We start from the raw sequence: 57362 nt of genomic DNA on the forward strand, positions 1-57362 counted from the left end.
TTATTCTTCGCATCACTGTTTGCGCTTCCGTTTGTCAAAATAATTCCTGACAGTGCCATTGCACCAATCTTAATTATTATTGGCGGGCTGATGATTACAAGCATTCAACAAATTCCTCTGAACGACTTTTCAGAAGGATTTCCAGCGTTTTTAATTATCGTTATGATCCCGCTCACATATAGTATCGCTGATGGCATTGCGTTCGGATTTATCGCTTATCCTATCTTGAAAGTTGCACTTGGAAAGCGTAAAGAAGTCGCACCGTCCATGTATATTATTACATGCTTATTCTTAGCCATGTTCGTATTACACGCTATTGGCTAAGAAAAAAACACCGAGGAAATCCTCGGTGTTTTTTTACTTAAACCAACCTTTTTTATAAAACCAAGCCATCATTCCGCCGCCAATTAATGCCATTAAAATTAAGCAAATAAAATAACTATACTTCCCGCCAAGCTCTGGCATATGTGCGAAGTTCATGCCGTATACCCCTGCAATAAATGTTAACGGCATGAAAATAGTTGAGAAAACAGTTAATGTTTTCATAATATTGTTCATATGGTGGGAATTCAACGAAAAGTAACTATCTCGAATATCTGCTGTCAATTCACGGCTCGCTTCAATCATCTCTGTCAGTTTAAGCAAATGATCATGTATGTCTTTAAAATAAATTTCATGATCGCTTATACCGTAAAAACGAGTTGAATTTAAAATGCGATACAATAAATCACGCATCGGAATAATCGTACGCCTTAGCTTAGATAAATCTGTCCGAATATCAAATACCTCTTCTAGCACACTTCCTGCTGTCTCACCCGTTAAATTATCATCAATTGCATTTAAATGGTCTTCAATGTAATATACAGGTGCGAAATAATCATCTACAATTTGGTCAATAATTGTATGTGCTACATTTAAAGGACTCTTCTTAATACGTTTCTTCTCACCGAGCGTTTTCCATACTCTTTCAATCGCATTGTTATGAGAGAAGTGAAAAGAGACTATATATCGATCACTAACAAATAAATCGATTTCATGCGGTTCTAATCCGTCTTCTCCGAATGCATGGAGAACTAAAAAGTTATATCCATCATAAAAATCTACCTTTGGCCTCTGTACATACTCTACACAATCTTCAATTGCAAGGGGATGGAATTTGAAGTGATCTTGTAAAATATATGTATACTCTTCTTTCGTCGGCTTATATAAATCAAGCCAATACCATACGATGTTTTCTTGTCTCGTTTCTTCTAGCGACACATCATATAAAACTTCATTTTTTTTCGTTATTGCACAAATTCTAATCATAATTTCACCCTTTACTATTATAAACAAAAAATAGTAAAAAAAGCCAAGGAGAAATCTCCTCAGCTTTTTTTTATCCCGCTATTTGCGGGCAGTAAGACCCCTACCTCAAAATTCAGCGAAAGCAAAGAAGTTAGGTCTGGGTCGGGCTGCCCGTAAACGCCCGATTGGTGAAGGCTAATAATCAGTGGGGATAAAGCCCCCCTGATTAAAGTTTCACTTTATTAATTCGTTACAATTCCGTGTACTAAAGTTGGTGCACCTACGTGTTCTTTAGAGATTTTCATGTTCTCATAAATTTTCGCTTTTACATCTTCAACATTTTCGCGGTTTGCGTAAATTGTAACAAGAGAGTCACCTTTTTTCACGCTATCGCCTACTTTTTTACGAAGCATTAGACCAACTGCTAAATCAATTTCAGACTCTTTCGTTGCACGCCCTGCTCCTAAAAGCATTGCTGCTGTTCCGATTTCATCTGCAACGATTTCCGATACGTAACCGTCTTCTTTCGCTTCCACTTCAATTTTAAATTGTGCTTGTGGCAATTTAGAAGGATCATCAACAACAGAAGCATCGCCGCCTTGCGCTGATAAGAACGTTTTAAATGATTCTAGCGCTTTACCGTTGTTCATTACTTCAATTAGCTTTTCACGAGCATCTTCTAAAGATGAAGCTTGTCCAGCAAGGTATACCATTTGACTTCCAAGCGTTAAACATAGCTCTTCTAAATCTTTCGGTCCCTTACCTTGTAATGTATCAATTGCTTCTTGTACTTCTAATGCATTACCAATTGCTTCACCAAGCGGCTGACTCATATCAGAAATAACTGCCATCGTATTACGACCAACGTTATTACCGATGCGTACCATTGCTTCTGCTAAACGCTTTGCATCTTCATCCGTTTTCATAAATGCACCTGCTCCAGTTTTCACATCAAGAACAATTGCATCTGCACCAGCAGCAATTTTTTTACTCATAATCGAGCTTGCAATAAGCGGAATAGAATTTACTGTTGCCGTTACATCACGAAGTGCATATAACTTTTTATCAGCAGGTGTTAAGTTTCCACTTTGTCCGATAACAGCGATTTTATTTTCATTTACAAGACGCATGAATTCATCATTTTCAATTTCCACATGGAATCCTGGTACTGCTTCTAATTTATCAATTGTACCACCCGTATGTCCTAGACCTCGTCCAGACATTTTCGCAACTGGTACACCTAAAGCAGCTACTAATGGACCTAATACAAGTGTCGTTGTATCACCAACTCCACCCGTTGAATGCTTATCTACTTTTACCCCTTCAATGGCTGATAAGTCAATTGTATCACCGCTATTTACCATTGCCATCGTTAAATCTGCACGTTCTTGATCATTCATATCTTGGAAGAAAATTGCCATTGCAAGTGAACTCATTTGATAATCTGGAATACTACCATTTGTGTATCCTTCAACGATAAAGTTAATTTCTTCTGTCGTTAATGCATGTCCATCACGTTTTTTTGCAATTAGGTCCACCATTCTCATTGTGAAGTCACCCCTTCATTTGTTTTACAATTGCTTTTACTAATGCTAAGAAATTAGCTTTAACACGTTCTGTCGTTTCAATTACTTCATCGTGGTGAAGTGGTTGATCTAAAATACCAGCTGCCATATTTGAAATACAAGAAATACCTAGTACTTTCATACCTGCATGACGAGCTACAATTACTTCCGGTACTGTTGACATACCAACTGCATCTCCGCCAAGTGTACGAAGCATACGAATTTCAGCAGGTGTTTCATATACAGGACCTGTCATTCCAACATATACACCTTCTTGTACTTTAATATTTAAATCTGCTGCAACTTGTTTCGCCATTTCGCGAAGTTCTGGCGTATATGATGTAGACATATCAGGGAAACGTACACCCATTTCAGAATCATTTGGTCCGATTAATGGGTTCGTACCCATGAAGTTAATATGGTCTGAAATTAACATAAGATCGCCTGGTTCAAATGATGTATTTACACCACCAGCTGCGTTCGTTACAACAACTGTTTCTACACCTAGTTCTTTCATAACACGAACTGGGAATGTTACTTTTTGCATATCGTATCCTTCGTAGAAATGGAAACGTCCTTGCATTGCTACTACTGTTACACCTTGAAGTGTACCGAATACAAGTTGACCTGCATGTCCTTCTACAGTTGAAACTGGGAATTCAGGGATTTCACTGTATGGTACTGTTACTGCGTTCTCGATTTCATCTGCTAATACACCTAGTCCAGATCCAAGGATTAGTCCTACTTGTGGTGTCTCTTGAAATTTCTCTTTTAAGTATGAAGCTGATTTTGTAATTAGTTCACGATTCATCTGTTTATCCCCCTATTTCTTTAGCTCGTTTAAGAAGCTTGTTCCATGTTCTGGCATTTTAACATTAAAGTTTTCTGCTACAGTTGCACCAATATCAGCAAATGTTTGACGAAGTGATAACTCTTGTCCGCCTTCTTTCATGCTTGGGCTATATGCTAATAACGGTACATATTCACGTGTATGATCAGTACCAGGATGTACTGGATCATTACCATGGTCTGCTGTAATTAATAATAGATCATCTTCTTTTAGTTTTTCGAATACTTCTGGAAGACGTGCGTCATATTCTTGCAATGCTTCTCCGTACCCTTGTGGGTCACGACGATGACCAAATAAGGCATCAAAGTCAACTAAGTTTAAGAAGCTAATACCTGTAAAGTCCATATTTAATGTATCTACAAGCTTGTCCATTCCATCCATATTTGATTTCGTACGAAGTGATTCAGTTACACCTTCTCCATCATAAATGTCAGCAATTTTACCAATAGCAATTACATCATAATCGCTATCTTTAAGTTCATTCATTACTGTGCGACCAAATGGTTTTAACGCATAGTCATGACGATTTGGTGTACGTGTGAAGTTTCCTGGCTCTCCAACGAACGGACGAGCAATAACACGCCCTACCATGTACTTCTCATCTAATGTTAATTCACGTGCGATTTTACAAATTTTATATAGCTCTTCAAGTGGTACTACTTCTTCATGAGCTGCGATCTGTAATACACTATCAGCAGAAGTGTAAACAATTAAAGAACCTGTTTCCATTTGTTCTTGACCAAGCTCAACAAGTACCTCTGTTCCAGAAGCTGGTTTATTACCGATAATTTTACGACCTGTCTTTTCTTCTAATTCATCAAGTAATTCTTTCGGGAATCCTTCAGGAAACACTTGGAATGGTGTATCAATGTAAAGGCCCATGATTTCCCAGTGACCTGTCATTGTATCTTTACCTGTAGATTTCTCTTGCATTTTTGTATAATATCCAAGCGGTTTCTCTACTTTAGAGATTCCTTTCATTTCACGAATATTACCAAGGCCTAATTTCACCATGTTTGGCATGTGTAATCCATTCATATGTTCAGCGATATGACCAATTGTATCAGAACCTAAATCACCAAACTGCTCAGCATCTGGTGCTTCACCGATTCCCACAGAGTCCATTACGACTAGGAAAATACGTTTATATTTATTCATAACTGCAACCTCCTATATGTTCAGTTCTACTTCTTGTAGTATGTTCAAAACGCTATAAAGTGAAACTGTTATCAATGGGAATTATCTTTCGTCCTCATTATTAAACAGTACTGCTTTAAATCATTCTCTAACTTTTTCGTTTTACTTTCAAACGAATAAAAAACATTTCTAGGTTTTTCCAAGTCAGATGTCAGACATCTGATATTGATATCATAACATGTTTACGCTTTCTTTTTAATACATTTTCGTAGAATTTCTCATTTTCTTTACCCTTCTATTGTAATCCATTCTGCAAAGAAGTGCTAATCATTTTATAACATATTTCCTAATATAAAAATAAAAAGCAGCTCTAAAGAGCTACTTTTTATTTTACTTCTACTGTTTCTTCTTTATGTTCATGTAGTTCACCTTTTTTAACATGAACTTTCACTTTGTAAGCACCGTTTTCTTTGAAAGTATGTTTCGTTTCATACTCTCCTTTATTTCCTTCTTTCGCTGGAATAAATTCGTGCTTTTCAACACCATCTTTCCAAATCTCAAGTTGTACTTCAGCACCAGTTAACGCTTCTTCTTTTTGCTTCAAATGAACTTTCATTGTTGATTCAGCATTTGCTTTAATATCACCAGCCATAAGATGTATCATCGTATCACTTTTATGATCCCCATGACCTTCTTCTTTTTTCGCATCTTCTACTTTTGCATTTCCTACAGCGACTTTTGTTTCTGGCATAACATGCATTTCACGTGCATTTGTATGAGGAATAATATGATATACTCCATCAGTTTCAAATGTTTTCTCTACTGCATAAACACCTTTTCCTTTATGCTTACCATCTAACATCTCGTGTTTCTCGTCGCCATCTTTCCAAATCTCAAACTTTACATCATCAGCATCCGTTACTCTTTCTTTTCCTTGTGTAACAAGTGCTTGTACTTCTGTTTTTTCACCAGGTTTAATTTCTTTCGGATTCGTTTGAACCGCTACTTTTATAGCTTCCAGTTTCTGTTCTTTTTTCGGTTCTTCTTTGTTTGTATTACAGCCAGCCAATGCTAGCATCGCGATAAATAAAGTCATAATAAGTTTTTTCATCATCATTTCCTCCTTCATACTTTATTTAGTATAGAGGAAATACATTGTAATATTCTAGTCTTCTGCTGAAAACAATGTACGAAATGTTTGTGAAGTTTTTGTGAAGTACTATAGCCTTTTGAATCTATGAAAAAAAGAGCATAGTAACTATGCTCTCGGATGAAACTGTTTATATACATCTTTTAATCTAGCTTTTGAAACATGCGTATAAATTTGCGTCGTTGAAATATCTGCATGTCCAAGCATTTCTTGCACAGCACGTAAGTCTGCCCCATTTTCTAATAGATGCGTAGCAAAAGAGTGACGCAACGTATGCGGTGTAAGCTCTTTTGCAATATTCGCTTCTTTCGCTAGCCGTTTTAAAATTTTCCAAAATCCCTGTCTCGATAATCGATTACCATGATGGTTTAAAAAGAGCGCATCTACTGCTTTTTTACCCATCAATTCTCTTCTTCCTTTTTCAATATACTTTTGAATCGCTTCTGTCGCTAAGCTTCCTAGTGGAATAATTCTTTCTTTGTTCCCTTTCCCGATACAGCGAACAAATCCCATCGTTAAGTGCACATCTTCTAAATTTAATGCAATTAATTCTGAAACACGAAGTCCTGTTGCATACAACAACTCTAACATTGCCTTATCACGAATCCCAAAAGCACTTGCCGTTTTCGGTGTTTGAAGCAATGCTTCCACTTCGTCGATTGATAATACTTTTGGTAATTTCCGTTCCCCTTGTGGCGTTTCAATATGTACCGATGGGTCATGCTCCACTGCTCGTTCACGAAGTAAAAATTGATGAAACGAACGAATCGATGCAATATGACGCGCCAATGTTTTTGAAGATTTCCCGTTTTCTTTTAAATGCTGCAAAAAGTTAACAATATGCAAGCGTGTCACTTCATGAAACGTCTTCGTTTGTTCTACATTTTGCAAATACTTCACATAGCTTTTTAAATCGCGTTCATAAGATACAACTGTATTTTTCGCTAAACCTTTTTCAACAATCATATAATGAATAAAATCTTTTAATTGATCTTCCAATCTACACTACTCCCCATTTTCATAGAAAAACATCATTCTATTTACGAAAGCATCCTTTTCCGGCTCCTCATTCCCTGATACTTTTTCTACAGTCTCTTCTTTTGGCTTTTCATAACGATGGTAACTTTCATATTCTTCATTTATCCATAGTATAGCGAAATAAAACAAAATCGTACAACTTGTAAATAATAAAAATACTTTCATCCCATCAAAAGTTAATTTTAAAGCTCGGCGCATTGTAAATTCCTCCAAAATATAAGTTATTACAACATATGCCAAGCTTTCACCAATTTATACCTTATTCAAATAAAAAACCTCTTCCTAGTTAAATAGGAAAAGGTTATTTTTCATCCGTTTCATTTTCTTGACAATTTTTACAAATCCCATGGAATGTTAAACGATGATCTTTCACCTTAAAGCTCCAGTCTCGTTCCACTTTATTCTCCACTTCACCAAGTAAATCTTCTTGTATTTCTTGTACAGCACCGCATTGTGTACAGATTAAATGATGATGGAAACGCTGTGCACCTTCTTGGCGTAAGTCATAACGCGAAACACCGTCTCCAAAGTTAATTTTATCGACAACTTTCAACTCAGACAATAACTCTAAAGTTCGATAAACGGTTGCTAATCCGATCTCTGGCGACTTTTCTTTTACAAGGAGGTATACATCTTCTGCGCTTAAATGATCTTCTTCATTTTCTAGCAGCACACGAACTGTTGCTTCACGTTGTGGTGTCAATTTATAGCTCGCTGCATGTAATTGCTTCTTAATTCGTTCAATTCTTTCTTCCATTCGGTACTACTCCCTCCTCGCCACTCTTACACCATTATATCAGAAGAAGGGCTCCTGTCAAAAGAAAAACAATAAAAACAAATTGATAATTATTCTCAAAAAACATTTATTGTTTGTTAATAGCCTCCACAACTTCTTTCATTAAAACTGGTGATGCATACACTTCGACACTGGAAGCAATAGCTAATACCGCTCCAATCACGAGAAAAAAGCATGTATAGCGAATTAATAACGGTAATAGTGGCTCAGTTATTTTCCGAATAAATTGATGCCTAATCATGCGTAAGGAAAAGCTTGCAGCAATTGTTGTCATTACGAGAAATACAGGAATTATAATTAAATTTTGTGGCAATACAGATACAAATGCTAATAATAGTCCATTCCATCCGTGCTGACTTACTAAAAAACCTACTGTAAATCCAACAACTACCCCTTTTAAAAATAGTAAGATAAAAATGAGCGGCAACCCAATAATTGAAATCCCCAAAATCCAAATAAAGCCGATATATTTTAATTGCGAAAAGTAACTTTCTCGAAACATTTCGCCTGCGACAGCAAATTCTCCTTTAGAAACTTGTCCAAAAAAACGCTGTAAATAAAATGATAAATCTTGCTTTTGGTTTATTTGTAAACTATTCACAAGAATCGCTCCAAATATTACTCCCATCAGTAATAAAACCGCATTAAATATATATAGTGAAGAATTTTCCTGTATGTGAGACATTACACGGTCTTGCCACGTTTTTCGCCACATTTTCCTTCCCTCCGTTCACACTCTTACTAAAAATGTATGAAAGAAAGAAAAAAAGTATGACGAATTAGCATTGAAATTCCGCTCTACTTTGCTAAACTAAAAAGTAGAGAATAGGAGGGATTTCTCTTGAAACCATTATTATTAGATTTTCCAACATTATTTCAAACTGAGCGCTTGCAAGTACGTAAGCCGTTTCCAGGTGATGGAACAGAAGTATATGAAGCAATCCAAGCTTCGCTAGAAGACTTATTACCATGGATGCCAATTACAGCTGAAACAGAAGAACGTGCTGAAGAAATTGTTCGCGAAGCTCACGGACAGTTTTTACTTCGTGAAATACTTGATTTCCACTTATACGATAAAGTATCTGGTACATTCATCGGAGCTATTACGCTCAAGCCTGAAAACTGGGATATTCCAAAGTTTTCACTTCACTTTTGGCTACATAGCGCTTATACAAAGCATGGCTATATGACAGAAGCCATTAAAGGTGCGATTCAATTTGCATTTGATAAACTAGGTGCTAGAAGAATTGAAATTCGTACTGATGCAACAAATATAAACGCATGTAACTTAGCAGAACGTCTAGAATTTATTTTAGAAGGTACAATGGAAAATGATTTCCTAGCACCCGATGGCAGCTTACGCGATGCACGTGTATATGCAAAAATCAACTAAAAACACTCGCCTTAGGCGAGTGTTTATTTTTGTAATTGTAAATATTGTACTGCAAACATCGTCTTAGCATCATGTATGCGAAGGTCTTTCATAAGATCAATCGCTTCTTCTAATGACACTTCCATTAATTCCACAAATTCATCTTCATCTAAAGCTGCTTTATTTTCTTTTTGTTTTAATCCTGTCGCTTTATATACATATAAAATCTCATCTGCAAAACCAGGTGATGTATAGAAAGATGTAATAAGCTCCATATTTTCACATACATATCCTGTTTCTTCTTCTAATTCACGAACTGCTGTTACCTCTGGCTTTTCCCCAGGTTCTAACTTCCCAGCAGGAATTTCCACAATTGCCTTTTCGAGAGCTTTACGATACTGCTCAACGAGTACAATTTTCCCCTCATCAGTAATAGCAATAATAGCAACTGCCCCAGGGTGATTTACGATTTCACGTTTACTCATTTCTCCATTTGGTAATACTACATCATCAACACGAACTTTTATAACTCTACCATCAAAAATCGGTTCAGTTTTTACTGTTCTTTCTGCAAGATTACTCATACTACTTCATCTCCCTGTTCTATTTCCTAATCGTTCTTCATACATTTTACCACATTGAAAGGAGCGTGATAGAAATGAAAGTTTACATTTTACCAAATTGCGTCACTTTAGTCGGCAAAGCATGGCAAATTCGTCATAAGCTAAAACAATATGGAAAAGAGTATACAACTGTACAAGAGTGGATTACAGCAAATAAAAAGTAAACGTTTGTCAACCTCCTTCCCCTTTCGTACAATAAAGGTAAGGAGGTTGACCTATGAAAAAACGTCAATTAGGAAACTCAGATTTATATGTTACGGAAATTGGATTTGGCTGTATGTCTCTCGGTGCATCTGAGGCTGAAGCTATGCGTATTATCGATGAGGCAATCGATTTAGGAATTAATTTTTTTGATACAGCGGACTTATACGATTATGGATTAAATGAAGAATTTGTTGGAAAAGCTCTGAAAGGAAAACGCGACCAAATTGTTCTTACAACAAAGGTTGGAAATCGATGGACAGAAGAAAAAAACGGTTGGTCTTGGGATCCTTCTAAAGCTTATATAAAGACCGAAATAAAAGAGAGTTTACGTAGACTTCAAACAGATTATATTGATTTATATCAACTGCATGGCGGGACGATTGAAGATCCTATAGATGAAACAGTTGAAGCCTTTGAAGAATTAAAAAAAGAAGGGATTATTCGTCATTATGGTATCTCTTCTATACGTCCAAATGTCATTCGTGAGTATGCAAAACGATCAAATATCGTTAGCATATTAATGGAATACAGCCTTTTAAATCGTCGCCCTGAAGAATGGTTCCCGTTTCTTAATGAACAGCAAATTAGCGTTATTGCTCGCGGACCACTTGCAAAAGGGATTTTAACTAACAATAATGCAAGAAAGATAGAAAGAGTAAAAGAAAAAGATTACCTCTCTTATTCTTACGATGAGTTATATTCGACACTCGCGAGTGTAAAAGAAATAACCCAAGAAAGCTCTTTAACAGGAACAGCTATTCAATATTGCTTACATAACGAAACTGTTGCAGCTGTTATACCTGGTGCAAGCTCTATTCAACAATTGCAAGAAAATATACAAGCTAGCCAACAGTTATCTTTAACAAAAGAAGAATATGTACAACTTCAAAAGATTGTTAAGTATGATTCATATGCTTTGCATCGCTAAAATATTGATACCGATAAAAGCAAAAGACTGCCCCCCAACACTAGGCGGCAGTCTTTTTTTATAACGTATCATATTTATCAGGATTCGTTCCTACATGTAAATTACGATTTAACGTATTAATTTGATCCATCTCTTCTTCAGTTAATGAGAAATCAAAAATAGTAAGGTTCTCTTTAATACGAGATGGCGTAACAGATTTAGGAATAGTCACAATCCCACTTTGAATATCCCACCTTAATATAACTTGTGCAGGTGACTTTTCATATTTTTTAGAAATAGCCTGAATAATTGGATGCTGGAATACTTCGCCGCCTCTCATTAAAGGACTCCATGCTTCCATTTGAATTTGCTCACCTTGACAGAAATCACGCAATTCAAATTGCGCTAACATCGGATGAAGTTCCACTTGGTTGACCATCGGCTTCACTTTACAATTTGGTAATAACAGTTCTAAATGATGTTTATGAAAATTAGAAACACCAATCGCGCGCACTTTACCTTCTTCATATAGCTTTTCTAAAGCACGGTACGTATCAACATACTTCCCTCTTATCGGCCAATGGATTAAATATAAATCTACATACTCCATTTGTAATTTCTTTAAACTTTTTTCAAACGCCTCGAGCGTCTCCTCGTACCCTTGATCGTCGTTCCAAACTTTTGTTGTAATAAACAAGTCTTCTCGCGGGATTCCAGATTCACGAACCGCTTCTCCGACACCGCTTTCATTTTCATATACAGTTGCTGTATCAATCGAACGGTATCCAACTTCTAACGCTGTTTTTACTGCTTGTTTAACTTCGTCGCCTTCTTTCGCTTTATAAACGCCTAGACCAATCATCGGCATTTTCACACCATTATGAAGTGTAGTTGTTGGAATATGCACAGTCTTTCTCCCTTTCATTGTTACATTTTTATAAACCACAACTTTATTTCAACAAGATTCATCCAAAAAGTCAAAACATACGTACAGTTTACATAATACTTTTATACACATTTAAAAAAATAAAGTGAACTCAGTCATTCACTTTATTTCCTTTCCATTCTTTCGCTTTTTCATCAACATTACGTATAAATTCATTTTTTCCTTCTGTATACAACGTGCCATCATATGTATATTTTTCAGCTAGTTCTTTCTTTAAAGTCGCATACGCTTCTGCTTCTTCACAATGAGCCATCATATAATCACGAAATGCTAAATGCCTTACTATCTCAGGATTTCCTTTTTCAAATACGTGTAAGTGATACGAGCGTTTTTCCTCAGTCCCATGAATAAAATAACGACGTCTTGAAATACCATTTTCCCCTTTTACGATGTAACCAAGCTCTTTAAAACGTTCATTCCAATGATCTACTCTGTCGATACTCTCTACTTCCATAATCATATCTATAATTGGTTTAGCTGCCAGTCCTGGCACTGACGTACTTCCAATATGATGGACTTTCACCATTTCTGGCATCGCCGATTTTAATCTTTCGGCTTCCATTTGGAATTTCTCACTCCAATGATTTTCATACGGAACGACTACAATTTCCCTCATTCTAACTCCCCTTTTCTTACAAACTCGTCAAAAAAATGATCAGCGGCATTTCACTGACCATCTTTTTATTATTTAAAGTCTTTCCAAGTAAGGCTACTTTCACTTAACAGTTCTTCAAATGATTTATTCTTTTCACGTTCTTTTTGTTCCTTACGCTTTCTTTCTTGTTCTGCTGCCTCTTTTTTCTCTTCTCTCACTTGCAACTCTTTTTTCTTATTCTTTAATTGTTGCATTAACGAATCGTTCAATTGATCACCTAGTGTAAGTGATTCTTTCTCTGGTTGATTCATTTGAGAGTGTCTTTGTGTTTGTCTTTGCTTCTTTTTCTTCATACTATTCACCTTTTACTTTTTTCTCCATTATAGAGGATACACGGCGAAATCGACAATAAAAAAGGTTCCCTACTCTATTATTTATCTTTTGTAAATATGTTAATTTTTCGAAAAAACTAAATTTTTATATGGATATAATCCTAGTAATCTATTAAAATTATGTCGTATGATGTCAGATTATAAAAAAAGGAGAAATTAATTATGTGGAAAAAAATTATTCCTGCTGTTGCTGTTTTAAGTACTATTACTTTTTCAAGCGTATTCGCCGCTCCTCCATCTCAGACTCCTGCCGAACAAAACCGATACATAGACGTACAAATGCTTGGTATTAATGATTTACATGGTCAACTAGATACTGTAAAAAAAATTAACAATAAAGAAGCTGGTGGCGCTGATTATTTAGCTACTTATTTAAAAGAACGCAAAAAACAAAACCCTAATACACTTCTCGTACATGCCGGTGATATTGTCGGAGCTAGCCCACCAGTTTCCGCATTATTACAAGACGAACCAACAATTGAATTTTTAAATGACTTAAAGTTTGATGTTGGTACAATCGGAAACCATGAATTTGATGAAGGTATCGATGAAATGAAACGCCTCATTTACGGTGGATATCACGAAAAAACAGGGAATTTCAAAGGAGCAAACTTCCCTTATGTCGCTGCAAACTTCTATAATAAATCAACTGGCCGCTTATTTTTACCACCATTTACTGTAAAAATGGTAGACGGAGTTCCTGTAGGATTCATCGGAGTTGTTACAACGGATACACCAAATGTCGTTATGCCTACTATGCTTAAAAATGTAGAAATCACTGATGAAGTAGAGGCTATTAATAAATCCACACAACAATTAAAGCGTCTCGGCGTTAAATCTATCGTAGTCCTTGCACATGTCGGCGGAACAACTGATGAGTCTGGTGTAACAAATGGAGACCTCACTCGAATTGCAAATGAAACAGATCCAGAAGTCGATGTTATTTTTGGTGGACATAGTCATACGTATGTAAATGGTACTGTAAATAATAAACTTATCGTGCAGGCGAACTCTTACGGGATGGCTTTCTCTGATGTAGATGTAACGATTGATAGAAAAACAAAAGATATTGTGAAGAAAAAAGCTGAAGTTATTACAACGTACCATGAAGGTGTAGAGCCTGATAAACAAGTAAAACAAAAGTTAGATCAATATAAAGAAAAAATCGCACCTCTTGTAAATGAAGTAGTCGGAAAATCTACAGCACCTATCGACCGTAAACAAAACGATGCTGGTGAATCTACACTTGGAAATTTAGTTGCGGATGCCCAGCGCCAAACTATGCAAACACAAATCGCTCTTATGAATCCTGGTGGAATTCGTAATGATCTAGACGCTGGAGATATTACATGGGGCGAATTATACGGCATTCAGCCTTTCGGAAACCAATTAATTAAAGTAGATCTAACAGGTCAAGATATTCGTGATATATTAAATCAACAATGGCAAAAAGGAGCAACGAGAATGCTTCAAATTTCAGGTATTCAATACACTTGGGATGCAAATAAACCAAATAACGAAAAGGTTACGAATATCCGTTTAACAAATGGTGAAGAATTAGTTCCCTCTAAAACGTATAGCGTAGTTGCAAATGCTTTCCTAGCTTCTGGCGGTGATGGATTCGTATCCTTTAAAAATGGAAAAAATGCTGAAACTGGTCCAAACGATTTTGAAGCATTAGTCGATTATGTAAAACAAGTGAAAGAACCAATTCAGCCGATTATTGATGGACGTATTCAAAAAAACAATTAAATACTATTCAAACTAGTGCGTGACACTCGAAAGAAGAAGCTCCTTTTATATGCAAGGAGCTTCTTCTTTTAGAGTCATACGTATTGTCATTCTTCTAGTGCAGTAAAGGATACGCACATAGCCCCTTGTTTCTTCGTAGTATATAGAAAACTATAATGGGAAGATTTGTATGTATTTCTATCAAACAATGACGATACATTGTATCGACAAACACATTCGTAGTATTGAGAAAGCAATTAATGGAGAATATAGCGCCATTCATTTTTATGCTAGATTAGCTACTTTAGCTCCAGACATAAATGAACGAACTCAAATCCTTGAAATTCGGCAAGATGAGCAACGAACAGTTGATTTTTACTTAGAAATTGCTGACGAAACGACAAATCAACAAGTGAAAGAAACATTTCGGCGCGCAGCAGCTGATGAACAAAATCATGCCGTTTGGTTCCTATATTACTTTTCGAAACAAAACAAAAAATGAAATAAAAGAAAGGATACACGCTCTTATATGGAACATAGTATCCTTTCTTTTATTTCTCTGGATACGTTTCATGATTAACATCATACCGTTGCAAAAATTCCTGTAGTGCTTCTTCTACAATTTTAGACTTTTGAATCCCTTTTGATTCCGATATAACATCTAGTCTTGCTAATACTTCTATATTAATCGAAAAGGTTCGTTTCTTTTTCTCTGTGCTCTTACTTATAATTTGAACACTTACTTCTTCTCTTTTTCTTAGCAATTCATAAATGCTTTGTAACTGTTCATAAATTAGTAATTGATAGTCTGTTTTTGCATATTGAAGGGCAGTAGCTTCTTGGATTTGCAAATGACGTGGCTCTTCACCATCACCTATAAAGATACGTTTTTTCTGCTCTCCATCATATTCATATCCAATCACCCTTAATTTCTTTGATAATGTATATGGGCTCATTTCAAGCCGTTTCGCTATAATAGCGATTGATTCGCGTCTATTTAAAGAATCAATAATTTCTCCAATCGTCATATTCTCCCTCCTCTCTTAATCGCCTAAACTTGAAATCAAACCAGTATGTTATGATACAATGATTTTCTAGTAGTATATGCAAAAGAAAGAGCCTGTGCGATTCATACCATTTAAGAAAAGGAGGTTTACATATGCTTTTTCGTAGCCATACCCCTCAGTTTTACAACGAAAAGAAGCAACTAATCCCTAACAGTATCGCTACGATAGAAAGCGTTATGATTAATGACCGGAAACAATCTCTCCTTATACGCGGCCAAAACGTGGACCAGCCTATTTTATTATGCTGTCACGGCGGCCCTGGTATGGCACAAATCGGCTTTATTCGCCATTTTCAAAAAGAGTTAGAAAAGCACTTTATCGTTATTAATTGGGATCAGCGAGGGGCAGGTAAATCCTTTTTATGGCGGGACATCCAAACAAATCTTACGATTGATCAATTTTTTTCAGATGCAAAAAAGGTTATTCAATATCTTCTCAAACGCTTTAATAAGCAAAAACTATTTCTCGCTGGTCATTCTTGGGGAAGTATTATCGGACTACAAATCGCTAATCAATGTCCCGAATATATAGAAGCATACATCGGCATCGGTCAAATCGTACATATGAAGCAAAATGAAGAATTACTATATCAACATTTAATTAGCTCTGCCAAAAAACATGACCATAAAAAGGCATTAGCTTCTCTTTTAAAATTAGGGAAACCACCCTTTTTAGATACGAGACGCCTCATTATTCAAAGAAAGTGGCTTGGTACATTTGGAGGAGCAATCCAAAATGGATCTTCCTTTTCTTTCATACGAAAAGGCTTCTTTTCTCCTGAATATACGCTATTAGATTGGTTCAAATTTCTCGCAGGAAATTTAAAATCCGGAGTTTTATGGGAAGAGATGCTGACAATCGATTTCTTTTCATCTATTTCAAGTTTATCTATTCCTGTTTATTTTTGTTCTGGTCGCTATGATTATCAAACTCCTTATGCACTCGTTCAACAATATTGCGATATCATTCAAGCTCCTATTAAAAAGATGATTTGGTTTCCAAACTCGGCACATTCTCCAGATTTAGAAGAGCCTGAGTTATTCGCTAAATCTTTACAATCAATTAAACAAGAACTATCTTTTCAACATTAATAACAAAAGGCGCTTTTACATTTCATAGAAAACATTTTATAATGATATGTCACTACAAACACTTGCTTGCCTTAACAGAATAAAAATTAGGGAGATTACATTTATTATGAACGCTGTACTCATCGCAGTAGCAGTCATGCTACTGCTTAGTTTGTTACGTGTCCAAGTCATTGTCGCCATTATCGTTGGAGCTTTAACAGGCGGACTTATCGGCGGACTCGGTATTTCAGAAACAATCAGTACTTTTACAGCCGGTCTTGGGAACAGTGCTCCTATCGCATTAAGCTACGCAATGCTCGGTGGATTTGCTATTTCCCTTTCAAAAACAGGACTTCCTGATGCAATGATCCAATCAGCTTTAAAATGGATCGGCAACGAACAAGACACGAAAAAACAAGTCTATTCTAAAATACTTATATTATTTATCATTTTAACAATGGCTTGTTTCTCACAAAATATTATCCCTGTTCATATCGCCTTCATCCCAATCTTAATTCCAGCACTTTTAAAAGTATTAAATGAGCTGAGGGTGGATCGTAGGCTTGTAACATGTCTTATTACATTTGGGTTAATTACCCCTTACATGTGGGTTCCAGCAGGGTTCGGAAAAATTTATCATGACGTATTGCAAACAAATGCTGCGCAAAGCGGTCTTACATTTGATGTCGCACTTATTCCAAAAGCGATGACTATTCCAGCAATCGGTATGATTATCGGATTATGTGTAGCGGTTTTCATTACATACCGAAAACCACGTACATATGAAACAGAACAAATTCATTCTGCACAGAATGAAATCGTTCCCTATACGAAAAGAAGCATTACTTTGGGTTTATTATCAATACTCGCTACATTAACTGTGCAATTAGCAACAGAATCAATGATTTTTGGTGCTTTAGCAGGTATTATCGTCTTATCAGTTAGCGGTAGCCTCCCTCTTAAAGAAGCCGATGCTATTTTAACGAGTGGAATGCGTATGATGTCCTTTATCGGATTTGTTATGATTTCTGCCGCTGGATTTGGCGCTGTTCTTCGAAAAACTGGACATGTTGAATCTCTTGTGCAAACGAGTGCACATATAATCGGAAATAATAAACCGCTTGCTGCATTTCTTATGCTCATTATTGGACTTCTCGTTACGATGGGAATTGGCTCTTCCTTTTCAACCATCCCAATCTTAACAACAATTTTCGTACCATTATGCGTCCAGCTCGGATTTAGTCCCATGGCTACAATCGCAATTATCGGTACAGCTGGTGCACTTGGTGATGCAGGTTCTCCAGCATCTGATAGTACACTTGGACCAACGTCCGGTTTAAATGCTGATGGTCAGCACCATCATATATGGGATACATGTGTCCCAACATTTCTACACTATAATATACCGTTACTTATATTCGGCTTTATTGCCGCAATTACACTATAAAAGGTGCGTTTTAAAAACGCACCTTTTACTTTGTTGTTTCTCTCTCAATGCACCTAAATTCTGTTTCCACTTCTTCTTGTCGCACTTGTTTCTTCTTTATTTTTCCTATTAACTGTTGAAAAGCTATTTCCCCATTTTCTTCGATATAACTTCCAATCGTCGTTAATGATGGACTTATCCATTCACCCTCTACACTCCCGTTAAATCCAATGATTTGTAACTTACCTGGTATATGAATATTAAGAGTTTTCGCCGCCCTGATTAGCTCAATAGCGACCTTATCACTTGAAGCTACAACCCCATCTATGTATGGATGCTTTTGTAACAATTCAAGAAACTGTTGATTCGTATACCCTTGTACAATTTCCTCTCGATAAGAAAGTCCTTCTTTCCAAGCAGTATCTAGAAATCCTGCCACATGCTCTTCCATTTCTTCACTCTTTACTCCCTCACCGATATAAGCAAGAAACTGGCAGCCTTTCTCTTTTAATAAAGAAACAGCTTTCTGTCCACTTTCATAATAGCTCATAAGAGATTGTCGTTCTTCAAGCACAGCGAAAGGAAGTGAGATTTCTCCTATACTTCGAAAAACAGATTTCGTCATTATAACGCCTGCAATGTTATTTTGCTCCAACATATCTATGTATCTATTCTTATTTTCTATATTACAAACTATTACTTGATACCCTTCTTTGTATGCTATTTCCTCAACGAAACGGAGCAAAGTGATGTATGATGGATTATGCAAATTATCTACAAGTAATGCAATCACCGTTGAAGGCTGTTTAAATAAAGGCTTTGCTGTAGCATTCGGTCTATAATGTAATTCTTCAATTGCTTTTTTTACTTGTTTGACCGTATCTTCATGGACATACCCTTTTTCGTTAATGACTCTTGAAACGGTTGCGACTGAAACACCGGCCAATTTTGCAACATCACGTATAGTTGCCACATCGTCACCCCTTAATATGGTAATAGATTACAATTTTAAATTAAACCAAAATATAACATTCGTCAAGGTTATTGTTTTATATTTCTGAAAATTGTTACACAATTTCCACTCTACTCAGAAAATATACTCCAGCTGAATTTCATGTGAAATCGCGATATTATCATAACCAATAAACGGAATTTCTTTCTTTATTTTTCGTGCTTCCTTTACCGCATCAATATACAAGTCCGTCATCATGAAGTTACGTTTTTGATAAAAACGAAGTGCGTTCATATTATCATTCGTCGTAATAAGCCACACCTTTTTACATTCGTTCTCTTTTGCCACTCGCAATACACAATCCACCAGTTTTGTACCAATCCCCTTCCCTTCCTCAAAACTATTTAACGATACAATTTCACACATGTTTTCTATCACTTTATATGTTATAATTCCCACTATTCTGTTATTTCTAAGTGCAATAAAACCAGGTAATTCTTCTAATTGATGTACTCTGCCTCGCGAGACCATCATTGAGCTTCCCCAGTTTTCACACATAAAATCCTGAATTGCTTCTTTCATTTCTGGTGTGATTTTTTGTATATGAACCATACACGATTTCTCCCCTTTTCACATCATTGTGATACAATGTTAGTGTATCACATGTAGAGGTATTTGGAGGATGAGGTAAAGTATGAAACGTTTTTTTACAGCATTGTTTACTATACTAGGTGCACTAACTGCGATTGGGATTTTCTTTACAAATAAAGTTATGTACTTGAAGAAAAAAACAGAGGAAGAAGTTTTAGAACGCGAAACGAAAAAGCATTTTCATTTGGACGATTTTAAGGCTATTCAAAAAGAAGAGGTTCACATCCCTTCTCAATTCGGATACGAACTTCACGGATATTACATGCCAGCTGGTCATTCCAATAAATTTATGATTTTTTGCCACGGTGTGACTGTAAATAAAATGAATTCCGTTAAATATGCAAACTTATTTTTAAATAGAGGATATAACGTATTTATTTATGATCATCGCCGTCATGGTAAAACCGGTGGTAAAACAACAAGTTATGGCTATTATGAAAAACATGATTTAAAGTCAGTAGTTGACTGGCTAAAAGATCGTTTCGGAACGAATATTACACTCGGAATTCATGGTGAATCTATGGGCGCTGCAACTCTTCTTCAATATGCAGGATTTGTAGAAGATGGTGCTGATTTTTATATTGCTGATTGTCCTTTCTCTGATTTTTATGGACAGTTACAACATCGTTTGAAAGTTGAGTTTCATTTGCCAAAATGGCCTTTATTACCTTTAGCAAATGCCTTTTTAAAAGTTCGTGATGGCTATACAATTCGTGAAGTTTCACCAATTGATTGTATAAAAAATATTAACAATCCGGTTCTCTTTATTCATAGTAAAGATGATGACTATATTTTATCTGATATGACGAAATCACTTTATGAAGCGAAAGAAAATAATAAACAGCTTTATATTGCAGAACATGGTGCACACGCTTGCTCTTATAATGAAAATAAAGAAGAGTACGAAGATGCCATCGATCAATTTTTAAACACATATGTAAAAGAAACAAAAAACAGGCTTGCATAAGCCTGTTTTTTTACTGCGCTAAAACGTCTGTAACTTGTTCCATATTTTCAGAAATCCACTTTACTGCCTCGTCTAGCGTTGGGAATTCCGTCGTTTGAAAAGTTACCTCATCTTGAAGTAACCAAACATCTTTCGGTTCTTGTCCTACACCTGCGATTGACCAATGAAGTAAACTATATGGATGATTATCATTCAAAAATGATGCCCATGTGCGCTCATTTGCAATATTTTGTAGTGCGTGTAATTTTTTATCCATCTTTCGTCACCTTACTCTAGTCAGTTATACAAACTATTATAACACTCTCTTCTCTCTCAAACAAAGTGCTCTTTTTATCCCGCATTAACGGGCAGTAAGACTCCCACCTCAAAATTCAGCTTAGGCAAAGAAGTAAGGTGGGAGATTAACTGCTCGTAAACGCCCGATTGGTTCAACTAATAATCAGTGGGGATGCCCCCACTGATTAAAGTTTCACTTTATATTGTCAAGTACTCTCCCTAATTATATGATGAGAGTAAGCGTTTGGAAAGGAGGGATAACGTTGGCAAAAGTACAAATTAAAGTGAATGATAATGGCTCTTTTCGCGTTACAGGGGACGTGGAATTAGTTGACTCACAAGGGAATGTATTCCCAGCAAAACCAGCATTTTCTTTATGTCGTTGTGGTTTATCAAAAAACATGCCTTATTGCGATGCTTCGCATAAAGGCAAATTCGAGTCTGTTGTTAGAGCACCAGAGGCAGAATAAATATTTAAAGAACATGCACATTTATTTGTGTATGTTTTTTCTTTTGATCAAAGCCTATACAGCCCTTCCCCTTTCCACATTTCTATTACTTTCGTCCCCATTCAAATCGTCATATATTTTCAAACAATTCTTCACATTCGAACATTTTTTACTATGCTTTTTTCTTTTTTGTGCTATAATGTGAGCAAACAACATCCTTCGGGGTCGGGTGAAATTCCCAACCGGCGGTGATGAAGCGATAGCTTCTAAGTCCGTGACCCGTTTTCAACGCGAAAACGGTGGATCTAGTGAAACTCTAGGGCCGACAGTATAGTCTGGATGGGAGAAGGATATGTTTTCTAGTAATTTTATATAGCGAATACACTTTTATTTCAGTATGCATATTTTTAAAGTTTCATTTTGAATCTTTATATATGTTTTATTTTGTATAGTTATGTTTCTATACTGAAATAAAAAGATACGACTAGCGTTGAAAGAATTTGATATTTTGCTAGGTTTTTTCCTTATGCCAAAATATCAGTCATCGTTAGGTTTCTTTCCTATACTTTCGTATTCGAACTATATTTCTAGAAATCACGTCTCCCAAACCCCAAGGATATAAAATCCTTGGGGTTTTTTGATTTTTTCAGGAGAGGTGAAAAGAATGACAGATCAAGAATATATGAGGATTGCCTTGCAGTTAGCACAAGGAACATCGGGACAAACAAGCCCAAACCCTATGGTTGGTGCCGTTGTTGTTAAAGATGGAAAAATTGTTGGAATGGGTGCCCACATGTGTGCTGGTGAAGAACATGCTGAAGTTCATGCTCTTCACATGGCTGGTGAAAGAGCAAAAGACGCTACCGTTTATGTAACACTTGAACCGTGTAGCCATTTTGGAAAAACACCCCCTTGCTGTGAATTACTCATTGAAAAAGGAGTTCAGCGTGTTGTAATTGCTACTCTTGATTGCAATCCACTCGTTTCCGGAAATGGAAAAAGGAGATTAGAAGAAGTTGGAATCGAGGTAACTACTGGTGTTCTTGAGGCGGAAGCCACTTTATTAAATCGATACTTTTTTCACTATATGAAAACGAAACGTCCCTTTGTAACAATAAAAACAGCAATGAGCTTAGATGGAAAAACAGCAACTATAACCGGTGAAAGTAAGTGGATTACAGGCGAAGAAGCACGCGCTGACGTTCACCAATATCGTCATATACATGATGCTATCCTAATCGGTGTGAATACAGTTATAACTGATAATCCACACTTAACAACACGAATTCCAAACGGAGGTAAACATCCTATACGCGTTATTTTAGATACCCACTTACGAACGCCGCCATCTTCTCATGTCATAACAGATGGCTTAACTCAGACATGGATTATTGTCGGTAAGGATGTAAACAAAGAGAAAATAGCGTCTTATGAATCTAACAATATAGCTGTATTCCAAATGAAAACACAGCAAATTGAAATACAAGATGTCCTATCCCTGCTCGGTGAGAAACAAATTCTTTCTCTGTTCGTTGAAGGTGGTCAAACGGTGCATGCAAACTTCTTAAAAACAAATAGTTTTAATGAAATCGTGACCTATATAAGCCCGAAATTAATTGGTGGAAAAGATGCACCCACCTTATTTGGCGGAGCTGGTTTTTCGAAGTTACAAGATGCACTTTCCTTAACAATTCAAGAGATGAAACAAATCGGTAATGATATAAAAATTGTTGCAACCTTAAAAAGCGAGGTGACGGAATGTTTACAGGAATCGTAGAAGAGTTAGGAACGATATCAAGCATGACTCAAAGTGGTGAAACAATGAAGCTAACTATTAGCGCAAAGCAAATTTTATCGGATGTCAAATTAGGTGATAGTATCGCAGTTAACGGCATTTGCTTAACAGTAACTACTTTTACGACTACTTCATTCACTGTCGACGCAATGCCTGAAACAATGAAAGCAACATCACTTCGTATGCTAAAGCCAAGTGCCAAAGTGAATTTAGAACGGGCGATGGCTGCAAACGGACGATTCGGTGGACATTTCGTCACCGGACATATCGATGGCATCGGTACGATTTTAACTAAAAAACAACATTACAATGCCATCTATTACAAAATAGCAATTTCTGATGAATTACTACGCTATTGTTTGCATAAAGGATCCGTTGCTGTTGATGGCACTAGCTTAACAATATTTGATATAGACGAATCTTCAATTACAATTTCACTCATCCCTCACACAGTAAGCGAGTCTATAATCGGAGAAAAAAAAGCCGGGGACATCGTAAACATTGAGTGTGACATGATTGGAAAATATATTGAACGCTTTATTTCAAAGCCAGTAAAAAGAACTGGTTCAATGACCGAAAGCTTTTTACAAGAAAACGGATTTCTATAAGGAGGAAGCACAATGTTTCATCGTATTAAAGAAGCTCTAGAAGATTTAAAACAAGGAAAAGTTGTTATCGTATGTGATGATGAAAACCGAGAAAATGAAGGCGATTTTATTGCTTTAGCAGAGTACATTACACCAGAAACGATTAATTTTATGATTACACACGGTCGTGGTCTCGTTTGTGTACCGATTACGGAGGAGTACGCAGAACGTCTACAGTTAGAACCAATGGTATCTCATAATACAGATTCACATCACACTGCGTTTACAGTGAGCATTGATCATGTTTCTACAACAACAGGGATTAGTGCTCATGAACGTGCAACTACGATACAAGAATTGTTAAACCCTGCATCAAAAGGCTCTGATTTCAATCGCCCTGGACATATCTTTCCATTAATTGCGAAAGAAGGCGGTGTCCTGCGCCGTGCTGGTCATACAGAAGCCGCTGTCGATTTAGCCAAACTTTGCGGGGCAGAACCAGCTGGAGTCATTTGCGAAATTATAAATGAGGACGGTACGATGGCACGTGTACCTGATTTACTAGAGTGCGCAAAACAATTTGATATAAAAATGATTACAATAGAAGATTTAATTGCTTATCGCCGCCATCACGAAACACTTGTGACGAGAGAAGTGGAAATTACATTACCTACAGATTTCGGTACTTTCCATGCAATTGGCTATTCTAACTCATTAGATATGAAAGAACATATCGCGCTCGTAAAAGGTGATATTTCAACAGGCGAACCTGTACTTGTACGCGTTCATTCAGAATGCTTAACAGGAGATGTATTTGGTTCGTGCCGCTGTGATTGCGGACCACAGCTACATGCTGCACTTGCTCAAATTGAGCGTGAAGGAAAAGGTGTTCTTCTCTATATGAGACAAGAAGGACGAGGCATTGGCCTTCTGAATAAGCTTCGCGCTTATAAGTTACAAGAAGAAGGGTTAGATACTGTAGAAGCAAATGAAAAACTTGGGTTCCCAGCTGATCTTCGTGATTACGGTATTGGCGCTCAAATTTTAAAAGATTTAGGCTTACAAAGTTTACGATTATTAACGAATAATCCACGAAAAATTGCTGGCTTACAAGGTTACGATTTAGAAGTAACCGAGCGTGTACCGTTACAAATGCCAACAAAAGAAGAAAATAAAACGTATTTACAAACGAAAGCAAGCAAATTAGGACATTTACTAAACTTATAATTAAGGGAGAGATACATTATGGTATTCGAAGGTCATTTAGTTGGTACAGGATTAAAAGTTGGGGTTGTTGTTGGACGTTTTAATGAGTTTATTACAAGTAAGTTACTTGGCGGAGCTTTAGATGGATTAAAGCGTCACGGTGTAGAAGAGAATGATATTGATGTTGCATGGGTTCCTGGTGCATTTGAAATTCCTTTAATCGCTAAAAAGATGGCCAATAGCGGAAAATATGATGCTGTTATTACATTAGGTACAGTAATTCGCGGTGCTACAACACATTACGATTACGTTTGTAATGAAGTAGCAAAAGGTGTTGCGTCTTTATCACTACAAACGGACATTCCAGTTATTTTCGGTGTATTAACGACAGAAACAATTGAACAAGCGATTGAACGTGCAGGTACAAAAGCTGGTAATAAAGGATATGAATCGGCAGTTGCTGCGATCGAAATGGCTCATTTATCAAAACAATGGGCTTAAAAAAGAGGCTAAGGCCTCTTTTTTTATTTTCTCACCTTTTTTCGTACATCTTCTATTAATTCATCCATCGTTTTTCCTTCTGTTTTTATACGAAGAGCTTGTGCTGTTCTCCACACATTTTCTCTCTTTTCCGCTTCTTCTATAATAGAAATTTCCTTCCTCACTTCTTTTAAATCTTTTCCTTCTGTTTCAAGCCCAAAATGTTCAGCTTTCGTTCGAAAATGCTGTTCAATTCTTTGTTGCATTTCTTTTTGTTCAGGATTTTCAGCCGCCTTAACTGGATCAGCACTTATCGCTTTTATTAAAATCAGACAGGTCATAATAGTTAATATGTATTTGTACATGTAAAATCCTCCAACCCGATATAAATTACATTTTTACTATGTACAATTAGGGCTTGGAAAATTCGTCCACAAAATTATTTTTCTCGTCCAAAAGTGACTACTATCAAGCGTTAATGGACTTTTATTACATTTTATTTACAAAAAAAAGCAACCCCTTTAAAGAGTTTGCTTTTCATCTATCTTATAGCGCACATTCTTCAATCTCAAACCCTAAATCTTCAATCATACCCCAGTCCGCAGTCGGCTCTTGTCCAGCTGTTGTTAAATAGTCCCCGACAAAGATAGAGTTTGCTGCAAATAAACCAAGTGGCTGTACAGAACGTAAATTAAGTTCTCGCCCACCTGAAATACGAATTTCTTTTGTTGGATTTACAAAACGCATCATCGCCAGCACTTTTAAACATTCTACAGGTGTTAATTCTTTTTGTCCTTCAAGCGGAGTACCCTTTACAGCAACAAGGAAATTACATGGAATAGAATCCGCATCTAAACGTTGTAATTCAAATGCAATTTCAGCGCGCTGTTCAATCGTTTCTCCCATTCCGAAAATTGCTCCAGAGCATGGAGAAATACCGGCTTGCTTCGCTTTTTGGACTGTATCAACACGATCGTCATACGTATGCGTTGAACAAATGCTATCATAATTGTTGGCATGCGTATTTAAATTGTGATTATAACGATGCACACCAGCTTCTGCTAACTGACCTGCTTGATCTTCATTTAAAAATCCTAAACAACAGCAAATTTTTAAATCTGTCGTTTCACGAATTTCCTTAACTGCTCCAATAACGTGATTTACTTCTTTATTCGTCGGACGACGACCAGATGCAACAATACAATATGTACCTGCTTTACGACGAATTGCTTCGTGCGCTCCTTCAACAATTTTCTCTTGTGTTAACCATGCATACTTATCAATCGGTGCTTCTGAAATAATAGACTGTGAACAATACCCGCAATCTTCAGGACATAATCCAGATTTCGTATTTATAATCATGTTCAACTTTACTTTCTTACCAAAATGATGATGGCGAATGATGTAAGCTGCATTCATAATTTCTAAAACCTCTGTATCATCAGCTTCTAATATTGCAATTGCATCTTCTTTCGTAATCATTTTCTCTTCTATTACGTCGTATGCAAGTTTTTTCCAATCCCTTTTTGTTTGTACTTGTTTCATTTCATCTCTTCCCCTCTTTTGTTATATACGTAAATAAAGCATGATATGTTGCCATTATCCCTTCTTTTCCCGTGAAGTCTCTTTCGTATATACGAAGCATCGTACGAAAGAGTGAAGGGCTTTGACAGTAAGACTCTTCATTACTATTGGTTGCCCCTACTTTTCGAATAGAATGTAGAAACTCCCTAACTTCTGTAAAGCTTTCTATGTAACACGTTTCAGAAACATGTACATTTCCTAATGGATTTTTGCATATATTCACTAACTGTTCTTTCGAAACGAATCGTTGTCCTATTGAAGTACAATTGTGTATCCCCTTTTCTTTCTTAGCACGCTGAAAAGACGTATGCAATTCTTGAAAAGTCGTATTACCAAACGTGGAAAATAATAATATTCCTTCTTCAGACAAATAGTTAAATAAATTTTTCACTGTCTCTTTTAAATCATTAAGCCATTGAAATGTAGCATTTGAAATGATGACATCATATGGATTTTCTAATTTTAATTGTTCAATATCTTCACATCGAAACATCACATTTTCCAAACTTTTTCTAGTTTTCGCGACTGCAATCATCTCATCAGCAAAATCCACAGCTGTAATATGAGCTTTCGGAAATAAATTTGATAATTGCTCTGTTACATATCCTGTCCCGCATCCAAGTTCTAAAATACGTATCGATGATGTTTCACTATATCGTTCCTTCAATGTAGAAAGTAACGAATGCGCCATCTTTTTTTGTACATTTGCATATTGATCGTAGGATACAGCCGCCCCGTTAAACCGTTTTTGCAGTAACGTTTTGTTGATCATGTCGTATCACCTCTACAAATTGAATAATTTCATTTGCGCAATATTCAAAATTCGTTACACATAATGCATGCCCAGCACCGCTTACTACTTTTAGATTAGCATTCGTATTATTCGCCATACTATGGGCTGCAGACAATGGACATATTACATCCTGCTCTCCATGAAGGAGTAACAGCGGGGCTTTCATATCTATTACTTCATTTCTCATATCTGTTTCTATTAAATAATCTAAGCCTAATTGTAAAGACTGAATCGAGTCTCCTTTAAACTTCTGCGCAATCTCTTCAAAACTCGTATTCTCCCTCAGCTCACTTTTTGTAAACATATTTTCATAGAAACGCTTCAAAGTATCTTCTTTTTTTCTCGTTAAATTCTTTTTCATACGTTCTACATGCAAGGAATTCCATCCACTTGTATAGTCACTTGTATTGGTAAATTTAGCGGTACCACCAATTAGTACCATACCTTGGGTCTTAATCTTTTTATAAGCTTGTACTGCCGCTAACGCTCCTAGTGACCATCCAACTAAAATTACATTTTCATCCTGCGCTACATCTATTATTCGCCCCGCAAATTCACTTTGTTCTTTCACGTTACGCCAATCTATACATTGAACAGAATATCCTTTAAAATACGGCAGAACCAAAGTCCAAACACCTTCTTCCATTCCCCATCCTGGAATAAAAATAAGCTTTAGCTCTTTCATACTAAAAACCCCTCTTCTTTGCCAATGCGTATAATATGCTGAATAGCCCATTTTAAATCGGCTATTGTATGTTGTGACGTAACTGCAAAACGGACTCGAGAACTACCAACTGGAACAGTCGGCGGACGAATTGCAATGGCTGCGATACCTACCTCTTGTAACCTTTCACTAAACCGTAAAGTATTTTCATTTGACCCAACTACAATCGGTACAATATGAGTTGAGCTATTTCCAATATCAAAACCAGCTTCTTGTAAATGCGTCCTGAAATATGCACCATTCTCTATAATTCGCTCTCTTCTTTCGTTATCTTCTTTCACAATTTCAATTGCTTTTCGGATCGCCCCTAATGTTCCTGGTGGTAAAGCTGTAGTAAAAATCAAGCTTCTCATCATATTTTGTAAATACTCTATATAAATGGAATCACCCGTTAAATACGCACCATAACACCCTAAAGCCTTACTAAACGTCCCCATATGTATATCAATTTTTTGAGCAATATCTTTTTCTACATGAGATAATCCTGCTCCACCGATTCCATATATTCCACTTGCATGTGCTTCATCAACTATAATGATCGCCCCGTATTTCTCTTTCAGCTGAACTAAGCCTCTCAAATATGCAATATCTCCATCCATACTAAAAATCGTATCTGTTACGATTAATTTTCTCTTTTCTGGTGACGCTATTTGCAACATCTTTTCTAAATGATCCAAATCATTATGACGATATCTTTTATGCTCTGCTCCGCTTAATATAATTCCATCAACAATACTTGCGTGATTTAATTTATCACTAAAAACCATATCGTGACGACAGGCTAAAGCAGATATAGCACCTACATTTGCTATATACCCGCTATTTACGATTAATGCTCTTTCAGTACCTTTCCAATCACATATACTTCTCTCAACCTCTTCATACAGTGGATAATTTCCTACAACGAGACGAGATGCTGTCGCTCCAGTTCCGTATTTTCTTGTGCAGGCAATAGCAGCTTCTTTCAACCTTTCATCTCCAGCTAACCCTAAATAATTATTTGATGCTAAATTTAGCATCCTTTTCTCATTTCGAATAAGCCATGTCTCTTCCGCTTTCTCTGTTACATGTAAATTACGATACTGCCCTTGCTCCTTTAATTGTTCTACTTTAGATTGAAGATGCGTGCGCCACATTTGATTCATTTTGGATGAGCTCCTCTAATTTTGAAATCATAATATGTTCTTTTACCGATTCCAATAATTCTTCCCTTGTAAACTCACCTTCAAGGAATGGTAATAAACCTAAAACAGGTACTCCACTTAACTCCTCAATCATTTCTTTGTTTTCTTGCACTCTTTCTTTTTCACATTCTTTACAACCAGACAAAATTACACCTGCTACTGTTAAACCGTGTGCCTTTGCATAAGAAATTGTTAAGACAGTATGATTAACTGTCCCTAGTGTCGGACGCGCTACTACAATAAGAGGGAGCTCTAATTCTTTTGCAAAATCAATTACTAAAGCGTCTTCTGTATATGGGACGGCAAGCCCACCAGCTCCTTCTACCAATAGGCTATTAAACTCTTTTAGTAGTTCATTATAGTGAGCAGTAATTTCTTTTAACATTACCGTCCTTCCAGCTCTTTTCATAGCAAGTCTCGGAGCAAGTGGTTCTTCAATGGAATACGGACAAATTTCATCTTCTTCTGTCGGTACACCCGATAATGCTTTTAATCTTGCTGCATCACCCTCAGGATTTGATGCAACATGTCCACTTTGCAACGGTTTATATACACCAACATTATGTCCACGCTCTCGAAATATGCCTGCCAATGCTCCTGTCACTACCGTTTTGCCAACTTCTGTATCCGTTGCTGTTATAAAGAAACCACTCATTACTCTCCCTCCGTAACATCCGAGATTGCTTTATATAAAATGCGTAACATCTCATCAATCTCAGCCACCGTAGATGCAAGAGGAGGCATAAATACAATCGTATTACCGAGTGGTCGCAAAATCATGCCCAGCTCTCTTGAACGTTTACATACTTGAACGCCGACTCTTTCTGTCCATTCAAACGATTCTTTCATTTCCTTATTCTTCACAAGTTCAATACCAACCATTAGCCCACACTGACGAATATCTCCTACGTGCTTATATTCATTAAGAGCTTCTAATTGTGCCGCTACATATTCTGCTTTATGCGCAACATCTTCTATTAAATTAGTTTTTTCATATAGTTCTAAATTTGCAATTGCTACGGCACACCCTAACGGATTCCCTGTATAACTATGACCATGGAAAAACGTTTTTTGTTCTTCATAGCCTCCTAAAAAGGCATTATAAATTTCATCTGTCGTTACCGTAATTGCCACTGGTAAATAACCACCTGTTAAACCTTTTCCGGCTGTTAAAATGTCTGGCGTCACATCCTCGTGTTCACATGCAAACATTTTCCCGGTACGCCCAAATCCAGTCGCTACCTCGTCTGTAATAAATAATACATTGTATTTTGTACATAAATCGCGAAGCCCTTTTAAGTATCCTTTTGGCATTGTAATCATCCCACCAGCACCTTGCATTAATGGCTCCACAATAATAGCTGCTACTTCTTCATGTTTTTCTTGTAGCATTTCTTCCATTTCTTCTAAATGTTTCTTTACAATTTGTTCCTTATTATCTCCATAAGGAGAACGATATGTATATGGATACGGCATTTTAATTGCCTCAAATAATAGTGAACTATACACTTGGTGAAACAAGTCTATTGCTCCTACTGAAACAGCCCCTATCGTATCACCGTGATATGCTTCTTTTAATGTAACAAATCTTTGTTTTTTCGGTTTTCCTTTATGCTGCCAATATTGAAAGGCCATCTTAATTGCAATTTCAACGGCGCTAGAACCAGAGTCTGAATAGAATACTTTCTTCAAACCTTCTGGTACAACTTCAATTATTTTTTCTGCTAATAAAATAGATGGAACGTTAGCAAGTCCTAGCATAGTAGAATGAGCAATTTTATTTAATTGCTCGCGAATTGCCTCATCTAGTTCTGGTACTTGATGCCCATGAACATTTAACCAAATAGACGAAACACCGTCCCAATATTCATTTCCATTTACATCGTATAGCTTTCTTCCCTCTCCACGTTCAATAATGACAGGATCTTCTTCTAAATAATCTTTCATTTGTGTAAATGGGTGCCATACGTAATCTTTATTCTTCTTCAATAATTCTTCATATGTATAAGACGATTTTTCACTCGTGTTACTATTAACAGCCACAATTGTCACCCCTAATGTTAACTTATTTATAAATATAGTTAACATTAAAAACAAATGACTGTCAATTATTTTTAAATCAAACAGTTCTCAAAAAAGAACAACTTATCATACGATAAGTTGTTCTACTTTCCATGTTGTATCTTTCCAATTTCTAAAATAATCTCTTCATCTTTTTTTCCTTCTGTATCAATTCCAAGTTGCTTAGCATGCTCAATTAACAAATCATGGCGCTGCTCAAATCTAGCGGTATCTACTTCTTTTGTAACCTCTTCTTTTGTTTTCCCCTCAGTAGAAACTCCTAGTTTAGTAGCTGCTTTTTCCATCGATTTCTTCTCTTCAGTTTCTTTCACTTTCTTCACTTCTGACTGCTGTATTTGCTTTTGTTTCGACTTCTCTGATTCAGCTGCAAAAGCTGTGTAAATTCCAGCACTTCCGCCAACGACTAGTAAGGTGGTAAAAAGAATTATTTTTTTCTTCACTCTTTCCTCCCCTTTCAAATTCATTATAACGCACATTTTTACAGTGTGAAAAACATTTTTCCTTTATTTCCCTAAAAAAATATCGAATGTTTTTATTGACATGTATGATGAATATATGATAAAAATTTAACTAACATCATATGAATCGGCGTTGATAGGATTTAGTAGTATTTCGTTTTCTGATTTCAGAGAGCTGGTGGTCGGTGCGAACCAGTACAGAGCGATTTATGAATTACCCCCTGGAGCTTCTTTTACGAAACGTGAGGAGTAGTGAAAGACGGTTTAGACCGTTATGTCTAAAGAGTGGTGAAATGAAACTGTTTCACAATTTAGGGTGGTACCGCGAATTTTTCGTCCCTGCATATATTGCAGGGGCGTTTTTATTTTATGAGCGCATATCATATGACCCTTTATTTTGTGATACACTCCTTTCACAAGCTAGGGTGGTACCGCGATTTCTTCGTCCCTGCATAATTATATGCAGGGGCGTTTTTTTATCCAATCATTTCCGTATCATATTGAGATGTTGACAATTACCGGTAATTTGTCACAAAATTCTAAATTTTAGAAGGAAATATACAATATTGGCGAATTTTATATAAAAAAGAGCTATTTTAAATTACTTAGGAGGGAAAAACAATGGTTTCAAAAATTGAATCTGTTCTTTTAACATTATTTATCTTTTTCTGTATTGGCTTTAGTGTTATCCAATTAGAAGTTTCACCACACATCCCCATTTTATTTGGTATCGTTCTTTTATTAGCATTTGGATTTATGAAAAAAATCTCTTGGTCTACTATGGAAAAAGGGATGATCAGTAGTATTTCAGCTGGTATTCCATCTATTTTTATTTTCTTACTTGTGGGCGTATTAATTAGTGTTTGGATCGCAGCTGGAACAATTCCAACTTTAATGGTATACGGATTCCAACTTGTATCTCCAAAAATTTTCGTTCCTACTGTTTTTGTAGTTTGTGCAATTGTTGGAACGAGTATCGGTAGTGCATTTACAACTGCCGCAACTGTAGGACTTGCCTTTATGGGAATGGGTAGTGCTCTCGGATACGATCCAGCTCTGATCGCTGGTGCAATTATTTCTGGTGCATTCTTTGGAGATAAAATGTCTCCTTTATCTGATACAACAAACTTAGCTCCTGCTGTAACGGGTGTAGATTTATTTGAGCATATTCGCAACATGCTTTGGACAACAGTTCCTGCTTTCATTATTGCTTTTATCGCATTTTTCATTTTAGGAAGCGGTACTAGTGGAGACGTTGACTTCACAAACTTTATTAGCACGTTAGAAAAAAACACAACGATTTCTATCGTTACACTTATTCCAATTTTATTACTGTTCCTATTCGCATTTAAAAAGGTTCCAGCAGTTCCAACATTGCTTGCAGGAATTGTGGTAGGAATTATTATTCTCTTTATTTTTAAACCTAGCACTTCTTTAGCTGATTTAATGAAAATTATGCAAGATGGCTACGTTTCTAAAACTGGTATTAAAGACATTGATAGCTTACTATCTCGCGGTGGTCTACAAAGTATGATGATGTCGATTGCTCTTATTTTCCTAGCTCTTTGTATGGGAGGATTATTACAAGGAATGGGTATTATAGCGCAGCTGATGAATATTATCTCTAGCTTCGTAAAAAATAGCACACGCTTAATTATTTCTACTGCTTCAACTGCAATTGGTGTAAACTTCTTACTTGGTGAGCAGTACTTATCCATCGTTTTAACAGGACAAGCATTCGCTAATAAATACGATGAAGTCGGTTTAGAACGTCGTAATTTATCACGCGTATTAGAAGATGCAGGTACAGTCATTAACCCGCTCGTACCATGGGGTGTAAGTGGCGTATTCTTAACAAACGTCCTTGGCGTTCCAACATTCGATTACCTTCCATACGCAATCTTCTGTTTAGCTTGCCCAGTCTTAACGATTATCGTCGGCTTTACTGGATTTGGCCTTTCATGGAAGAAAGAAAAAGCAGTACCAGTTTCATAATATAATAAAAAGGATTACCTTAATCGGTAATCCTTTTTATATTTCTCCGCTATCTATTCGCTTTCTTTCTTCTAAATAACATAAGTAATCCCGCTCCAACAAACGCCAGACCTGCTCCAATTGTAGAAGCAACACTTGTACCTGTTTTCGGTAAATCACGTTCTTCTTTATTTTCACTTACAGTTGTTGTTTCTTTTGAGTTTTGATTATCCGTTGTAGTTTGTCCAGATCCTGTATTATTTCCATCTTGTTTTGGTTCATTTCCATTATTGCCTTCACCTGTTGGTGGTGTCGTTGGATTTTCTCCGTTATTGCCTTCACCTGTTGGCGGTGCCGTTGGATTCTCTCCATTATTGCCTTCACCTGTTGGTGGTGTCGTTGGATTTTCTCCGTTATTGCCTTCACCTGTTGGCGGTGTTGTTGGATTCTCTCCACCAGTTTCCTTATCATCATTCTTCTTCGTTATATCAATTGCATATTTAGCAAATTCATTTTCAGATGGTCCAACATATGATATCTTTCCATCTTTCTTTATATGATTTTGTGCATTTGGTGAAGAATCAAATGTTGTATTTAATTTATCTGCAACAATCGGCTTAAACGTCCAATTTTGATCTGCTGCTGGATCAATAACTGGTGTTTCTTGCATATACTTCACAATGATTTGACGTGTTTCATCTTGTGATTGGTATACAACTTCCCCTTTACTTACACCTGGGAACGTTTGGCTACTTCCACGATAGTTATTTGTAGCGACGATGAACTCTTGATTATCAGCTACTGGCTTCCCTTCATACGTCATATTTATAATACGATTCGTATTTGCATTTACAACTTTTCCATCTTTATCGTATTTCGCCGGTTGTGTTACATCAATTTCGTATTTTAAGCCATCTAAAATATCAAAGTTATATGTAGGATAGCCTATATTTACTAACGGCTGTTCTTCTGTTTTCTTTGAATCAATTTGATTAAACTGACCTGCAGACATTTCAAGCCATTCTTTCACTTGTGCCCCATTTACTTTTACAGCATATAATGTATTTGGATATACATATAAATCCGCTACGTTTTTAATTGCTAATGTGCCTGCTGGAATATCCGTATAATATGTAGCACCGTTTCGGCCACCCGCTTTAAATGGTGCTCCTGCAGATAATACTGGAATTCCTTTATATTTACTATATTGTCCGTTTTCAGCGAATAGCTTTTCTACATACCATTTTTGTGCATTTGTCACAAGTTGTACAGAAGGATCATCTTGTACTAATGAGAAATAACTATTAATTGGCGCTGTCGTTTTTCCTACAGCTGTATTCACATAATCAATTGTCGCTTGATGATCATCCTTAATTTCATTAACTAATCTTTGATCAGATTGTACTAATGGGTTCCCTTTACTATCAGCAATCGAACGAAGTTGCGGCTTCGATTGCTCTTTTTGTACTTCCCATTTTCCGTTTACCTTTTTCAATTGCATATCAATAATACCCAGGTTACTTCCAAAGACACCAGGCATTACAACAGGAACACCATTAAATACATCCTTCACTTCAGTATGTGAATGTCCCATTAATACTGCATCTACACCAGGAACCTCTGTTAAATAATACGACGCGTTTTCCATGCCAACGTTGTATCCACTCTTATCAACACCGGAATGCGCTAGTGCAACGATAACATCTGCACCTTCTGCTTTCATTTTTGGCACCATTTTCTTCGCTGTTTCAACTATATCTTTTGCTTTCACTTTTCCTTCTAAATTCGCTTTATCCCAGTTCATAACTTGAGGTGGAACAAATCCCATTACGCCAATTTTCACTTTTTGTTTTTGACCTGATTCATCTTCTACTTCTTTTTCAAAAACATGATATGGTTTAAAGTAGTTTTGGTCGTTCTCTTCATTATTATCTTTATCATCCTTATAGACGTTTGAGTTAATAACCGGGAACTCTGTTTTACTAATTACTTTGTTTAAATAGTCTAAACCGTAGTTAAATTCATGATTTCCAAGAGAGATGACGTCATACTTCATTAAATTCATTACACGATATAATGGATGTGTATAACTAGGATCCACAGGCTTCTTCGGATCATTTATTTTATTCGCTACATAATCTCCAAGCGGTGTCCCTTGCAGTGCATCCCCATCATCGAATAGGACAGAGTTCTTCGCTTCTTCACGTGCTTTATTAACAAGTGTTGCAGTTTGCACGAGACCTACTTTATTATCTGTTTTCGTTTGATAATAATCGTAATTCATTAAGTTAACGTGAATATCTGATGTTTCTAAAATTCGTAAGTTAACTGTACTCTCCCCAGCTTTTTCCTCTGCTTGAGCTGTTGTTGGCAACACTTGCGGTGCTATAACGCCAATAGCAAGTGTTGCTCCAGCTAGCATTTTTTTTGACTTTTTCACAAAAAATCCCCCTTATACAATTACCCCAAAATAATGAAGTGAATCTCTATCAGTCTCTAACCACATACCTTTTTTCTTCTATTAGAGCGATAATCTTCACCTTATCTGACATTATCATATCTAAAGTGCTTTCATATCGTCAATATTTTTTGACACACTTCTACAAATTTTCTGTAAAGTTATTATAAACTTTTCATAAACATATAATATGCCCTTACATTGCTAATACTGCTGAATATGATACAATTACCAATTACAAGGAGGATGAATTTATGAGAAAAGTCATCTTAACAATTGTTTGTCTCCTCCTTCTAATCATTTCTTATTCTAATTTTGAAAAGAACGATGAGACAAAACAAAAAGAAACTGAAAGAAAAACAGAAAAAACATCTGCTCCGAGTTGGATTGATAAGCAAACGAATGATTCCTTTTATCACCTCGTATTAGGTGATTCACTTGCAAAAGGATATGGATCTACACAAGGGGGATTTGCCGAATTAGCTTCTAAACAATTAGAAGGACAAATTCATAAACCAATTAGGGTAGAAAACCTCGGTGTAAATGGTCTCACTACAGATCGTCTCGTTAAAAAAGTCCAGTCAGAAGAAGTTCAACAAAAAATTAGGGAAGCAAATATAATTACTATTAATATTGGAGCAAATAATTTATTCCGCTTAAATCGTGATGTAGGTGTTATAGATGGTATTAAAATGTTAAATAAAGAAAAAGCCCGTTTTGAAACGGATGTAAAAAACATTGTAAAGACCGTTCGAGATCAAAATCCGAATGCTTTACTCATTCTATCTGAACTCTATAACCCTTTACAACTAGATGACTCCATCGCAAGTTATGCAGATATGTTTTTAGATGGTTGGAATGATTCTATTTATTCTATTTCAAAAGCACATCAACCGTCGATTGTTTTACCAATTCGCAAATTAATATCGAAGGATAAAAAAGATTTACTATTTGACCAAGTACACCCAAATGATAACGGTTATACGATTATTGCCAATACATTTACAAAGCAAGTGTTATCCTACAAATATTAAGGCTACCATGAAACAATTCTATTTTTATACCTTGTCTTTTTTGTTACAATGATAGTGGAAGGGGGCCGTTATATGGAATCACGCGAGTGGGAACGTATTGTTGATCATCTTCTTTCGCTAGTGCCTCTTTTTTATCGCAAATTTATGCTTCCTGGAGAGTTTTCTTCTCAAAGACATATGCCGCCATCACATACGCAAGTGTTACTGCTTTTGCATGAAAATGGTACATTAGCAGTTTCAGAAATTGGCAAGCGGCTAGCGATTTCACGGCCTAACATGACCCCTCTATTAAACAAACTTATTCAAGAAGAGCTAATAGAGCGTCATTATAGCGAAAAAGATCGAAGGGTCATTTTAATTTCCCTAACAACTGAAGGGAAAATGTTAGTAAGTCAGTATCAGCAATTCATTTTAGGAAAACTAAAAGAAAATTTTCAAACATTATCTGAGGAAGAGCGTGAAAAGCTCATTTATTCTCTTAAAACCATTCAAAATTTAATTTTGAAAACAAACGCATAAAGCTGCTTCTAAATAGAAGCAGCTTTATGATTCGTAATAATTACCATAGTATACATTTGAATACGGCCATGTCATTAAATACGGTTTTCGTTCTTGAACAAGTTGCTGCTCAGGCTGTTGCATTTGCTGCATTTGCTGCATTTGCTGTATTTGTTGCTGCGGATATACTCCGAATTGCTGTCTCACTCCAGTCACAGGATAATAATTTGTATATGGATATACTTGAGGTACATAGTAATAATACATTCATTCTCTCCCCCTTTTTCTTAAACATATTCAAAGGAGAAAATGAATGTGACATTCTTTATATTTGAACAAGTGGTTCTCTCACTTGTTTCTTTCTTTTCTTCAAACGTAACTTACGATTCTTTTCATATAAATAATGCACAACGAAATATGAAATTACCCCAAACACAATTCCTATTATCGTCATACCAATTAATACATACACTTCACTCTGTAATAAGCTCTTTAACATCGTAAAAATATGGCTCGAAAACAAATCTGATATCGTAAATGGTTCATGATGTATTTTCTGTACATGAAATGGGTAAATCATTTTTCCTAGCGCATAAGCAAACGGAAATAAAAATACTGGGAGAAACGATATTTTCCCAATAATATTACCAATGACTGCGGCTGGAAAAGATCCCTTTGCTAACCTTACAATTGGATAAAATATTAAATATACGAGAGATGCCGTATAAATCACCAACATTTCTAAACCAAATCCAATAGCAAAACCTAGCGACACTTTCTTTGCTCCTTCTGGCGATCGAAGCAACTTAAAATATTGAAACTTTAATATTCTCCACATCCGCTGAAAAAACGAATATGTTTTCTTAGTTGTTTTCAAATTCATCATCTCTTTAACTATATTTTTTTATCTAGTATGTCCTTACATGATATGAAAAACAAATTTAGTTTTCTCTTTTTATTATAAATGATATAGAGATAATTAACTAAATATACATCCGACATTTCAATATAAAAAAACCTCCCTTTTAGGAAGGCTCTTCTATATTTTTAAATAAACTCACTAATAAAGCTTTTTGCGCGTGCAACCTGTTACCAGCTTGCTCAAAAACGATAGACTGTGGCCCATCTATAATCTCTCCAGTTACTTCTTCTTCACGATGAGCAGGCAGGCAGTGCAGGAAACGATATGTTTGCTTTGCATGTATAACAAGCTCTTTATTTACTTGGAAAGGCTGGAATAAAGTATATTTTTCTGCTTCTCCTTCTTGGCCCATACTCATCCAAACGTCAGTATAAATAAAATCTGCTCCACTTACCGCTAATTCAGGATTATGTAAAATTTCAATTTCAGCCCCTGTTTCATCAGCAATTGCTAATGCTTTTTTAACAATTTCTTCATTCGGCTCATACCCTACGGGAGTTGCAACAGTCATATTCATTCCGACTTTTGCACTCGCTAGCAATAGTGAATGACATACATTATTCCCATCACCTACATAAGCTAATTTAACTCCTTTAAACGTATGAACTTCTTCATATATCGTCATTAAATCTGCCAATGCTTGGCAAGGATGATGATCATCAGTTAAACCGTTAATAACTGGGATACTGGACTCTTTTGCAAGCTCCTCTACATCCGCATGCGAAAATGTGCGTATCATAATTCCATCAATATAATGAGATAGTACTTTCGCAGTATCTGACACCGTTTCTCCTCTGCCAATTTGCATCTCTTTTCCACTTAAAAACATTCCATGTCCTCCGAGCTGTACCATTCCTGCTTCAAAAGAAACGCGAGTACGGGTTGAATGTTTATCAAAAATGAGACCTAATATTTTCCCTTGTAATAAAGGCTCCTGCTTGTTCTTTTTTAAATATATAGCGAACTCAATTAAAGAAATGATTTCTTCTTGCGTCAATTCTTCTAACGTTAAAAGATCTTTCGTATTTAATTTCGGTACTTGTACAGTTGACATGAAATTTCCCCCTTATATTATTGATGCATTTTTTGTACAAACCACTCTTTTTATCATATATATTGCCTGTTCTAGCTCTTCATTCGTTACAATAAGTGGTGGTAATAGTCTTATAACATTAGTCCCTGCTTGTAATACGAGAAGTCCTGCTTTTTCTAGTTGTTCTATGACATTTGCAACCTCATGCTTGCATTCGATTCCAATCATAAGTCCCTTACCACGAATATTTTGAACACATTCAACGTGTCGTAATTCTTCTTGCAATTTCTTTAATACGTACTCGCCCTTTTCCTGTACCTCTTTAAAAAACGATTGTTCCTTAATGAATTGCAATACTTCTTTCGCTGCAGTCATAGCAATATAATTCCCACCGAAAGTTGAACCGTGTGACCCGGCAGTAAAAGAAGAACCTAGTTCTTTTCGGCCAATCATCGCTCCAACTGGAATACCATTCCCAAGCGCCTTTGCGATGGTAACGATATCAGGAACTATTCCCATTTGCTCATAAGCGAATAGTGTTCCTGTTCTGCCTATTCCAGTTTGTACTTCATCTATAATAAAAAGAGCATTGTACTGATTACATAGTTTTTCAATTTCCTTCAAAAAGGATGGATCAGCTAATATTACTCCTCCTTCTCCTTGAATAACTTCTACCATTACCGCCGCAACTTCTTCATTCATTACTTCCTCTAATGCTCGTATGTCGTTAAATGGTATATGTAAAAAAGACGGAAGTAATGGACCGAATCCTTCTTTCACTTTATCTTGCCCTGTTGCACTCATCGTTCCAAATGTTCTCCCGTGGAAAGATTGCTCACATGTTACTACGAGAGATTTTCCAGTATGCTTACGTGCTAGTTTTAAAGCCGCTTCATTTGCCTCCGCCCCGCTATTACAAAAAAACACATGATTTAATGCTGTATCTTCTGTTAATAATGATGCGACCTCTTCTTGTAAGGAGTTCGTAAATAAGTTAGATATATGCCATATATTTCTAAGTTGCTTTTCTACTGCCTTTACAACCGTAGGATGACAATGTCCTAAGTTACATACTCCAATACCAGAAGTGAAATCTAAATATTGCTCACCACTTTTATCAATAACTTTCGCTCCATTGCCCTTTAGAAATTCAATTTCTCTTCTTCCATATGTTTGAAAAAGATGGCTTGTCATACGATACTCACTCCTTTTGTTACCGTAGTTCCAACACACTCTCCTGTAACCTCAGTAAAATCCTTTGTACCATTTACAATACTAGCCTTTTTCACTCCCATTTTTAACGATGTAAGTGCCGCCTGTACTTTCGGAATCATTCCACCTGTAATGACGCCTTGTTCTATAAAAGTAAGAATTTCATATTCATCCGTTTTCTTTACCAATCTTCCTTCGTGTAATACTCCATCTACGTCCGTTATAAAAATGAGTTCTTTTGCGGATAGTGCGGCTGCAATTCCAGCTGCAGCGGTATCTGCATTTATGTTATAAACCTCATTACCATTTATCCCAATTGGGGCAATGACAGGAATATAATTCATATCTATCAACCCTTTTAGTAAGGCTGTTTCTACATAACTTACTTCTCCTACATATCCTATCGCTTCGCCAACAGGTTGAACTTGAAGTAAATTACCGTCACATCCTGAAAGCCCCACCGCAAGTAAATCATGTTTTTGTAAATTCATTACGAATTTTTTATTCGTGCTTCCGCATAGCACCATTTGAACAACATCCATAACCTCTTTCGGCGTTACTCTTAATCCATCTTTCTTTTCTATCTCGATATTAGAGTCTTCTAACTTGGCATCAATTTCTGGGCCACCGCCATGGACAATAACAACCTTATACTTATTTTGCAATTTCTTTATACAATCAAAAAAGACACTATTTAATCGATTCAACATGCTACCGCCGCATTTCACTACAATATAATCGCTCATCTTCCCTCTCCTTATGTACGATAACAAGCGTTTATTTTCACATATTCATAGCTTAAGTCACAGCCCCAAGCTGATCCGTTCTCTTCTCCTAAATGTAAATACACATCAATAATAATTTCATGTTCTTGTAATCTCTTTTTCATTTCCTCTTCAGAAAACATTTGAGGTTCACTATTTTTTAACACAGCGATAGATTGAAGAGTAATATCAATTGTATTCGGATTAATCTCTACTTCACTTTGTCCAATACTGCTAATAATTCGCCCCCAATTTGGGTCTTCACCATATATCGCTGTTTTCACAAGACTCGAACCGACTATTTGCTTTGCAATTTTCTTTGCTTCTTCATTTGTTCTAGCCCCTAACACGTTTACTTCTATTAACTTCGTAGCACCTTCACCATCTTGTGCAATTTTTTTCGCTAAATCTTCACATACCTTTTGTAAAGCAACTACGAAAGTTTCCCAGTCTTCATGTTCCATATTCATCGTTTTCGTTTCTGATAATCCACTTGCCATAACGATGACCATATCATTTGTAGAAGTATCTCCGTCCACCGTAATTTGATTAAACGTATGATTCGTAATTTGTGATAATGCTGTTTGCAATACTTCATGCTCTATATTGGCGTCTGTTGTAATAAAACTAAGCATCGTTGCCATATTCGGTTTGATCATCCCTGAACCTTTTGCGACCCCAGCAATGATCACTGCTTCCCCATCAATTATCATCTCATAGCAAGTTTCTTTCGTTATAAGATCTGTCGTTAAAATTGCTTCACAAAAAGAATAAGCTTCACTTACTTCCTTTGTTGGCACAAGAGATTCAATTCCCTTTCGAATGATATCCATCGGTAAAGGTACTCCAATTACACCTGTTGAAGCGACTGCGACGTACTTTTCTTTTACTCCAAAGTGTTCCGCTCCTAATGTTCGCATCTCATAAGCATCTTGCAATCCTTTCATCCCCGTACAAGCATTTGCATTGCCGCTATTTACAACAATTGCTTGTAATTTCCCTTCTGCTGCTATGCTCTCCTTCGTTACTTGCAACGGCGCTGCTTGTATTTGATTTGTTGTATACACAGCGGCACATGATGCTGGCACCTCACAAACGATTGCACCCAAATCCTTTTTCACCTTTTTCAGACCATTTGCAGTACCGATTGCCAAAAAGCCTTTTGGTGTAACAATTGAACCATTTGTTAATTTTGTAATAGACGATGCTTTAATCATAATTTCCCCCTTATGGATAAAGCGGCATATGCTGTAAACCCGTTGTCTCTTCTAGTCCCGCTAATAAATTTGCATTTTGAACTGCTTGCCCTGCCGCACCTTTCATCATATTGTCTATAACAGAAACGACCGTAACTCTTTCTGTTCTTTCATCGTAAGCTATCCCAATATCACAATAATTTGAGCCCCTTACTTCTTTCGGACTTGGAAATTCTCCTTGCGAGCGAACTCGAACGAAAGCTGAGTATTCATACGTTTCTTCATACAACTTTTGAAGTTGCTCTATTTTCATTTCCTCTTTCACTTTCGCATAAAGTGTAATCATAATCCCTCGTGATATCGGTATTAAATGTGTACTAAACGTGATTGGCTTCGTTTCACGATTCCACTCTGCAAGCATTTGCTCAATCTCAGGAACGTGCTGATGTTGATTAACTTTATAAATGTGTAAGTTATCGTATAACTCAGGAAGGTGAGTCATTGTTGTTGGCGTTTTGCCCGCTCCAGATACTCCTGATTTCGCATCAATAATAATCGAAGCTTCTTCAATTATGCCGCTACGTACTAACGGCGCTACCGCTAATAATGCAGCTGTAGCAAAACATCCTGGGTTTGCAATTAAATTTGCATTTTGGATCTCAGGCCTTTTCCATTCACTTAATCCATATACTGCTTTCCTAAGAAGTTCTTCCTGTGCAGCTGGCCTTTTATACCACAATTCATATGACGAGGGATCTATCATACGAAAGTCTCCAGATAGGTCAATTACTTTTAAACCTACTGCCAATAATTTTGGTGTTAACTCTGCCGATACTCCCGCTGGGGTTGCTAAAAATACAATTTCAGCTTCCTTCTCTATTTTCTCCGCATCAATTTCTTGTAACGTATGGACAAGAACATTTCGAAAATGCGGGTATACATTTGTCATAAATTCACCGACTTGTGAAAAAGAATGGAGAGATGCTATCGAAAAATATGGATGTTGCTCTAATAACCGAATTAACTCAATACCTCCATATCCAGTTGCTCCAATAATTGCGACTTTCATAAGCTCCTCCTCATATCTATTCTTTAAATTAAGTTTGATTATAATATTGCATAATTATAAAGTCAATTAAATATTTATAATTTTTAAAAACTTCAAAATATTAACCTCGCTATAAAAGCAATATACACAAGTGGATTTTTATGCAAAAATAGTGCATAGTAGTATTTTCATTTCACTTCAAGTACAATAAAACAATACATGTATACATACAGGCGGGGAAAAACATGAATAAAAAATTAATTGAGAAAATGATTATAAAAAGTTTCCGGCAATATCAATGTAATCCTGTTTCAAAAGAGGATCAGGAAATGCTAATTAAACATATTCAAATGATAATTCATTTAAATACTGAAATTGATGTATACGAGGCTGTTGAGGATATCGTTTACGATTATGTGACTGGAAAATAAAAAATAGGAGATTTCCATATGGAAATCTCCTATTTTTTACTTAATGATTTGCCTGCAACGCGTTCAAATAAACCTGGGAATAATGCGTAGAGCTTTGGCCCCATTCCCATCCACTTCGGCAAGTTTACTTCACGTTTTTTCGTTTGCATCGCCTTTACGATTTGTTCTGCTACATATGTTGGTTTTAACATGTAACGTCCCATATTTTTCACATATGTACCTGATTGATCGGCTATTTCAAAAAAGTTCGTATCTATCGGTCCTGGGTTAATTGCTGTTACATATACATTTGTGTTAGATAACTCCATACGTAAACTATTCGTAAATCCTAATACAGCGTGTTTTGTTGCTGCATAAGCACTCGACTTCGGAGTTGCAATTTTTCCAGCCAATGAAGCAATATTAATAATTTGTCCTTCGTTCCTTTTTACCATATTAGGTAATACCGCTTTCGTACAAGCTACTAATCCAAATACATTTACTTGAAACATATCCTTTACTTCATCCATTGAAGCATCTTCAAACGTTTTAAAAATACCAAACCCAGCATTATTTACCAATATATCAATACGTCCTACTTCTTGTAATACCTTTGAAAAAACAGATTGTACTTTCGTTTCTTCACTTACATCTAATACATAGTAATAGCAAGGCGTATTATAAGTTACTTTAATTTTGTCTGCTAATGCTTGTAGCTTCTCTTCTGTTCGAGCCATTAATACCGGCGTCGCCCCTTGCTCTGCAACCTGCATTGCCACTTGCTCTCCAATTCCACTAGAAGCACCTGTAATGACGATTACTTTTTCTTGTAAACGTCCCGTCATTGCTGTCACCTACTTTGCATAATAAATCAATTGTTGTGAAGATTCATCAATCATCACCTGTTGATTATATGCTAAAAAGTCTAATTGTCCAACAGTTTCTGAGATAGTAAGTGGTAATTGCTCTTTATATAATACCGGAAATAGTTTTACACACACCTCAAATGCTGTCATTGGCTTTTCCTTTAATAGTTCAAGCACTTTAAAAGCACGTGTCTCTTGCTTTTGTAATCTTGTTTCAATAAGTTGTTTCACATTCAGAACATCTTCCCCATGCCCTGATAAAATCCGTGAAATATTCATTTCACTTAAACGTTTTAACGTTTGATTGTACTGCAATAAAGGATGCGCTCTTTCTGTTTGCCCTTCATATGGCGGTTCTAATATTGGATTTGAAGAAATATGACTAATGAGAGCATCCCCACCAATTAATATCCCATCAGATTCTCTATATAATGAAATATGAGTGGAAGCATGACCCGGGGTTTCAATCACTGTAAATCCAGGTAAGGAATCTATACGATCTCCCTCTCTCACGGTATGTGTTAACGATCTATTACAAGAATATTTAAGTGTCTTCGTCGTCAATAACGCCTCACCATTCAGAAATACTGCTGGAACGCCGAACTGCAAGGCTGTCTCTTTAAAAAATTCATGATACCTCTTTAAAAATTCAGCATTCTGTGTAATCCACGGTTCATTCCAAGGATGTCCGATAATCTTTACTTTTTCAGAAAATGTATTTAAAAGTCCGCAATGATCCGCATGGTGATGCGTAATCACTACCGTTTCAATATCTTCTATCTTATATCCTAATGCACCTAATTGACTTTCTAGTGCTTTCTTTGCTTCTTCTGTATTTGTCCCTGTATCAATTAACGTTAATGTTTCTCCCTCAACTAAAAACACATTCACTGTCTCAACTGCAAATGGAACAGGAATCTCCATTCGATGAATCGCCGTCATGCTTAGCCCCCCCTGTCTTTTTCCGGTTCAAAAATGAATACCTCTTCAGTTTACAACTTCCCTATAAATTTGTCATTATTTTCAGATAAAAAGAGGTCTTTTCCATAAAAAAACGAATGTATGTACATTTATAAGTATTTCTAACCAAATTTAAAGGAGGCACATCATGTCTATGCAAAACATTTCCTTTCTCGGTGCAGGCTCTATTGCCGAAGCGATTATTGGTGGCTTATTAAACGCAAATGTTGTTAAGGGAGAACACGTCACTGTAAGTAATCGTTCTAACGAGACAAGATTACAGGAGTTACATAAAAAATACGGTGTCAAAGGTACACATAATAAAAAGGAATTACTTGCTGATGCAAATATTCTTTTTCTAGCTATGAAGCCAAAAGATGTCGCAGAAGCGGTTATTCCTCTTAAAGAATACATAAATAATGACTTGCTTATTATTTCATTATTAGCAGGTGTTTCTACTCATTCAATTAGAAACCTACTTCAAAAAGACGTTCCGATTATTCGTGCAATGCCAAATACATCTGCAGCCATTTTAAAATCCGCTACCGCTATCTCACCTTCAGAACACACAACGGAGGAACATATTCGCACTGCAACATCTTTATTTGAAACGATTGGTCTCGTCTCTGTTGCAGAAGAAGAAGATATGCATGCTATCACTGCATTATCTGGAAGTGGACCAGCTTATATTTATTACGTGGTAGAGGCACTGGAAGAGGCAGCAAAAAAAATTGGTTTAAAAGAAGATGTTGCAAAACCTCTTATTCTTCAGACGATGATTGGTTCTGCTGAAATGCTAAAAGCAAGCGAAAAACACCCTTCTATTTTGCGAAAAGAAATTACTTCTCCTGGCGGAACAACTGAAGCAGGTATTGAAGTATTAAAGGAGCATAATTTTCAACAAGCATTAATCTCATGTATTACACAAGCAACGAAACGATCACACGATCTTGGAAAAACATTAGAAGAAATAGCAAAAGAAAAATAAAAAACGGAGCTCAACTTTATTTGAGCTCCGTTTTTACTTTAATCATATGATATGCTTTTAGTTGTTACTCTTACCAAAAATCTCTTCTTGCAAACGACGACCTGTCGGTGTTGCTGCAAGGCCACCTTCTGCTGTTTCACGAAGTGCTACTGGCATCGTTTGTCCAATTCTAAACATCGCCTCAATGACTTCATCACATGGAATTGTACTAGTTACACCAGCTAATGATAAATCAGCTGAAATCATGGCATTCGCAGCTCCTGCTGCATTACGTTTTACACAAGGTACTTCTACAAGCCCTGCAACAGGATCACATACTAAACCAAGCATATTCTTTAATGAAATCGCCATCGCTGTAGCTGCTTGATCTTGTGTTCCACCAGCCATCTCAACTGCTGCTGCAGCTGCCATTCCACTTGCTGAACCTACTTCAGCTTGGCAACCTCCTGCCGCGCCAGAAATACAAGCATTATTCGCAACAACCATACCGAAAGCTCCTGCTGTAAATAAAAATTCAATCATTTCTTCGCGTGTCGGCTGTAATTTTTCTTGTAGTGCAAACAGTACACCTGGCACTGTTCCAGCAGATCCTGCTGTTGGTGTTGCACAAATAATTCCCATCGCCGCATTTACTTCATTTGTCGCAACAGCTTTACTCACTGCGTCCAAAATCGTATCTCCAGATAAGCCTTTTCCACTCTGCATATACGCTTGGACTTTCACAGCATCCCCGCCAGTTAAACCAGTCGGTGATTTTACACCACGAATACCGCGTTCTACTGCTTGTTCCATCACGACTAAGTTCTTTTCCATTCCAGCAATTACTTCTTCACGTGAGATATTTCTTGTTTGCATTTCACATTGAATCATAATTTCTGCGATTTTTACATTTTGCTCTTTAGCTTGCGCCACTAGTTCCGCTGCGTTCCGAAACATGGTGTGTCCCCCCTGCAATTAATCCATAATAGTTACTTGACAAATATTTTGTTGCCCATTTATTTCCGCAATTACTTCATCTGCTAATAATTCATCTGTTTCAATGACCATAAGCGCTCTTCTTCCTTTTTCTTTACGAGAAACACTCATTGTACTTATGTTAATCTCATGCTTAGCAAGGATTGAAGCTACAGCTGCGATAGCACCAAAGCGATCGTTATTTACAATAAGTAGTGCTGGACTCGTGCCTGTTAATTGAAGATCGAATCCGTTTAATTCTACAACTTCAATTTTACCGCCACCAATTGAGCAAGCAACAACTTCAATTTCCTCTTCACCTTTATACAGACGAATTTTCGCTGTATTTGGATGCGGAGCATTTGCATCTTCTTCAATGAATTCCACTTCAATCCCGCGTTCTTTTGCAATATCTAACGCACTTGGAATACGTAAATCATCTGTTTCAAATCCTAGTATTCCACCGATTAGCGCTACATCCGTACCGTGACCACGGTATGTTTTTGCAAATGAACCATATAATGAAATGCTAACTCTCTCTGGTTCATGACGAAACAGCTGACGAGCAACTTGCCCCATTCTTGCCGCGCCTGCTGTATGTGAACTTGATGGACCAATCATAACCGGACCAATAATATCAAACACTGAGCGATACTTCATCATAACTCCCCCTAAACCTCTATGAAAAAATTATTTACTATTCTATTAAGCTACCAAATCGGTTGCTGTTCCAGTCGTACCACGAATTTGTTCCGCTGTAAGAATTGGATAGTTTTTGAATAACAGTGAAGCAATATATCCTGAAATAATACCAGTTATAATAATAAATAAGAAACTTAGCATTACCTGCATTTAAAAATAATATAAGATAGTCCACAATAAAGTCTGGTAGCAATCCAAAGTTTAACACAGAACCCCTTACAAGCATAGCATAAACAAGTGAAACTCCCATTGCTTTCATACCTTTTGATATTTTAAAGCTAAAAAGGGAAAAAAGACTTAGTACAAATAATAGTAATATCCTTCCTATTATAATTTCCATGTTGCTCTCTCACGATTTAGTCAACTTCACTTGTTATGACAAATGGCTAAAACGCATGTAGCCTACAATAAATTATAATCTGCCCTCATTATAGCTTGTTTTTAATAAAACGCTTACTTTTAATGAATTTTAAAAGTTCTGAATAAAAATCCATTTTCGCTACTTGTACCACTCGTATGTCGTCTGACTTATATAACAGTTTTTCTAAATGATCGGTATTATGTATTTTTATCTTATATCTTCACATCATTAAAACTTTCTGTGTCATCCTATATAAAAATAAAATGATAACAGTTTTATTTTTAATTTTTTTAGAAATAAAAAAAAATGGCAACCTATCGTCACCATTTTTTCACAACATTCTTATCTTTCTACTGGAAATGATTTTAAATCCGTAGCTATTTCTGTATTAGAAAATAGCTCTCTTGCCTCTTTCAATAATTCCTTATATGTATCTCCTTGATAACGAGAACTAATATGAGTCAATATTAAGCGTTTTGCATTTGCCTGAAGTGCAATACTCGCAGCTTGCTTAGATGTGGAATGAAAATAATCATACGCTTGTTGTTCATCTTCTGCCGCAAAAGTCGCTTCATGAACAAGTACGTCAGCATCTTGCGCAAGCTCTCTACTCGCTTCGCAATATCGTGTATCGCCTAAAATTGTAATAACTCTTCCTTTTTGAGGCGGGCCAATAAAATCTTTTCCATCTAACACTGTGCCATTCTCTAATTCAACTACTTCACCATCTTTTAATCGTTTAAAAACTGGACCAGGTTTCACACCCATTCCCAGTAACTTATCCACTAAAAGAGCTCCCTGTATATCTTTCTCTACAATTCGATATCCGAAGCATTCAATTCCATGTGATAACCTTTTTGTTTCTACACAAAATTCATTATCCTCAAACACAATACCTTCTTCCGTAATCTCAACGATTTCAAGTGGATATTTAACGTGTGTCGTACTTACTAATAATGCCACTTCAATAAATTGTTTAATTCCTTTTGGTCCGTACACTGTTAATTTTGTTGTTCCACCTTGAAACGAACGGCTACCCAATAAACCCGGCAATCCAAAAATATGATCGCCATGTAAATGCGTAATAAATATTTTTTCAATGCGGCGTGGACGTACAGACGTATGTAGTATTTGATGTTGCGTCGCCTCGCCACAGTCAAATAACCAAGTCTGTCCTCTTTCTTCTAACAACTGCAAAGCAATTGCTGAAACATTCCTTCCTTTTGAAGGAACACCTGCACCAGTCCCTAAAAATACAAATTCCACTTTCTTTCCTCCAGCTCTTTATATAATCTATCTTTCATCTTACGGAATGTTATTTCAAATGGCAAATCGAATTTACATAACCAATCATCTAGACAACTATATAACACGAACGTTACAATCGAAAAATTTAGCTATTGTTCGTGTTTTATGTTAAAATGATTGTACTACATTTTAAGGGAGCGTTTTATTATGAAAGAAGTATTTCGTTTACAAACTGATTTTTCATCTTCATTTGATCGCTGGGTAAGTTCTTTCGTTTCTGATCACCCAGCACAATTAGAATGGACGACTTTAAAAGAATTAATCCATGAATATACAACATCACATACAAATGAGACGTTACCAACATATATTTCTTCAGCTTTAACATATTACGCACAACGCGTTTCAACAACAAGTAACTCAGAAATTGTTATTTTTGAAAATCCTACAATCTCATAATCTATAATAAAAAGCACTGTAATCAGTGCTTTTTATTTATGTTCATTAAAGTATTTATTTTCCCGCCTTATTTCAAAAAACTCCGCTTATTTCCTACTATATAGCCATCATAAATCTATTTGATTTTTCAAAAAAATAGATTAAAAAGATATTGACACTACGATTTTACAGTGCTAATATTCAACGTGTAATTGAATATGGTCTCTGTTAGGTGAGGCTCCTGTATAGAGAAACGCTGCTGCCCAAAAATGTCGAGAGACGCCAATGGGTCAACAGGAAAGGTCGGAATGAAGGCCTTTCTTAACGTAGCTGGTTTCAGTACCTATGCTATACAGTGCTAAAACTCAACGAGGGAGAGGTGCGTATGTTTTGTCATACACAAAAACTGTTTTTATCTATGTTTAATAACAGTCTTTGTTGTTGACTCTTTTTGACTACAAATTCAGACCTTTACTCGTTTTGAGTAAAGGTCTTTTTATGTCTTTATGCACCTTACTATGAAACAAACATAGCATATTCAGAAACTACTAATTGTACGGAGGTGAGGAACAGTGGCAAGTGATGATTCGGCCCAGATACCCATATGTTTTACGTTAATATTTCACCGTGTAGGTAGGAAAGAAACTGTTCCTCCCAATTTTAAATAGTCGAGTAACAGATTGTTTCCTCCTTCATGAAAAAGGAGGAACTACCAATGTTAAATTTACAAAGACAAGAAACGAAGCATGCTTACGATCAAGATAGCATGCAAACAAATAACAAAATATTAGTGGAAGTTGCAACACAGGATGTAAACTCTGCGTTAAAACTCTTAGAAACAACACAAGATGGACTCTCTAAACAAGAAGCGTCTCGTAGACTTTCTTTATATGGTCCTAACGAAATCGCTCATAATAAAACATTGCCGTGGTACATTCAATTTCTGCTGGCATTTAAAAATCCATTTATTTTTGTTTTGTTAGCTCTTGGAGCACTCTCTTTTTTCACAGATGATATACAAGGAACAATTGTCGTATCTGTAATGGTACTGCTAAGTGCAACGATTCGCTTTTTACAAGAATTCCGCTCTCAGAAAGCGGCGGATAAGTTAAAGGCTATGGTTCGAACAACTGCGAGTGTCTTTAGAATAGATGGATTTGTACACGAAACAAAAAACGTAACAAATTTAAATCGAAATTACACAACAGAAATTCCAATTGAAGAACTTGTACCTGGCGATATTATTTCACTTTCAGCTGGTGATATCGTGCCAGCTGATGTGCGTATTTTATCCGCAAAAGATTTATTTGTTAATCAGTCTTCTTTAACCGGGGAAGCACTTCCTGTAGAAAAATACGAAAACTGCTACCATACGGAAAATAAACATATATTACCGAAAAACATGAAAAAAAATTACAATCCGCTCGATATGGAAAACCTTTGCTTTATGGGTACAAATATTGTTAGCGGTAGCGCAAAAGCTGTTGTTGTTTCAACTAGTACGGATACGTATTTCGGCTCTTTAGCAAAAAAGGTTATCGGAAAACGTGCAGAAACAAACTTTGATAAAGGCGTAAACAAAGTAAGTTGGCTCTTAATCACATTCATGCTTATTATGGCACCCATTGTCCTTCTCATTAATGGATTCACAAAAGGAGATTGGCAAGAAGCTTTTTTCTTTGCTATTGCTGTTGCAGTTGGCCTTACACCTGAAATGCTGCCAATGATTGTAACTGCTAATTTAGCTAAAGGCGCCGTGAACATGTCTAAACAAAAAGTAATTGTAAAACAGCTCAACTCAATTCAAAACTTAGGTGCTATGAACATTCTTTGCACAGATAAAACTGGAACTTTAACAGAAGATAAAGTTGTCCTAGTTCGTCATTTAGATCCTAACGGAAATGAATGCGATCGTGTATTACACTTTGCCTATTTAAATAGCTTCTATCAAACTGGATTGAAAAATTTAATAGATAAAGCTGTTATTGAACATACAGAGGAGAACCATAAATTTGATCCATCAGCTTTTCAAAAGCTAGATGAAATTCCATTCGATTTTGCTCGGCGTCGCATGTCTGTCATCGTGAAAAATATTTTAGGTGAACATACAATGATTTGTAAAGGTGCCGTAGAAGAAATTTTATCAATTTGTAACTACACTGAAGTTAATGGACAAATTGTCCCTCTCACTGAAGAAATGAGAGTAAATGTAAAACATCTTAGCGAAACTTTAAATAGTGAAGGAATGCGTGTCATCGCTGTAGCATACAAGAACGATAACAAACCTTATCATAAAGCTTATGCAGTACAAGATGAATCCGCTATGATCCTTACTGGATATATCGGCTTTTTAGATCCACCTAAACCATCTGCTGCTTCTGCAATTCAAGCATTGCAAAAACATGGCGTACAAGTGAAAATCTTAACAGGCGATAACGAAATTGTTACAAAAAAAGTTTGTAAAGAAGTGGGATTAAATATAGGTGAGCCTGTCCTCGGTTACGAAATTGATTCTTTACCAGATAAAACATTAGCAACACTGGCAGAAGAAACAACAGTGTTCGCAAAACTAAATCCAATGCAAAAGTCCCGCATCATTCGCGTATTGCAAGGTAATGGTCATACTGTAGGTTATATGGGGGATGGTATTAACGACGCCGTTGCACTACGTGATGCTGATGTTGGAATATCTGTTGATACTGCTACTGACATTGCAAAAGAATCTTCCGATATTATTTTACTTGAAAAAAGTTTAACTATATTAGAAGCAGGTATTTTAGAAGGACGCACTACTTTCGGCAATATTTTAAAATATATAAAAATGACAGCTAGCTCTAACTTTGGAAATGTATTTAGTGTATTAGTGGCAAGTGCTTTCATTCCATTTTTACCGATGCTTGCAATTCATCTCTTAATTCAAAACTTACTTTATGATATTTCACAGCTTTCAATTCCATGGGATAAAATGGATAAGGATTTTCTAGAGAAGCCTAGAAAATGGGATACTGCAAACTTGCGTAACTTCATTATTTGCATCGGTCCAATTAGCTCTATATTCGATATTATCACATTCGTTGTCATGTGGAATGTGTTCGGTGCAAATACACCTGGAGAACAATCGCTATTCCAATCTGGTTGGTTTGTCGTTGGGTTGCTAACTCAAACATTAATTGTCCATATGATTAGAACACAGAAAATTCCGTTCATTCAAAGTACAGCATCAATACCAGTTCTTATATTAACCGCTTGTATTATGGCAATCGGAATTTACATTCCATTCTCACCACTTGGTGCAGCAATTGGTTTACAAGCATTACCACTAAGCTACTTCCCGTGGCTCATAGGAATATTATTAGGTTATGCTTTCTTAACACAATTCCTGAAAAAGCTTTATATTAAAAAATTCCACAGCTGGTTGTAAAAATGAGAATGAGTGGGTATTTCTCACTCATTCTCAAAAAATATAACATGTACTTATATGCATGGAGGTAACCATGATGATATGGTATGACATCGTATTAAGGTTATTTATAGCAATTATTGTAGGAGCTTGCATCGGAATGGAAAGAAAATGGAGACATCGAATGGCTGGATCCTCTCTTCCATCTAAAAAAGAAGGGTTTAAATCTCTAAAACCTTCTACATAAACTTATTTTCTAATTTTTGCTGAAACGACTTTTCTTGCTTACGCAATAATTGACTACCTCTCTGTAAAAGAGGTGTTCCATACTTTTCATTAATTTGATCAATAACAGCAAGTAACGGCTCTTCTTTCGCATCTTCTTCGAATGAAAACAAATCTAACTGTTTCACTGATTCTGTCTTCCATTCTAATTCAGTAGCTGTAACACCTAACAGACGAACAGAATCACCATCCCAGTGTTGCTTCCATAAACGTGATGCTGCTTGGAAAATAACCCGTTCTTCCCATATTGCATTTTTCAATTGTTTACTCCGTGTTACCGTGCGACGATCATGGTATTTAATCATAATTTGAATGTCATAACTAACGAGAGTTCGTTTTTGTAGCCTTTTGCTTACTGATTTCGATAATCTTTCTAACATATCAAGTAATTCTTTTTCTTCGTCCATATCCTTTGAGAAAGTCATCGAATTTCCAACGCTTTTATGTTGTCCCATTTGATTCGGATCAACTTCCCTGTCATCCATACCTTTTGCACGTTTTTGTAAATCAACACCGTGCTTTCCAATTTTAGCGCGAATGATATGCTCGTCTCCTTTTGCTAACTGTTCAATTGTATGTATATGAATGTCTTTTAGTTTTTCAGCTGTTTTCTCTCCGATTCCATGCATCTCTGCAACTGATCGTGGCCAAATAATTTCTGGGATATCACGTTTTCGAAGTACTGTAATTCCAAGAGGTTTTTTCATATCTGAAGCAGTCTTTGCTAGGAAAAGGTTTGGGGCAATCCCAATGCTACATGGAAGCTGTAACTCTGTTAGTAACGCTTGTTGAATCATCTTCGCTATTTCAAGAGGCGAACCGAGCGCATAGCAATCTGTAATATCTAAATACCCTTCATCTATAGAAAACGGTTGTATTTGTTCTGTAAAACGGGAAAGAATTTGAAACATTTGAAATGAAGCTTCTCGATATAATGTAAAATTAGGGTGCCTCACAACTAATTGCGGGCATAATCGCTTCGCTTCCCATAGAGGCATCGTCGTACGTATTCCATATTCTCTCGCCTCATAACTACATGTTATGATAATCCCTTTTCTCTCTTTTTCATTCCCCGCAATCGCTAATGGCTTTCCTTGTAATGATGGGTCATGAGCAATTTCAACAGATGCGAAAAAACAATTCATATCTACATGTAAAATAACACGTCCATTTTTCGGATACATTTCTCGCATACTACTCACCCCTTAAAGAACATTTGTTCCTTCATTATATCAAATTTCTTTACACGTTATAATAATTATTGGTTTTTCTCTATCTATTTTTTGCTATACTGTACGTAACAAATGGATATTATTGTAAAGGAGGTGAATCGTTATGAAACAACATAATAAACTCAATTATGTATTTATTATTATTATAGTAATCCTTGCGATTAATTATTTGTTACTTCCCCTTTTTAACATTAACATTTACGCTTTAGGAATCTTCTCTCATTTCATACGTTTTACAACAACTTATGTACTTCCGTGGGTCTTCTTATATTGGCTTATCCGCCTTGTGAAAGCAATTGAATCAAAATAAAAAAAGACGTGTAAACCATAATTGGTTCACACGTCTTTTTGACTTTATTACTTACTTCGCTACTTCTTCGATAATAGCTACAACTAATTCTGCTGTTTTCGCTAATTCTTCAACAGGAATTTTTTCATTTGTTGTATGAATTTCTTCATAACCAACTGCTAAGTTAACTGTTGGGATACCATGTCCTGCGATTACGTTCGCATCACTTCCGCCACCACTTTGGTGAAGAGAAGGCGTACGACCAATGTTTTCAGCTGCACGTTTCGCAACTTCTACAACGTGATCGCCAGCAGCAAACTTAAATCCTGGATACATAACGTTTACTTCAACGTCTGCATGACCACCCATTTCTTTTGCAGTTGTTTCAAATGCTTCTTTCATTTTTGCAACTTGTGCTTCCATTTTCTCATTTATTAAAGAACGAGCTTCTGCAAAGATTTGAACATGATCGCAAACGATATTTGTTTGTGTACCACCTTCAAAACGTCCAATATTTGCAGTTGTTTCAGAATCGATACGACCAAGTGGCATCTTTGCGATTGCTTTTGCTGCGATAGTAATTGCAGATACACCTTTTTCTGGTGCTACGCCAGCATGAGCTGTTTTCCCGCGAATAATCGCATTCACTTTCGCTTGTGTTGGCGCTGCAACTACAATTTCACCAACTTTTCCATCACTATCTAATGCATAACCATATTTTGCTGTAATGCGCTCGCGATCTAACG

General features: G+C 36.3%; 64 protein-coding genes, 2 riboswitches and 1 other annotated feature (2 of these 67 running past the window's edge). Of the genes, 23 read left to right on the forward strand and 41 right to left on the reverse strand.

Translation table 11 applies throughout. From position 1 onward, the window contains the following. Positions 1 to 324: the 3' end of an NCS2 family permease gene (locus tag AC1DS7_RS17610; protein ID WP_002033892.1), read on the forward strand. It extends 966 nt beyond the left edge of the window; 324 of the gene's 1290 nt are visible here — the last part of the coding sequence; its start codon lies off the left edge, out of view; the stop codon is at positions 322 to 324. 33 nt (positions 325 to 357) lie between these two features. Here the strand turns inward: AC1DS7_RS17610 and corA are convergent, their stop codons facing one another. The 9 genes from corA to spoIIM all read right to left on the reverse strand — a co-directional run bounded on the left by corA (position 358) and on the right by spoIIM (position 8538). Further along, positions 358 to 1308, reverse strand: a complete 951-nt coding sequence (corA, locus tag AC1DS7_RS17615; RefSeq protein WP_002033891.1) for a magnesium/cobalt transporter CorA — start codon at positions 1306 to 1308, stop codon at positions 358 to 360. A 221-nt stretch (positions 1309 to 1529) separates the two neighbouring features. Then, a complete protein-coding gene (locus AC1DS7_RS17620) occupies positions 1530 to 2834 on the reverse strand; it encodes a pyrimidine-nucleoside phosphorylase (RefSeq protein ID WP_476999137.1) in 1305 nt (434 codons plus the stop codon). 7 nt (positions 2835 to 2841) lie between these two features. After that, complete coding sequence (locus tag AC1DS7_RS17625) at positions 2842 to 3663, reverse strand: purine-nucleoside phosphorylase (protein ID WP_001078443.1); 822 nt, start codon at positions 3661 to 3663, stop codon at positions 2842 to 2844. A 12-nt stretch (positions 3664 to 3675) separates the two neighbouring features. Further along, positions 3676 to 4860: a phosphopentomutase gene (gene deoB / locus AC1DS7_RS17630; RefSeq protein WP_002014935.1), complete on the reverse strand. Its 1185-nt coding sequence runs from the start codon at positions 4858 to 4860 to the stop codon at positions 3676 to 3678. 364 nt (positions 4861 to 5224) lie between these two features. Further along, positions 5225 to 5953 (reverse strand): FixH family protein, encoded by a 729-nt coding sequence (locus tag AC1DS7_RS17635; protein WP_002088470.1) that lies wholly within the window; start codon positions 5951 to 5953, stop codon positions 5225 to 5227. 144 nt (positions 5954 to 6097) lie between these two features. Continuing rightward, entirely contained in the window at positions 6098 to 6988 is an 891-nt protein-coding gene (gene xerD, locus AC1DS7_RS17640; protein WP_002014937.1) for a site-specific tyrosine recombinase XerD, read from the reverse strand. A gap of 6 nt (positions 6989 to 6994) precedes the next feature. Then, a complete protein-coding gene (locus tag AC1DS7_RS17645) occupies positions 6995 to 7225 on the reverse strand; it encodes a YqzK family protein (protein WP_002088473.1) in 231 nt (76 codons plus the stop codon). Positions 7226 to 7328: 103 nt separating this feature from the next. Then, a complete protein-coding gene (fur, locus tag AC1DS7_RS17650; protein ID WP_000392654.1) occupies positions 7329 to 7784 on the reverse strand; it encodes a ferric iron uptake transcriptional regulator in 456 nt (151 codons plus the stop codon). A 106-nt stretch (positions 7785 to 7890) separates the two neighbouring features. Then, on the reverse strand, positions 7891 to 8538 hold the full coding sequence (gene spoIIM / locus AC1DS7_RS17655) for a stage II sporulation protein M (RefSeq protein WP_002014939.1): 648 nt from the start codon (positions 8536 to 8538) through the stop codon (positions 7891 to 7893). A gap of 126 nt (positions 8539 to 8664) precedes the next feature. Here spoIIM and AC1DS7_RS17660 point away from each other — a divergent pair, with 126 nt between their 5' ends. Further along, entirely contained in the window at positions 8665 to 9216 is a 552-nt protein-coding gene (locus AC1DS7_RS17660) for a GNAT family N-acetyltransferase (protein WP_429687753.1), read from the forward strand. A gap of 23 nt (positions 9217 to 9239) precedes the next feature. On the opposite strand, the gene AC1DS7_RS17665 is transcribed toward AC1DS7_RS17660, so the two are convergent. Further along, positions 9240 to 9779: an NUDIX domain-containing protein gene (locus AC1DS7_RS17665; protein ID WP_002014941.1), complete on the reverse strand. Its 540-nt coding sequence runs from the start codon at positions 9777 to 9779 to the stop codon at positions 9240 to 9242. Positions 9780 to 9853: 74 nt separating this feature from the next. Here AC1DS7_RS17665 and mciZ point away from each other — a divergent pair, with 74 nt between their 5' ends. Together mciZ and AC1DS7_RS17675 are read left to right on the forward strand one after the other, a co-directional pair. Beyond that, the gene (mciZ, locus tag AC1DS7_RS17670; protein WP_476999138.1) at positions 9854 to 9982 is read left to right on the forward strand and encodes a Z-ring formation inhibitor MciZ; all 129 of its coding nucleotides are present in this window, start codon (positions 9854 to 9856) and stop codon (positions 9980 to 9982) included. A gap of 53 nt (positions 9983 to 10035) precedes the next feature. Next, positions 10036 to 10950 (forward strand): aldo/keto reductase, encoded by a 915-nt coding sequence (locus AC1DS7_RS17675; protein WP_215588472.1) that lies wholly within the window; start codon positions 10036 to 10038, stop codon positions 10948 to 10950. A 58-nt stretch (positions 10951 to 11008) separates the two neighbouring features. Here the strand turns inward: AC1DS7_RS17675 and AC1DS7_RS17680 are convergent, their stop codons facing one another. The 3 genes from AC1DS7_RS17680 to AC1DS7_RS17690 form a co-directional block, all read right to left on the reverse strand. Beyond that, the gene (locus AC1DS7_RS17680; protein ID WP_002143047.1) at positions 11009 to 11836 is read right to left on the reverse strand and encodes an aldo/keto reductase; all 828 of its coding nucleotides are present in this window, start codon (positions 11834 to 11836) and stop codon (positions 11009 to 11011) included. A gap of 130 nt (positions 11837 to 11966) precedes the next feature. Further along, positions 11967 to 12491 (reverse strand): GrpB family protein, encoded by a 525-nt coding sequence (locus AC1DS7_RS17685; RefSeq protein WP_002143048.1) that lies wholly within the window; start codon positions 12489 to 12491, stop codon positions 11967 to 11969. A gap of 68 nt (positions 12492 to 12559) precedes the next feature. Further along, positions 12560 to 12823 (reverse strand): YqkE family protein, encoded by a 264-nt coding sequence (locus tag AC1DS7_RS17690; RefSeq protein ID WP_002014945.1) that lies wholly within the window; start codon positions 12821 to 12823, stop codon positions 12560 to 12562. Positions 12824 to 13024: 201 nt separating this feature from the next. On the opposite strand from AC1DS7_RS17690, the gene AC1DS7_RS17695 reads away from it, so the two are divergent. Together AC1DS7_RS17695 and AC1DS7_RS17700 are read left to right on the forward strand one after the other, a co-directional pair. Next, complete coding sequence (locus tag AC1DS7_RS17695) at positions 13025 to 14614, forward strand: bifunctional metallophosphatase/5'-nucleotidase (RefSeq protein ID WP_215600686.1); 1590 nt, start codon at positions 13025 to 13027, stop codon at positions 14612 to 14614. A 169-nt stretch (positions 14615 to 14783) separates the two neighbouring features. Next, positions 14784 to 15095, forward strand: a complete 312-nt coding sequence (locus AC1DS7_RS17700; protein ID WP_002014947.1) for a ferritin-like domain-containing protein — start codon at positions 14784 to 14786, stop codon at positions 15093 to 15095. Between the two features lie 49 nt (positions 15096 to 15144). Here the strand turns inward: AC1DS7_RS17700 and AC1DS7_RS17705 are convergent, their stop codons facing one another. Next, complete coding sequence (locus tag AC1DS7_RS17705; RefSeq protein ID WP_002014948.1) at positions 15145 to 15621, reverse strand: ribbon-helix-helix domain-containing protein; 477 nt, start codon at positions 15619 to 15621, stop codon at positions 15145 to 15147. A 131-nt stretch (positions 15622 to 15752) separates the two neighbouring features. Between AC1DS7_RS17705 and AC1DS7_RS17710 the strand changes: the two genes are divergently transcribed. Beyond that, on the forward strand, positions 15753 to 16751 hold the full coding sequence (locus AC1DS7_RS17710) for an alpha/beta fold hydrolase (protein WP_002143051.1): 999 nt from the start codon (positions 15753 to 15755) through the stop codon (positions 16749 to 16751). A 106-nt stretch (positions 16752 to 16857) separates the two neighbouring features. Continuing rightward, entirely contained in the window at positions 16858 to 18177 is a 1320-nt protein-coding gene (locus tag AC1DS7_RS17715; protein ID WP_002014950.1) for a Na+/H+ antiporter family protein, read from the forward strand. Between the two features lie 25 nt (positions 18178 to 18202). Here the strand turns inward: AC1DS7_RS17715 and AC1DS7_RS17720 are convergent, their stop codons facing one another. After that, positions 18203 to 19129, reverse strand: coding sequence for a LacI family DNA-binding transcriptional regulator (locus tag AC1DS7_RS17720; protein WP_002143052.1), 927 nt, complete (start codon positions 19127 to 19129; stop codon positions 18203 to 18205). A 114-nt stretch (positions 19130 to 19243) separates the two neighbouring features. Continuing rightward, positions 19244 to 19720 carry a GNAT family N-acetyltransferase gene (locus tag AC1DS7_RS17725; RefSeq protein WP_012261663.1) on the reverse strand — a complete coding sequence of 159 codons (477 nt, stop codon included), beginning with the start codon at positions 19718 to 19720 and terminating at the stop codon, positions 19244 to 19246. Positions 19721 to 19802: 82 nt separating this feature from the next. Here AC1DS7_RS17725 and AC1DS7_RS17730 point away from each other — a divergent pair, with 82 nt between their 5' ends. After that, entirely contained in the window at positions 19803 to 20726 is a 924-nt protein-coding gene (locus AC1DS7_RS17730; protein WP_002033868.1) for an alpha/beta hydrolase, read from the forward strand. 10 nt (positions 20727 to 20736) lie between these two features. Here the strand turns inward: AC1DS7_RS17730 and AC1DS7_RS17735 are convergent, their stop codons facing one another. Beyond that, positions 20737 to 20982, reverse strand: coding sequence for a DUF2552 family protein (locus tag AC1DS7_RS17735; RefSeq protein ID WP_002033867.1), 246 nt, complete (start codon positions 20980 to 20982; stop codon positions 20737 to 20739). A 283-nt stretch (positions 20983 to 21265) separates the two neighbouring features. Here AC1DS7_RS17735 and AC1DS7_RS17740 point away from each other — a divergent pair, with 283 nt between their 5' ends. From AC1DS7_RS17740 to ribH, 5 genes are all read left to right on the forward strand, one after another. Further along, on the forward strand, positions 21266 to 21472 hold the full coding sequence (locus AC1DS7_RS17740) for a CDGSH iron-sulfur domain-containing protein (protein WP_001151582.1): 207 nt from the start codon (positions 21266 to 21268) through the stop codon (positions 21470 to 21472). A 190-nt stretch (positions 21473 to 21662) separates the two neighbouring features. Then, positions 21663 to 21806, forward strand: a riboswitch (FMN riboswitch). Positions 21807 to 22115: 309 nt separating this feature from the next. Beyond that, complete coding sequence (gene ribD / locus AC1DS7_RS17745) at positions 22116 to 23228, forward strand: bifunctional diaminohydroxyphosphoribosylaminopyrimidine deaminase/5-amino-6-(5-phosphoribosylamino)uracil reductase RibD (protein WP_193651992.1); 1113 nt, start codon at positions 22116 to 22118, stop codon at positions 23226 to 23228. Continuing rightward, positions 23210 to 23854, forward strand: a complete 645-nt coding sequence (gene ribE, locus AC1DS7_RS17750) for a riboflavin synthase (protein ID WP_476999139.1) — start codon at positions 23210 to 23212, stop codon at positions 23852 to 23854. The genes ribD and ribE overlap by 19 nt, the downstream gene beginning before the upstream one ends. Positions 23855 to 23866: 12 nt before the next feature. After that, positions 23867 to 25060 (forward strand): bifunctional 3,4-dihydroxy-2-butanone 4-phosphate synthase/GTP cyclohydrolase II, encoded by a 1194-nt coding sequence (gene ribBA / locus AC1DS7_RS17755; RefSeq protein ID WP_215588475.1) that lies wholly within the window; start codon positions 23867 to 23869, stop codon positions 25058 to 25060. 18 nt (positions 25061 to 25078) lie between these two features. Further along, positions 25079 to 25540: a 6,7-dimethyl-8-ribityllumazine synthase gene (gene ribH / locus AC1DS7_RS17760; protein ID WP_000230892.1), complete on the forward strand. Its 462-nt coding sequence runs from the start codon at positions 25079 to 25081 to the stop codon at positions 25538 to 25540. A gap of 23 nt (positions 25541 to 25563) precedes the next feature. On the opposite strand, the gene AC1DS7_RS17765 is transcribed toward ribH, so the two are convergent. From AC1DS7_RS17765 to AC1DS7_RS17800, 8 genes are all read right to left on the reverse strand, one after another. Beyond that, positions 25564 to 25884 (reverse strand): hypothetical protein, encoded by a 321-nt coding sequence (locus tag AC1DS7_RS17765; RefSeq protein ID WP_002088493.1) that lies wholly within the window; start codon positions 25882 to 25884, stop codon positions 25564 to 25566. Positions 25885 to 26065: 181 nt separating this feature from the next. Further along, on the reverse strand, positions 26066 to 27064 hold the full coding sequence (bioB, locus tag AC1DS7_RS17770) for a biotin synthase (RefSeq protein WP_215588476.1): 999 nt from the start codon (positions 27062 to 27064) through the stop codon (positions 26066 to 26068). Between the two features lies 1 nt (position 27065). After that, on the reverse strand, positions 27066 to 27875 hold the full coding sequence (gene bioC / locus AC1DS7_RS17775; protein WP_033734236.1) for a malonyl-ACP O-methyltransferase BioC: 810 nt from the start codon (positions 27873 to 27875) through the stop codon (positions 27066 to 27068). Then, positions 27841 to 28581, reverse strand: coding sequence for an alpha/beta fold hydrolase (locus AC1DS7_RS17780; RefSeq protein WP_002143059.1), 741 nt, complete (start codon positions 28579 to 28581; stop codon positions 27841 to 27843). Before AC1DS7_RS17780 ends, bioC begins: the two co-directional genes overlap by 35 nt. Continuing rightward, on the reverse strand, positions 28578 to 29765 hold the full coding sequence (bioF, locus tag AC1DS7_RS17785) for an 8-amino-7-oxononanoate synthase (protein ID WP_215588477.1): 1188 nt from the start codon (positions 29763 to 29765) through the stop codon (positions 28578 to 28580). Before bioF ends, AC1DS7_RS17780 begins: the two co-directional genes overlap by 4 nt. Continuing rightward, complete coding sequence (gene bioD / locus AC1DS7_RS17790; protein ID WP_215588478.1) at positions 29731 to 30459, reverse strand: dethiobiotin synthase; 729 nt, start codon at positions 30457 to 30459, stop codon at positions 29731 to 29733. Before bioD ends, bioF begins: the two co-directional genes overlap by 35 nt. Beyond that, positions 30459 to 31892, reverse strand: a complete 1434-nt coding sequence (gene bioA, locus AC1DS7_RS17795; protein WP_215589127.1) for an adenosylmethionine--8-amino-7-oxononanoate transaminase — start codon at positions 31890 to 31892, stop codon at positions 30459 to 30461. The genes bioD and bioA overlap by 1 nt, the downstream gene beginning before the upstream one ends. A 77-nt stretch (positions 31893 to 31969) precedes the next feature. Beyond that, a complete protein-coding gene (locus AC1DS7_RS17800; protein WP_002143066.1) occupies positions 31970 to 32326 on the reverse strand; it encodes a hypothetical protein in 357 nt (118 codons plus the stop codon). A gap of 142 nt (positions 32327 to 32468) precedes the next feature. Continuing rightward, positions 32469 to 32688: a binding site (T-box leader), on the forward strand. 277 nt (positions 32689 to 32965) lie between these two features. Between AC1DS7_RS17800 and nhaC the strand changes: the two genes are divergently transcribed. After that, on the forward strand, positions 32966 to 34339 hold the full coding sequence (nhaC, locus tag AC1DS7_RS17805) for a Na+/H+ antiporter NhaC (RefSeq protein WP_002033855.1): 1374 nt from the start codon (positions 32966 to 32968) through the stop codon (positions 34337 to 34339). A 49-nt stretch (positions 34340 to 34388) separates the two neighbouring features. On the opposite strand, the gene cpdB is transcribed toward nhaC, so the two are convergent. Further along, complete coding sequence (gene cpdB / locus AC1DS7_RS17810; protein WP_476999140.1) at positions 34389 to 36758, reverse strand: bifunctional 2',3'-cyclic-nucleotide 2'-phosphodiesterase/3'-nucleotidase; 2370 nt, start codon at positions 36756 to 36758, stop codon at positions 34389 to 34391. Between the two features lie 272 nt (positions 36759 to 37030). On the opposite strand from cpdB, the gene AC1DS7_RS17815 reads away from it, so the two are divergent. Then, positions 37031 to 37810: a GDSL-type esterase/lipase family protein gene (locus tag AC1DS7_RS17815; protein ID WP_002143069.1), complete on the forward strand. Its 780-nt coding sequence runs from the start codon at positions 37031 to 37033 to the stop codon at positions 37808 to 37810. 72 nt (positions 37811 to 37882) lie between these two features. Then, positions 37883 to 38329, forward strand: a complete 447-nt coding sequence (locus AC1DS7_RS17820; protein WP_002088507.1) for a MarR family winged helix-turn-helix transcriptional regulator — start codon at positions 37883 to 37885, stop codon at positions 38327 to 38329. A 24-nt stretch (positions 38330 to 38353) separates the two neighbouring features. Here the strand turns inward: AC1DS7_RS17820 and AC1DS7_RS17825 are convergent, their stop codons facing one another. The 7 genes from AC1DS7_RS17825 to argC form a co-directional block, all read right to left on the reverse strand. Next, a complete protein-coding gene (locus tag AC1DS7_RS17825) occupies positions 38354 to 38575 on the reverse strand; it encodes a hypothetical protein (RefSeq protein ID WP_016100650.1) in 222 nt (73 codons plus the stop codon). Positions 38576 to 38633: 58 nt separating this feature from the next. After that, positions 38634 to 39185 (reverse strand): DUF2062 domain-containing protein, encoded by a 552-nt coding sequence (locus tag AC1DS7_RS17830; protein ID WP_002088510.1) that lies wholly within the window; start codon positions 39183 to 39185, stop codon positions 38634 to 38636. A gap of 148 nt (positions 39186 to 39333) precedes the next feature. After that, complete coding sequence (gene argF, locus AC1DS7_RS17835; RefSeq protein ID WP_002014968.1) at positions 39334 to 40284, reverse strand: ornithine carbamoyltransferase; 951 nt, start codon at positions 40282 to 40284, stop codon at positions 39334 to 39336. Between the two features lie 12 nt (positions 40285 to 40296). Then, positions 40297 to 41457 (reverse strand): acetylornithine transaminase, encoded by a 1161-nt coding sequence (locus tag AC1DS7_RS17840; protein WP_476999141.1) that lies wholly within the window; start codon positions 41455 to 41457, stop codon positions 40297 to 40299. Continuing rightward, positions 41454 to 42221 carry an acetylglutamate kinase gene (gene argB / locus AC1DS7_RS17845; protein WP_002143074.1) on the reverse strand — a complete coding sequence of 256 codons (768 nt, stop codon included), beginning with the start codon at positions 42219 to 42221 and terminating at the stop codon, positions 41454 to 41456. The genes AC1DS7_RS17840 and argB overlap by 4 nt, the downstream gene beginning before the upstream one ends. 11 nt (positions 42222 to 42232) lie before the next feature. Then, the gene (gene argJ / locus AC1DS7_RS17850; protein ID WP_012261678.1) at positions 42233 to 43456 is read right to left on the reverse strand and encodes a bifunctional glutamate N-acetyltransferase/amino-acid acetyltransferase ArgJ; all 1224 of its coding nucleotides are present in this window, start codon (positions 43454 to 43456) and stop codon (positions 42233 to 42235) included. A 10-nt stretch (positions 43457 to 43466) separates the two neighbouring features. Continuing rightward, positions 43467 to 44504, reverse strand: a complete 1038-nt coding sequence (gene argC, locus AC1DS7_RS17855; protein ID WP_476999142.1) for an N-acetyl-gamma-glutamyl-phosphate reductase — start codon at positions 44502 to 44504, stop codon at positions 43467 to 43469. Positions 44505 to 44728: 224 nt separating this feature from the next. Between argC and AC1DS7_RS17860 the strand changes: the two genes are divergently transcribed. Continuing rightward, positions 44729 to 44914 (forward strand): YqzH family protein, encoded by a 186-nt coding sequence (locus tag AC1DS7_RS17860; protein ID WP_002033845.1) that lies wholly within the window; start codon positions 44729 to 44731, stop codon positions 44912 to 44914. Positions 44915 to 44943: 29 nt separating this feature from the next. Here AC1DS7_RS17860 and AC1DS7_RS17865 read toward each other — a convergent pair whose 3' ends face one another. Together AC1DS7_RS17865 and AC1DS7_RS17870 are read right to left on the reverse strand one after the other, a co-directional pair. Further along, a complete protein-coding gene (locus tag AC1DS7_RS17865; RefSeq protein ID WP_002143077.1) occupies positions 44944 to 45738 on the reverse strand; it encodes an SDR family oxidoreductase in 795 nt (264 codons plus the stop codon). Positions 45739 to 45747: 9 nt separating this feature from the next. Next, positions 45748 to 46701, reverse strand: a complete 954-nt coding sequence (locus tag AC1DS7_RS17870; RefSeq protein WP_002014957.1) for an MBL fold metallo-hydrolase — start codon at positions 46699 to 46701, stop codon at positions 45748 to 45750. Between the two features lie 166 nt (positions 46702 to 46867). Between AC1DS7_RS17870 and proI the strand changes: the two genes are divergently transcribed. Beyond that, positions 46868 to 47707, forward strand: a complete 840-nt coding sequence (gene proI / locus AC1DS7_RS17875; RefSeq protein ID WP_476999143.1) for a pyrroline-5-carboxylate reductase ProI — start codon at positions 46868 to 46870, stop codon at positions 47705 to 47707. A gap of 57 nt (positions 47708 to 47764) precedes the next feature. Here the strand turns inward: proI and sdaAA are convergent, their stop codons facing one another. The 4 genes from sdaAA to rnz all read right to left on the reverse strand — a co-directional run bounded on the left by sdaAA (position 47765) and on the right by rnz (position 50990). Next, a complete protein-coding gene (gene sdaAA / locus AC1DS7_RS17880) occupies positions 47765 to 48643 on the reverse strand; it encodes an L-serine ammonia-lyase, iron-sulfur-dependent, subunit alpha (protein WP_002033842.1) in 879 nt (292 codons plus the stop codon). A gap of 18 nt (positions 48644 to 48661) precedes the next feature. After that, complete coding sequence (gene sdaAB, locus AC1DS7_RS17885) at positions 48662 to 49321, reverse strand: L-serine ammonia-lyase, iron-sulfur-dependent subunit beta (protein ID WP_002088527.1); 660 nt, start codon at positions 49319 to 49321, stop codon at positions 48662 to 48664. 45 nt (positions 49322 to 49366) lie between these two features. Then, on the reverse strand, positions 49367 to 49513 hold the full coding sequence (locus AC1DS7_RS17890; RefSeq protein ID WP_235713486.1) for a hypothetical protein: 147 nt from the start codon (positions 49511 to 49513) through the stop codon (positions 49367 to 49369). Between the two features lie 553 nt (positions 49514 to 50066). Continuing rightward, entirely contained in the window at positions 50067 to 50990 is a 924-nt protein-coding gene (gene rnz, locus AC1DS7_RS17895; RefSeq protein ID WP_002014952.1) for a ribonuclease Z, read from the reverse strand. 189 nt (positions 50991 to 51179) lie between these two features. On the opposite strand from rnz, the gene AC1DS7_RS17900 reads away from it, so the two are divergent. The 3 genes from AC1DS7_RS17900 to AC1DS7_RS17910 all read left to right on the forward strand — a co-directional run bounded on the left by AC1DS7_RS17900 (position 51180) and on the right by AC1DS7_RS17910 (position 55057). After that, the gene (locus AC1DS7_RS17900; RefSeq protein WP_000665712.1) at positions 51180 to 51431 is read left to right on the forward strand and encodes a DUF3932 family protein; all 252 of its coding nucleotides are present in this window, start codon (positions 51180 to 51182) and stop codon (positions 51429 to 51431) included. 196 nt (positions 51432 to 51627) lie between these two features. After that, positions 51628 to 51795, forward strand: a riboswitch (M-box (ykoK) riboswitch). A gap of 330 nt (positions 51796 to 52125) precedes the next feature. Further along, complete coding sequence (gene mgtA, locus AC1DS7_RS17905; RefSeq protein ID WP_016100642.1) at positions 52126 to 54831, forward strand: magnesium-translocating P-type ATPase; 2706 nt, start codon at positions 52126 to 52128, stop codon at positions 54829 to 54831. 76 nt (positions 54832 to 54907) lie between these two features. After that, positions 54908 to 55057: an MgtC/SapB family protein gene (locus tag AC1DS7_RS17910; protein WP_476999149.1), complete on the forward strand. Its 150-nt coding sequence runs from the start codon at positions 54908 to 54910 to the stop codon at positions 55055 to 55057. Here AC1DS7_RS17910 and AC1DS7_RS17915 read toward each other — a convergent pair. Next, positions 55050 to 56288, reverse strand: coding sequence for a DNA polymerase IV (locus AC1DS7_RS17915; RefSeq protein ID WP_476999144.1), 1239 nt, complete (start codon positions 56286 to 56288; stop codon positions 55050 to 55052). The genes AC1DS7_RS17910 and AC1DS7_RS17915 overlap by 8 nt on opposite strands. Before the next feature lie 142 nt (positions 56289 to 56430). Here AC1DS7_RS17915 and AC1DS7_RS17920 point away from each other — a divergent pair, with 142 nt between their 5' ends. Next, complete coding sequence (locus AC1DS7_RS17920) at positions 56431 to 56637, forward strand: hypothetical protein (protein WP_000809197.1); 207 nt, start codon at positions 56431 to 56433, stop codon at positions 56635 to 56637. Positions 56638 to 56688: 51 nt separating this feature from the next. Here the strand turns inward: AC1DS7_RS17920 and AC1DS7_RS17925 are convergent, their stop codons facing one another. Continuing rightward, a protein-coding gene (locus tag AC1DS7_RS17925) for a tripeptidase T (RefSeq protein WP_002015107.1) crosses the window boundary here: on the reverse strand, positions 56689 to 57362 show its 3' portion. 445 nt of this gene lie beyond the right edge of the window; 674 of the gene's 1119 nt are visible here — the last part of the coding sequence; its start codon lies beyond the right edge, outside the window; the stop codon is at positions 56689 to 56691.

The sequence above is a fragment of the Bacillus sp. P4_E1 genome, from assembly GCF_056401715.1.

Excerpts from the sequence above, each read along its gene's own strand:
- corA (WP_002033891.1), bottom strand. The coding sequence starts at position 1,308 with ATGATTAGAATTTGTGCAATAACGAAAAAAAATGAAGTTTTATATGAT.
- AC1DS7_RS17620 (WP_476999137.1), bottom strand. The coding sequence starts at position 2,834 with ATGAGAATGGTGGACCTAATTGCAAAAAAACGTGATGGACATGCATTA.
- AC1DS7_RS17625 (WP_001078443.1), bottom strand. The coding sequence starts at position 3,663 with ATGAATCGTGAACTAATTACAAAATCAGCTTCATACTTAAAAGAGAAA.
- deoB (WP_002014935.1), bottom strand. The coding sequence starts at position 4,860 with ATGAATAAATATAAACGTATTTTCCTAGTCGTAATGGACTCTGTGGGA.
- AC1DS7_RS17635 (WP_002088470.1), bottom strand. The coding sequence starts at position 5,953 with ATGATGAAAAAACTTATTATGACTTTATTTATCGCGATGCTAGCATTG.
- AC1DS7_RS17645 (WP_002088473.1), bottom strand. The coding sequence starts at position 7,225 with ATGCGCCGAGCTTTAAAATTAACTTTTGATGGGATGAAAGTATTTTTA.
- fur (WP_000392654.1), bottom strand. The coding sequence starts at position 7,784 with ATGGAAGAAAGAATTGAACGAATTAAGAAGCAATTACATGCAGCGAGC.
- spoIIM (WP_002014939.1), bottom strand. The coding sequence starts at position 8,538 with ATGTGGCGAAAAACGTGGCAAGACCGTGTAATGTCTCACATACAGGAA.
- AC1DS7_RS17665 (WP_002014941.1), bottom strand. The coding sequence starts at position 9,779 with ATGAGTAATCTTGCAGAAAGAACAGTAAAAACTGAACCGATTTTTGAT.
- mciZ (WP_476999138.1), top strand. The coding sequence starts at position 9,854 with ATGAAAGTTTACATTTTACCAAATTGCGTCACTTTAGTCGGCAAAGCA.
- AC1DS7_RS17675 (WP_215588472.1), top strand. The coding sequence starts at position 10,036 with ATGAAAAAACGTCAATTAGGAAACTCAGATTTATATGTTACGGAAATT.
- AC1DS7_RS17685 (WP_002143048.1), bottom strand. The coding sequence starts at position 12,491 with ATGAGGGAAATTGTAGTCGTTCCGTATGAAAATCATTGGAGTGAGAAA.
- AC1DS7_RS17690 (WP_002014945.1), bottom strand. The coding sequence starts at position 12,823 with ATGAAGAAAAAGAAGCAAAGACAAACACAAAGACACTCTCAAATGAAT.
- AC1DS7_RS17695 (WP_215600686.1), top strand. The coding sequence starts at position 13,025 with ATGTGGAAAAAAATTATTCCTGCTGTTGCTGTTTTAAGTACTATTACT.
- AC1DS7_RS17700 (WP_002014947.1), top strand. The coding sequence starts at position 14,784 with ATGTATTTCTATCAAACAATGACGATACATTGTATCGACAAACACATT.
- AC1DS7_RS17705 (WP_002014948.1), bottom strand. The coding sequence starts at position 15,621 with ATGACGATTGGAGAAATTATTGATTCTTTAAATAGACGCGAATCAATC.
- AC1DS7_RS17710 (WP_002143051.1), top strand. The coding sequence starts at position 15,753 with ATGCTTTTTCGTAGCCATACCCCTCAGTTTTACAACGAAAAGAAGCAA.
- AC1DS7_RS17715 (WP_002014950.1), top strand. The coding sequence starts at position 16,858 with ATGAACGCTGTACTCATCGCAGTAGCAGTCATGCTACTGCTTAGTTTG.
- AC1DS7_RS17725 (WP_012261663.1), bottom strand. The coding sequence starts at position 19,720 with ATGGTTCATATACAAAAAATCACACCAGAAATGAAAGAAGCAATTCAG.
- AC1DS7_RS17730 (WP_002033868.1), top strand. The coding sequence starts at position 19,803 with ATGAAACGTTTTTTTACAGCATTGTTTACTATACTAGGTGCACTAACT.
- AC1DS7_RS17735 (WP_002033867.1), bottom strand. The coding sequence starts at position 20,982 with ATGGATAAAAAATTACACGCACTACAAAATATTGCAAATGAGCGCACA.
- ribD (WP_193651992.1), top strand. The coding sequence starts at position 22,116 with ATGACAGATCAAGAATATATGAGGATTGCCTTGCAGTTAGCACAAGGA.
- ribE (WP_476999139.1), top strand. The coding sequence starts at position 23,210 with ATGTTTACAGGAATCGTAGAAGAGTTAGGAACGATATCAAGCATGACT.
- ribBA (WP_215588475.1), top strand. The coding sequence starts at position 23,867 with ATGTTTCATCGTATTAAAGAAGCTCTAGAAGATTTAAAACAAGGAAAA.
- ribH (WP_000230892.1), top strand. The coding sequence starts at position 25,079 with ATGGTATTCGAAGGTCATTTAGTTGGTACAGGATTAAAAGTTGGGGTT.
- AC1DS7_RS17765 (WP_002088493.1), bottom strand. The coding sequence starts at position 25,884 with ATGTACAAATACATATTAACTATTATGACCTGTCTGATTTTAATAAAA.
- bioB (WP_215588476.1), bottom strand. The coding sequence starts at position 27,064 with ATGAAACAAGTACAAACAAAAAGGGATTGGAAAAAACTTGCATACGAC.
- bioC (WP_033734236.1), bottom strand. The coding sequence starts at position 27,875 with ATGATCAACAAAACGTTACTGCAAAAACGGTTTAACGGGGCGGCTGTA.
- AC1DS7_RS17780 (WP_002143059.1), bottom strand. The coding sequence starts at position 28,581 with ATGAAAGAGCTAAAGCTTATTTTTATTCCAGGATGGGGAATGGAAGAA.
- bioF (WP_215588477.1), bottom strand. The coding sequence starts at position 29,765 with ATGAATCAAATGTGGCGCACGCATCTTCAATCTAAAGTAGAACAATTA.
- bioD (WP_215588478.1), bottom strand. The coding sequence starts at position 30,459 with ATGAGTGGTTTCTTTATAACAGCAACGGATACAGAAGTTGGCAAAACG.
- bioA (WP_215589127.1), bottom strand. The coding sequence starts at position 31,892 with ATGTTAACTATATTTATAAATAAGTTAACATTAGGGGTGACAATTGTG.
- nhaC (WP_002033855.1), top strand. The coding sequence starts at position 32,966 with ATGGTTTCAAAAATTGAATCTGTTCTTTTAACATTATTTATCTTTTTC.
- AC1DS7_RS17815 (WP_002143069.1), top strand. The coding sequence starts at position 37,031 with ATGAGAAAAGTCATCTTAACAATTGTTTGTCTCCTCCTTCTAATCATT.
- AC1DS7_RS17820 (WP_002088507.1), top strand. The coding sequence starts at position 37,883 with ATGGAATCACGCGAGTGGGAACGTATTGTTGATCATCTTCTTTCGCTA.
- AC1DS7_RS17825 (WP_016100650.1), bottom strand. The coding sequence starts at position 38,575 with ATGTATTATTACTATGTACCTCAAGTATATCCATATACAAATTATTAT.
- argF (WP_002014968.1), bottom strand. The coding sequence starts at position 40,284 with ATGTCAACTGTACAAGTACCGAAATTAAATACGAAAGATCTTTTAACG.
- AC1DS7_RS17840 (WP_476999141.1), bottom strand. The coding sequence starts at position 41,457 with ATGACAAGCCATCTTTTTCAAACATATGGAAGAAGAGAAATTGAATTT.
- argB (WP_002143074.1), bottom strand. The coding sequence starts at position 42,221 with ATGAGCGATTATATTGTAGTGAAATGCGGCGGTAGCATGTTGAATCGA.
- argJ (WP_012261678.1), bottom strand. The coding sequence starts at position 43,456 with ATGATTAAAGCATCGTCTATTACAAAATTAACAAATGGTTCAATTGTT.
- argC (WP_476999142.1), bottom strand. The coding sequence starts at position 44,504 with ATGAAAGTCGCAATTATTGGAGCAACTGGATATGGAGGTATTGAGTTA.
- AC1DS7_RS17860 (WP_002033845.1), top strand. The coding sequence starts at position 44,729 with ATGAATAAAAAATTAATTGAGAAAATGATTATAAAAAGTTTCCGGCAA.
- AC1DS7_RS17865 (WP_002143077.1), bottom strand. The coding sequence starts at position 45,738 with ATGACGGGACGTTTACAAGAAAAAGTAATCGTCATTACAGGTGCTTCT.
- AC1DS7_RS17870 (WP_002014957.1), bottom strand. The coding sequence starts at position 46,701 with ATGACGGCGATTCATCGAATGGAGATTCCTGTTCCATTTGCAGTTGAG.
- proI (WP_476999143.1), top strand. The coding sequence starts at position 46,868 with ATGTCTATGCAAAACATTTCCTTTCTCGGTGCAGGCTCTATTGCCGAA.
- sdaAA (WP_002033842.1), bottom strand. The coding sequence starts at position 48,643 with ATGTTTCGGAACGCAGCGGAACTAGTGGCGCAAGCTAAAGAGCAAAAT.
- sdaAB (WP_002088527.1), bottom strand. The coding sequence starts at position 49,321 with ATGAAGTATCGCTCAGTGTTTGATATTATTGGTCCGGTTATGATTGGT.
- AC1DS7_RS17890 (WP_235713486.1), bottom strand. The coding sequence starts at position 49,513 with ATGCAGGTAATGCTAAGTTTCTTATTTATTATTATAACTGGTATTATT.
- AC1DS7_RS17900 (WP_000665712.1), top strand. The coding sequence starts at position 51,180 with ATGAAAGAAGTATTTCGTTTACAAACTGATTTTTCATCTTCATTTGAT.
- mgtA (WP_016100642.1), top strand. The coding sequence starts at position 52,126 with ATGTTAAATTTACAAAGACAAGAAACGAAGCATGCTTACGATCAAGAT.
- AC1DS7_RS17910 (WP_476999149.1), top strand. The coding sequence starts at position 54,908 with ATGATATGGTATGACATCGTATTAAGGTTATTTATAGCAATTATTGTA.
- AC1DS7_RS17915 (WP_476999144.1), bottom strand. The coding sequence starts at position 56,288 with ATGCGAGAAATGTATCCGAAAAATGGACGTGTTATTTTACATGTAGAT.
- AC1DS7_RS17920 (WP_000809197.1), top strand. The coding sequence starts at position 56,431 with ATGAAACAACATAATAAACTCAATTATGTATTTATTATTATTATAGTA.